The 57,338-nt window shown below is 61.9% G+C and carries 52 protein-coding genes, 1 tRNA gene and 1 riboswitch; of the genes, 35 read left to right on the plus strand and 18 right to left on the minus strand.

Annotated elements, in window-relative coordinates; translation table 11 throughout:
- Positions 1-145 precede the first annotated feature (145 nt).
- On the minus strand, positions 146-1,183 hold the full coding sequence (locus VFG26_RS02835) for a hypothetical protein (protein ID WP_325022016.1): 1,038 nt from the start codon (positions 1,181-1,183) through the stop codon (positions 146-148).
- 297 nt (positions 1,184-1,480) lie between these two features.
- On the opposite strand from VFG26_RS02835, the gene rplU reads away from it, so the two are divergent.
- From rplU to VFG26_RS02890, 11 genes are all read left to right on the plus strand, one after another.
- Positions 1,481-1,795 carry a 50S ribosomal protein L21 gene (gene rplU / locus VFG26_RS02840; protein WP_325022018.1) on the plus strand — a complete coding sequence of 105 codons (315 nt, stop codon included), beginning with the start codon at positions 1,481-1,483 and terminating at the stop codon, positions 1,793-1,795.
- 30 nt (positions 1,796-1,825) lie between these two features.
- Entirely contained in the window at positions 1,826-2,098 is a 273-nt protein-coding gene (gene rpmA, locus VFG26_RS02845) for a 50S ribosomal protein L27 (RefSeq protein ID WP_325022020.1), read from the plus strand.
- 158 nt (positions 2,099-2,256) lie between these two features.
- Entirely contained in the window at positions 2,257-2,778 is a 522-nt protein-coding gene (locus tag VFG26_RS02850) for a GNAT family N-acetyltransferase (protein WP_325022022.1), read from the plus strand.
- Complete coding sequence (gene obgE, locus VFG26_RS02855) at positions 2,775-3,815, plus strand: GTPase ObgE (protein ID WP_325022024.1); 1,041 nt, start codon at positions 2,775-2,777, stop codon at positions 3,813-3,815. The genes VFG26_RS02850 and obgE overlap by 4 nt, the downstream gene beginning before the upstream one ends.
- Positions 3,816-3,923: 108 nt before the next feature.
- Entirely contained in the window at positions 3,924-5,018 is a 1,095-nt protein-coding gene (locus tag VFG26_RS02860; RefSeq protein ID WP_325022026.1) for an ionic transporter y4hA, read from the plus strand.
- Between the two features lie 145 nt (positions 5,019-5,163).
- Positions 5,164-6,324 (plus strand): glutamate 5-kinase, encoded by a 1,161-nt coding sequence (proB, locus tag VFG26_RS02865; RefSeq protein ID WP_325022028.1) that lies wholly within the window; start codon positions 5,164-5,166, stop codon positions 6,322-6,324.
- Positions 6,325-6,328: 4 nt separating this feature from the next.
- Entirely contained in the window at positions 6,329-7,615 is a 1,287-nt protein-coding gene (locus tag VFG26_RS02870; protein ID WP_325022030.1) for a glutamate-5-semialdehyde dehydrogenase, read from the plus strand.
- Positions 7,616-7,640: 25 nt separating this feature from the next.
- Complete coding sequence (locus tag VFG26_RS02875; protein ID WP_325022032.1) at positions 7,641-8,294, plus strand: nicotinate-nucleotide adenylyltransferase; 654 nt, start codon at positions 7,641-7,643, stop codon at positions 8,292-8,294.
- A gap of 111 nt (positions 8,295-8,405) precedes the next feature.
- A complete protein-coding gene (gene rsfS, locus VFG26_RS02880; protein ID WP_325022034.1) occupies positions 8,406-8,867 on the plus strand; it encodes a ribosome silencing factor in 462 nt (153 codons plus the stop codon).
- 70 nt (positions 8,868-8,937) lie between these two features.
- Positions 8,938-9,420, plus strand: coding sequence for a 23S rRNA (pseudouridine(1915)-N(3))-methyltransferase RlmH (gene rlmH, locus VFG26_RS02885; protein WP_325022036.1), 483 nt, complete (start codon positions 8,938-8,940; stop codon positions 9,418-9,420).
- Positions 9,421-9,427: 7 nt separating this feature from the next.
- Positions 9,428-10,012 carry a DNA-deoxyinosine glycosylase gene (locus VFG26_RS02890; protein ID WP_325022038.1) on the plus strand — a complete coding sequence of 195 codons (585 nt, stop codon included), beginning with the start codon at positions 9,428-9,430 and terminating at the stop codon, positions 10,010-10,012.
- On the opposite strand, the gene VFG26_RS02895 is transcribed toward VFG26_RS02890, so the two are convergent.
- The 3 genes from VFG26_RS02895 to VFG26_RS02905 form a co-directional block, all read right to left on the minus strand.
- Positions 9,991-10,815, minus strand: a complete 825-nt coding sequence (locus VFG26_RS02895; protein ID WP_325022040.1) for an SDR family NAD(P)-dependent oxidoreductase — start codon at positions 10,813-10,815, stop codon at positions 9,991-9,993. The two genes, VFG26_RS02890 and VFG26_RS02895, sit on opposite strands and share 22 nt — an antisense overlap.
- 167 nt (positions 10,816-10,982) lie before the next feature.
- Positions 10,983-11,378, minus strand: coding sequence for an META domain-containing protein (locus tag VFG26_RS02900; protein ID WP_325022042.1), 396 nt, complete (start codon positions 11,376-11,378; stop codon positions 10,983-10,985).
- 20 nt (positions 11,379-11,398) lie between these two features.
- On the minus strand, positions 11,399-13,078 hold the full coding sequence (locus VFG26_RS02905; RefSeq protein ID WP_325022043.1) for an acyl-CoA dehydrogenase family protein: 1,680 nt from the start codon (positions 13,076-13,078) through the stop codon (positions 11,399-11,401).
- 340 nt (positions 13,079-13,418) lie between these two features.
- Between VFG26_RS02905 and VFG26_RS02910 the strand changes: the two genes are divergently transcribed.
- Positions 13,419-14,309 carry a YihY/virulence factor BrkB family protein gene (locus VFG26_RS02910; protein ID WP_325022045.1) on the plus strand — a complete coding sequence of 297 codons (891 nt, stop codon included), beginning with the start codon at positions 13,419-13,421 and terminating at the stop codon, positions 14,307-14,309.
- 84 nt (positions 14,310-14,393) lie between these two features.
- Here the strand turns inward: VFG26_RS02910 and ccrA are convergent, their stop codons facing one another.
- Entirely contained in the window at positions 14,394-15,710 is a 1,317-nt protein-coding gene (gene ccrA, locus VFG26_RS02915) for a crotonyl-CoA carboxylase/reductase (protein ID WP_325022047.1), read from the minus strand.
- 227 nt (positions 15,711-15,937) lie between these two features.
- Here ccrA and VFG26_RS02920 point away from each other — a divergent pair, with 227 nt between their 5' ends.
- The 5 genes from VFG26_RS02920 to VFG26_RS02940 all read left to right on the plus strand — a co-directional run bounded on the left by VFG26_RS02920 (position 15,938) and on the right by VFG26_RS02940 (position 19,325).
- On the plus strand, positions 15,938-16,300 hold the full coding sequence (locus tag VFG26_RS02920; RefSeq protein WP_325022049.1) for a hypothetical protein: 363 nt from the start codon (positions 15,938-15,940) through the stop codon (positions 16,298-16,300).
- Between the two features lie 140 nt (positions 16,301-16,440).
- A complete protein-coding gene (locus tag VFG26_RS02925; protein ID WP_325022051.1) occupies positions 16,441-18,453 on the plus strand; it encodes a protein meaA in 2,013 nt (670 codons plus the stop codon).
- 58 nt (positions 18,454-18,511) lie between these two features.
- Entirely contained in the window at positions 18,512-18,814 is a 303-nt protein-coding gene (locus tag VFG26_RS02930; protein ID WP_325022053.1) for a hypothetical protein, read from the plus strand.
- Positions 18,815-18,824: 10 nt separating this feature from the next.
- The gene (locus VFG26_RS02935) at positions 18,825-19,169 is read left to right on the plus strand and encodes a hypothetical protein (RefSeq protein WP_325022055.1); all 345 of its coding nucleotides are present in this window, start codon (positions 18,825-18,827) and stop codon (positions 19,167-19,169) included.
- Positions 19,170-19,240: 71 nt separating this feature from the next.
- A tRNA-Leu gene (locus VFG26_RS02940) sits at positions 19,241-19,325 on the plus strand.
- An 87-nt stretch (positions 19,326-19,412) separates the two neighbouring features.
- Here VFG26_RS02940 and VFG26_RS02945 read toward each other — a convergent pair.
- The 4 genes from VFG26_RS02945 to VFG26_RS02960 form a co-directional block, all read right to left on the minus strand.
- Positions 19,413-20,261 carry a TonB family protein gene (locus tag VFG26_RS02945; protein WP_325022056.1) on the minus strand — a complete coding sequence of 283 codons (849 nt, stop codon included), beginning with the start codon at positions 20,259-20,261 and terminating at the stop codon, positions 19,413-19,415.
- A 120-nt stretch (positions 20,262-20,381) separates the two neighbouring features.
- A complete protein-coding gene (locus VFG26_RS02950) occupies positions 20,382-22,214 on the minus strand; it encodes a TonB-dependent receptor plug domain-containing protein (RefSeq protein WP_325022058.1) in 1,833 nt (610 codons plus the stop codon).
- A gap of 315 nt (positions 22,215-22,529) precedes the next feature.
- A riboswitch (cobalamin riboswitch) is annotated at positions 22,530-22,749 on the minus strand.
- A 218-nt stretch (positions 22,750-22,967) separates the two neighbouring features.
- Positions 22,968-24,797 (minus strand): methanol/ethanol family PQQ-dependent dehydrogenase, encoded by a 1,830-nt coding sequence (locus VFG26_RS02955; protein WP_325022060.1) that lies wholly within the window; start codon positions 24,795-24,797, stop codon positions 22,968-22,970.
- A gap of 834 nt (positions 24,798-25,631) precedes the next feature.
- The gene (locus tag VFG26_RS02960; protein WP_325022233.1) at positions 25,632-27,035 is read right to left on the minus strand and encodes an ammonium transporter; all 1,404 of its coding nucleotides are present in this window, start codon (positions 27,033-27,035) and stop codon (positions 25,632-25,634) included.
- 555 nt (positions 27,036-27,590) lie between these two features.
- Here VFG26_RS02960 and VFG26_RS02965 point away from each other — a divergent pair.
- Together VFG26_RS02965 and VFG26_RS02970 are read left to right on the plus strand one after the other, a co-directional pair.
- Positions 27,591-27,947 (plus strand): hypothetical protein, encoded by a 357-nt coding sequence (locus VFG26_RS02965; RefSeq protein WP_325022062.1) that lies wholly within the window; start codon positions 27,591-27,593, stop codon positions 27,945-27,947.
- 248 nt (positions 27,948-28,195) lie between these two features.
- Positions 28,196-28,807 (plus strand): NYN domain-containing protein, encoded by a 612-nt coding sequence (locus VFG26_RS02970; protein WP_325022064.1) that lies wholly within the window; start codon positions 28,196-28,198, stop codon positions 28,805-28,807.
- 24 nt (positions 28,808-28,831) lie between these two features.
- On the opposite strand, the gene VFG26_RS02975 is transcribed toward VFG26_RS02970, so the two are convergent.
- Both VFG26_RS02975 and VFG26_RS02980 read right to left on the minus strand, forming a co-directional pair.
- Positions 28,832-29,752, minus strand: a complete 921-nt coding sequence (locus VFG26_RS02975; RefSeq protein ID WP_325022066.1) for a SphA family protein — start codon at positions 29,750-29,752, stop codon at positions 28,832-28,834.
- A gap of 25 nt (positions 29,753-29,777) precedes the next feature.
- Positions 29,778-30,551: a helix-turn-helix transcriptional regulator gene (locus VFG26_RS02980; RefSeq protein ID WP_325022069.1), complete on the minus strand. Its 774-nt coding sequence runs from the start codon at positions 30,549-30,551 to the stop codon at positions 29,778-29,780.
- 122 nt (positions 30,552-30,673) lie between these two features.
- Here VFG26_RS02980 and VFG26_RS02985 point away from each other — a divergent pair, with 122 nt between their 5' ends.
- From VFG26_RS02985 to VFG26_RS02995, 3 genes are read left to right on the plus strand one after another with little or no spacing between them, the layout of a single operon-like run.
- Positions 30,674-31,426, plus strand: a complete 753-nt coding sequence (locus VFG26_RS02985) for an acyl-homoserine-lactone synthase (RefSeq protein WP_325022071.1) — start codon at positions 30,674-30,676, stop codon at positions 31,424-31,426.
- Positions 31,377-32,600 carry a cytochrome P450 gene (locus VFG26_RS02990; protein ID WP_325022235.1) on the plus strand — a complete coding sequence of 408 codons (1,224 nt, stop codon included), beginning with the start codon at positions 31,377-31,379 and terminating at the stop codon, positions 32,598-32,600. The genes VFG26_RS02985 and VFG26_RS02990 overlap by 50 nt, the downstream gene beginning before the upstream one ends.
- Positions 32,601-32,617: 17 nt before the next feature.
- Positions 32,618-32,821, plus strand: a complete 204-nt coding sequence (locus VFG26_RS02995; protein ID WP_325022073.1) for a hypothetical protein — start codon at positions 32,618-32,620, stop codon at positions 32,819-32,821.
- Here VFG26_RS02995 and VFG26_RS03000 read toward each other — a convergent pair.
- On the minus strand, positions 32,818-33,063 hold the full coding sequence (locus VFG26_RS03000; protein WP_325022075.1) for a helix-turn-helix transcriptional regulator: 246 nt from the start codon (positions 33,061-33,063) through the stop codon (positions 32,818-32,820). The genes VFG26_RS02995 and VFG26_RS03000 overlap by 4 nt on opposite strands.
- Positions 33,064-33,210: 147 nt before the next feature.
- Positions 33,211-33,441, minus strand: coding sequence for a hypothetical protein (locus VFG26_RS03005; RefSeq protein WP_325022076.1), 231 nt, complete (start codon positions 33,439-33,441; stop codon positions 33,211-33,213).
- A 195-nt stretch (positions 33,442-33,636) separates the two neighbouring features.
- On the opposite strand from VFG26_RS03005, the gene VFG26_RS03010 reads away from it, so the two are divergent.
- The gene (locus tag VFG26_RS03010; protein WP_325022079.1) at positions 33,637-34,473 is read left to right on the plus strand and encodes a lytic murein transglycosylase; all 837 of its coding nucleotides are present in this window, start codon (positions 33,637-33,639) and stop codon (positions 34,471-34,473) included.
- 28 nt (positions 34,474-34,501) lie between these two features.
- Here the strand turns inward: VFG26_RS03010 and fabF are convergent, their stop codons facing one another.
- The gene (gene fabF / locus VFG26_RS03015; RefSeq protein ID WP_325022082.1) at positions 34,502-35,800 is read right to left on the minus strand and encodes a beta-ketoacyl-ACP synthase II; all 1,299 of its coding nucleotides are present in this window, start codon (positions 35,798-35,800) and stop codon (positions 34,502-34,504) included.
- 390 nt (positions 35,801-36,190) lie between these two features.
- Here fabF and VFG26_RS03020 point away from each other — a divergent pair, with 390 nt between their 5' ends.
- From VFG26_RS03020 to VFG26_RS03030, 3 genes are all read left to right on the plus strand, one after another.
- Entirely contained in the window at positions 36,191-37,039 is an 849-nt protein-coding gene (locus VFG26_RS03020; protein WP_325022084.1) for a hypothetical protein, read from the plus strand.
- 219 nt (positions 37,040-37,258) lie between these two features.
- Positions 37,259-37,567 carry a hypothetical protein gene (locus tag VFG26_RS03025; protein WP_325022086.1) on the plus strand — a complete coding sequence of 103 codons (309 nt, stop codon included), beginning with the start codon at positions 37,259-37,261 and terminating at the stop codon, positions 37,565-37,567.
- 81 nt (positions 37,568-37,648) lie between these two features.
- A complete protein-coding gene (locus VFG26_RS03030; protein ID WP_325022088.1) occupies positions 37,649-38,518 on the plus strand; it encodes an aldo/keto reductase in 870 nt (289 codons plus the stop codon).
- Here VFG26_RS03030 and VFG26_RS03035 read toward each other — a convergent pair.
- Complete coding sequence (locus tag VFG26_RS03035; RefSeq protein ID WP_325022090.1) at positions 38,496-40,502, minus strand: MDR family MFS transporter; 2,007 nt, start codon at positions 40,500-40,502, stop codon at positions 38,496-38,498. The genes VFG26_RS03030 and VFG26_RS03035 overlap by 23 nt on opposite strands.
- A gap of 313 nt (positions 40,503-40,815) precedes the next feature.
- Between VFG26_RS03035 and VFG26_RS03040 the strand changes: the two genes are divergently transcribed.
- The gene (locus tag VFG26_RS03040) at positions 40,816-41,898 is read left to right on the plus strand and encodes a D-alanyl-D-alanine carboxypeptidase family protein (protein ID WP_325022092.1); all 1,083 of its coding nucleotides are present in this window, start codon (positions 40,816-40,818) and stop codon (positions 41,896-41,898) included.
- A 19-nt stretch (positions 41,899-41,917) separates the two neighbouring features.
- Here VFG26_RS03040 and VFG26_RS03045 read toward each other — a convergent pair whose 3' ends face one another.
- Positions 41,918-42,103 (minus strand): hypothetical protein, encoded by a 186-nt coding sequence (locus VFG26_RS03045; RefSeq protein ID WP_325022094.1) that lies wholly within the window; start codon positions 42,101-42,103, stop codon positions 41,918-41,920.
- Between the two features lie 306 nt (positions 42,104-42,409).
- Between VFG26_RS03045 and VFG26_RS03050 the strand changes: the two genes are divergently transcribed.
- Both VFG26_RS03050 and VFG26_RS03055 read left to right on the plus strand, forming a co-directional pair.
- Positions 42,410-42,646 carry a hypothetical protein gene (locus VFG26_RS03050; protein WP_325022096.1) on the plus strand — a complete coding sequence of 79 codons (237 nt, stop codon included), beginning with the start codon at positions 42,410-42,412 and terminating at the stop codon, positions 42,644-42,646.
- A 20-nt stretch (positions 42,647-42,666) separates the two neighbouring features.
- On the plus strand, positions 42,667-44,127 hold the full coding sequence (locus tag VFG26_RS03055) for a lipopolysaccharide biosynthesis protein (RefSeq protein WP_325022098.1): 1,461 nt from the start codon (positions 42,667-42,669) through the stop codon (positions 44,125-44,127).
- Between the two features lie 135 nt (positions 44,128-44,262).
- Here the strand turns inward: VFG26_RS03055 and VFG26_RS03060 are convergent, their stop codons facing one another.
- Positions 44,263-44,982: a CAP domain-containing protein gene (locus VFG26_RS03060; protein ID WP_325022100.1), complete on the minus strand. Its 720-nt coding sequence runs from the start codon at positions 44,980-44,982 to the stop codon at positions 44,263-44,265.
- Positions 44,983-45,384: 402 nt separating this feature from the next.
- Here VFG26_RS03060 and VFG26_RS03065 point away from each other — a divergent pair, with 402 nt between their 5' ends.
- Positions 45,385-45,624: a helix-turn-helix transcriptional regulator gene (locus VFG26_RS03065; RefSeq protein WP_325022102.1), complete on the plus strand. Its 240-nt coding sequence runs from the start codon at positions 45,385-45,387 to the stop codon at positions 45,622-45,624.
- A 10-nt stretch (positions 45,625-45,634) separates the two neighbouring features.
- Here the strand turns inward: VFG26_RS03065 and VFG26_RS03070 are convergent, their stop codons facing one another.
- On the minus strand, positions 45,635-45,856 hold the full coding sequence (locus VFG26_RS03070; RefSeq protein ID WP_325022104.1) for a hypothetical protein: 222 nt from the start codon (positions 45,854-45,856) through the stop codon (positions 45,635-45,637).
- A 307-nt stretch (positions 45,857-46,163) separates the two neighbouring features.
- Here VFG26_RS03070 and VFG26_RS03075 point away from each other — a divergent pair, with 307 nt between their 5' ends.
- The 5 genes from VFG26_RS03075 to VFG26_RS03095 all read left to right on the plus strand — a co-directional run bounded on the left by VFG26_RS03075 (position 46,164) and on the right by VFG26_RS03095 (position 57,141).
- Positions 46,164-47,336 carry a hypothetical protein gene (locus VFG26_RS03075; protein ID WP_325022105.1) on the plus strand — a complete coding sequence of 391 codons (1,173 nt, stop codon included), beginning with the start codon at positions 46,164-46,166 and terminating at the stop codon, positions 47,334-47,336.
- A gap of 17 nt (positions 47,337-47,353) precedes the next feature.
- Positions 47,354-50,722, plus strand: coding sequence for a helicase HerA-like domain-containing protein (locus tag VFG26_RS03080; protein WP_325022107.1), 3,369 nt, complete (start codon positions 47,354-47,356; stop codon positions 50,720-50,722).
- Between the two features lie 724 nt (positions 50,723-51,446).
- Positions 51,447-53,909 (plus strand): transglycosylase domain-containing protein, encoded by a 2,463-nt coding sequence (locus VFG26_RS03085; protein ID WP_325022109.1) that lies wholly within the window; start codon positions 51,447-51,449, stop codon positions 53,907-53,909.
- Between the two features lie 122 nt (positions 53,910-54,031).
- Entirely contained in the window at positions 54,032-56,413 is a 2,382-nt protein-coding gene (locus tag VFG26_RS03090) for a hypothetical protein (protein WP_325022111.1), read from the plus strand.
- A gap of 161 nt (positions 56,414-56,574) precedes the next feature.
- Positions 56,575-57,141 carry a hypothetical protein gene (locus VFG26_RS03095; protein ID WP_325022113.1) on the plus strand — a complete coding sequence of 189 codons (567 nt, stop codon included), beginning with the start codon at positions 56,575-56,577 and terminating at the stop codon, positions 57,139-57,141.
- The last annotated feature ends 197 nt before the right edge of the window (positions 57,142-57,338 follow it).

The following is a 57,338-nucleotide window of genomic DNA, read 5'->3' on the forward strand; positions in this document are numbered from 1 at the left end:
GGGAGGGATTCGAACCCCCGGTACCCTTGCGAGTACTCCGCATTTCGAGTGCGGCGCGATCGACCACTCTGCCACCTCTCCGGAAGCCGTGGCGCCAAACGGCGAAGTGGGCTTGTAGCTTCGCTTTTCGCGCCGCGCAAGCACCTCAGCGCCCAACTTCCCAAATCAGTTCGAGCGTCTCGGTCGCAGGGCCCGCGGCTTCGTATCCGCGCGCGATGAAATGGCCAGCCTTGGCATCGGCAACCATCACGAGTCGCGTATTCTCATTAAGCACCGGCGGCGTGAGCCACGGGAACTCGGGATCGAGGTGAGCCTCCGTGTTACGCATGATCTCGGCGCGCTCGAGACTGGCTTCCCCGCGCGATTGGCCGGGCCATCCTCCGCTATGCCAATGATTGGCGGCGACGGCCTGCTCCTCGCGCACGCGCGCCGAGACCTCGGTGCGTTCGATGACCGCCGTCTCGTCCGGTGAGATCCCGGCAAGCGTGAAGATCGCGGGCGTCGAGATGGCCTCATCGCACAGCATCCGCCGCGCCTCGCTGAAGTCGCCTGCTTCCTCCGCGACCCGCCGCAGCAAATGCGCCGGCGTCGGATGCGGCATTTGCCAGACGCGGCGGCGGTTCGCCGCCCAATCGAGATAATAGAAGCCCGTAGGATTGCGCATCGGCGCCTGATTGAGCGAGGCGGAGAAGCGCCCCGGCGCCATGACTTGTAGAACCCCGCTATAGCCGGGCCACGTCATCACCGCGAACGGCCCTGCGGGCGCGCCCTCGACCTTCGCGCACGTGATGTTGCTGCCGAGACCCGGCGTCTTCCAGTCTAGAACCCGGATGAGCCGGGCCGACCCGCCGTCGGGCGAGGCCACCGCCCGGCACGTGCAGCCCCATTCGTAATTGATGGAAAAGAAGTAGGCGCCCGGCCGCCCGAGCGCCTGCGCGATCGCGTCGATCTCACTGAGATGCGCGTTACTCCAGCGCTTCAGCCACGCCCGCGAAACCCCGTCGAGCCCCGCCAGAAGTCGCCTCGGATACCGCCGCGTCGCGATGTCGAGCAGCGCATGAGTCTTCTCAGGCGCGGCGCGAAGGGTCGCCAGCGGGAAATCAGGCCCCGTCTCGATGACGGGGATGAGCGGCAGCGCCCCCCGAGGCGCCGCGTCTCGCAAAGCCGTCGCGGGTGCTTCCATGAGCGCTGCGCCCTCTCTCGAGTTGCCGGAGCATTTATCTTAGGAACCGGGTACGCGACCTGGAAATTGGATGCCGTTTCCGTTACCTAGACATAGGGCCGAAACGCCGCACGGCAATTGACAATGCGCCTCAATTCGACAATAAACCGGCCCAGCCGTGGGCAGGAAAACTGCCCGCGTTGAACGCGCTGCCCGAGGCTCCAGCTAGCACCGCCTAGCATTCCCTTGAAAGTCCACCTGAAATAAGGTGGCGCCACAGGGCGCGGCAACAGGCCTGAAGGCCGAAAGGACGAAGCCATGTACGCTGTCATCAAGACAGGCGGCAAGCAATACCGCGTTTCCAAGGACGACCTTGTCACGATCGAGCGCGTATCGGGCGACGCTGGCGCCACGATCGAATTCGGCGAAGTGTTGATGGTCGGCTCGGGTGCTGACGTGACGATCGGTGCGCCGCTCGTCTCGGGCGCCAAGGTCACCGCCGAGCTGGTCAAGCAGTCGCGCGGTCCCAAGCTGATCGCCTTCAAGAAGCGCCGCCGCAAGAACTCTCGCCGGAAGAAGGGCCACCGTCAGGACCTTTCCGTCGTGCGTATCACCGACATCACAGGCGCGTAACGAGCCGCCGCTCCATTCGAGGACTTTGAAATGGCACAAAAGAAAGCAGGCGGTTCGACACGTAACGGCCGCGACTCAGAAAGCAAACGTCTCGGCATCAAGCGTTACGGCGGCGAATTCGTCATTCCCGGCAACATCCTTTGCCGCCAGCGCGGAACGCAGTGGCATCCGGGCTCCGGCGTCGGCATGGGCACGGACCACACCATCTTCGCCGTCGAAGAAGGCCAGGTCGAGTTCGCCAAGAAGCGGAACGGCCGCATCTATATCTCGGTCAAGCCCGCCAAGCCCATCGCGGCGGAATAACATCGCTCATGCGTTGGCCGCCGGTTTCGCCTCCCGCGGGACCGGCCCAGCGCACAGTGGATGAAGACGAACGATCATGGGGATGGCTCTGCCGTCCCCTTTTGCCTTTTTGAGCGCCCGCTCATATCGTGAACCGAATTGTGCGCTTAACCGAGGCCATGAAAACCGCCCGCCTCACCCTCAGAGCCCTTGTCGATAGCGATGCCGCGCGTATCGCTTTGCTCGCCGGTGACTGGGAGGTCGCGAGCATGACGGGCCGCATTCCCCACCCCTACACGCCCGAAGCGGCACTGGAGTGGGTGAATGGACTGGCCGAGCGCGAGGAAGTCTTCGGCATCGAGCGCAATGGCGAATTGATCGGCATCTGCGGCTTCACAGCCGAACCCAACGGCGACGCGGAGCTTGGCTATTGGCTCGGCAAAGCCTATTGGGGTCAAGGCTACGCAACGGAAGCCGCTCGCGCGGTGATGGCCTATGGTTTCGCTAAGGCAGGCGTACGCCGCTTCGTTTGCAAGCATCTGACCGACAACGGGGCCTCCGCGCGCGTCATTCGCAAGCTGGGCTTCAGACTGTCGGGCGCTGCGACCGGTTGGTGCGAAGCGCGCCAGTGTGAACTACCCGCACTCTCATACGAGCGCCGCCGTCCTTGGACGATGGCCATTAGAGCTTTGGCATCATGAAATTTCTCGATCAGGCAAAAATTTACATTCGCTCCGGCGCCGGCGGCAACGGTTGCATCGCCTTCCGGCGTGAGAAGTTCATCGAGTTCGGCGGTCCCAACGGCGGCGATGGTGGCAGGGGCGGCGACGTCTACGTTGAATGCGTGCAGAACCTGAACACGCTGATCGACTACCGCTACCAGCAGCATTTCTTCGCCGGCAACGGCACGCCCGGCATGGGTCAGAACCGCACCGGACCCGACGGCAAGGATTGCACGATCAAGGTCCCGCCCGGCACGCAAGTCTTCGCCGAGGACGGCGAAACGCTGCTCGCCGACATGACGACGCCCGGCCAGCGGGTGCGCCTCGCCAAGGGCGGCAACGGCGGCTTCGGCAACGCCCACTTCAAGACCGCGACGAACCAGGCGCCGCGCCACGCCAATCCGGGCCAGCCGCCGGAAGAGCTGACGATCTGGCTCAAGCTCAAACTCATCGCCGACGCCGGCCTCGTCGGCCTGCCGAACGCCGGGAAATCGACCTTCCTTGCGGCCGTCTCCGCCGCCAAGCCGAAGATCGCCGACTATCCCTTCACGACGCTGCACCCGAATCTGGGCGTGGTGCGCGCAGGCGACGTTGACTTCGTTCTCGCCGACATTCCAGGTCTGATCGAGGGCGCACATGATGGCGCCGGCCTTGGCGATCGCTTCCTCGGTCACGTCGAACGCTGCCGCGTTCTCCTTCACCTCGTGGACGCGACCTCCGAAGACGTTGCGGCCGACTACAAGACGGTGCGTCGCGAGCTCAAAGCCTACGGCAACGGCATCGAGAAGAAGAAAGAACTCGTCGCGCTGTCGAAATGCGATGCCCTCGATGAGGCGACGCTGCTCGAACGCCGCGATCTCTTGAAAAAGGCGTGCCGCAAGACGCCGCTCATCCTCTCCGCGGTTTCCGGACAGGGCGTCAAGGAAGCGCTGTACGCAATCGCGCGCGAAGTGAACCGCGCAGAAGTCGATGACGAAGAGAGCGATGAAGCAGCATCGCGTCCGTGGCAGCCGTGAAACCCGGGCATTGCCGCATGTAGAGCTTGTCCGGCGATGGACATTACGCGCTTACAATTGATAAGTGACGGTATCCCGCCAACGACAAGATTCTAGGAAAAACAGCGCATGACCCACTCCGGCCGAACTCCCGCTTGGACATGGGCCGTCCCAGTATTCGGGCTTCTGTTTTTCCTTGCGGCCACCGCGACAGGATACGACGACAATTTCGCGGCTCATCCGTTGGGCATTGTGACCACGATCATCCTGGTCCCGCTGCTCATCGGGGTTGTATTTGCCGCCGTCTACCACGCCGAGGACCTCGCACATATCTTGGGCGAACCCTTGGGTACGCTGGTCTTGACGGTCGCCGTCACCGTCATTGAGCTGGCGCTCATCGTTTCCCTGATGCTGACGGGCAAGGCGACACCGACACTGGTGCGCGAAACGGTTTTCGCCGTCATCATGATCGTCACGACGGGTCTCGTCGGGCTCTGCATCGTGGTCGGAGGCATCCGCTATCGCGAGCAGAGGTTCGACGTAACCTCCGTCAAGATCTACGTCGCCGTGTTGATCGTGCTGACCACGATCACGCTCATCCTTCCGAATTATACGACCTCAGCGCCCGGTAGCCTCTATTCCGAGAGCCAGTTGATGTTCGTCAGCATCATGACCATCGCGCTCTATGGAGTCTTTCTCTACACGCAGACGGTCCTGCACCGCGGCTACTTCGTCGGCGAACAAACGGCAAAGGGGGCTACGCCCAGCCAAGCCAAGCTCGCCCTTGCTGCCGTACTCCTTTGTGTTGCATTGGCCGCCGTCGTGCTGCTGGCGAAGCTGGCGGCCGTCGTCATCGATGTCGGGGTATCGCAGTTCGAAGCCCCGGGCAGCATCACGGGCGTGATCATCGCGATTATCGTTCTGATGCCGGAATCGATCGCGGCCGTCCGGGCGGCGCAGAAGGACGACCTTCAGAAGAGCATCAACCTCGCGCTCGGCTCGGGTCTGGCGACCATCGGTTTGACGATCCCGGCGATCGCCGCGGCCAATCTCTTCATCCATAAGCCGTTCATCCTCGGCCTCGAGACGGGCGACATCGTCCTCGTCGTGATGACGTTTGCGACCGCCATCCTGACATTCGCCACCGGGCGCACCAACGTCCTCTTCGGCTTCCTGCATCTGGTGATCTTCGGAACCTTCTTGTTCCTTGCCTTCGTGCCCTGATGCCCCGTTAGCCATTTCGGCAGAGGGGTAGGGCTAAAAAGGGCCTGCGGCATTGCCGATATGCAGCGGGCGCCCCTTGCCGGAATGCCCGCATTTGCAGATAAGCAGGCCGAGAACCGGCTTGCCCGCGCCCTTCGAGATGGAAATGGACCGCCCGTCAGCGACCGACGCCACGACGCTCACCGCGCGCCCCGAATGGGCCGAGGCGCGGCGCATCGTGGTCAAAATCGGCTCTGCCCTGCTGACGGACCGCGCCACGGGCCGGATCAAGTCCGCTTGGCTGAACTCGCTGATGGACGACGTTGCGGAACTTGCTCAGGCGGGCAAGGAAATCGTGCTCGTCTCGTCGGGCTCCATTGCGCTTGGCCGTCATGCGCTCAACCTGCCGAAAGGCCCCTTGGAGCTTGAGCAGAGCCAGGCGGCAGCCGCCGTCGGCCAGATCAGCCTCGCCCACGCCTATCAGGAACTGGCCGCCGCCCGCGGACTGACCGCCGCCCAGATCCTGCTCACGCTTGGCGACACAGAAGAACGCCAGCGCTACCTGAACGCCCGCAACACCATCGAAGTGCTGCTCGCGATGAAGGCCATTCCCGTCGTCAATGAAAACGACACGGTGGCGACGGCCGAAATCCGCTACGGCGATAACGACCGGCTATCTGCGCGCGTCGCCTCGATGGTCTCGGCCGATTGCCTCGTGCTGCTCTCCGACATCGACGGGCTCTATACCGCTCCTCCGAACGACGATCCGGACGCCCGGCACATTCCGCTCGTGTCCGAAATTACGCCCGAGATCGAGGCAATGGCGGGCGACGCCGGAACCGAGCTGTCCAAAGGCGGCATGAAGACCAAGATCACCGCCGGCAAGATTGCGCTCGCCGCCGGCACCGACATGGTCATCACGACGGGCAAGATCTACCACCCGCTGCGCGCCATCTCGGAAGGCGCGCGCGTCACCTGGTTCATCGCCAAGTCGGACCCGGTGACCGCCAAGAAGCGCTGGATTTCCGGCCAGCTCGTCCCGAACGGCCAGATCTTCCTCGACGGCGGCGCCGAGAAGGCGCTCCTCACCGGCAAGAGCCTACTGCCGGCCGGCGTCATCCGCATCGACGGCGCCTTCGGCCGCGGCGATGCTGTGATCATCCGCTCGGCCGACGGACGCGAACTCGGCCGCGGGCTTGTTGCCTATGCGGCGGACGAAGCCCGGCGTATCATGGGAAAACGGTCCGGCGAGATCGCCGCGATCTTGGGCTACGAAGGACGCGACACGCTCATCCACCGCGATGACATGGCGTTGACGAGGACTTGAAGCGATGAACAGACCCGAGCGCATCGAGAACGATACCGCCGCGTTGATGCGCGGCATCGGCGAAGCCGCCAAGGACGCGCGCCGTCAGCTCGCCATCGCCACCCCGGAATCAAAGAACAACGCCCTCAAAGCCGCCGCGGCCGCCCTGCGCAAGGCGACGCCGAAAATCCTCGAAGCCAACGTCAAGGACGTCGAAGCGGCGAAGGCTGCCGGACGCCCGGGCTCGTTCGTCGACAGACTGCTGCTCAACGAGAAGCGTGTCGCCGCCATCGCCCAGGGCCTGGAGGAAATTGCCGAGCTGCCCGATCCCGTCGGCACCGTGCTCGCCGAATGGACACGGCCGAACGGTCTGAAATTCCAGCGCGTGCGCGTGCCCTTAGGCACCATCGGCATAATCTACGAAAGCCGCCCGAACGTGACGGCCGATGCAGGCGCGCTGTCGCTGAAAGCGGGCAACGCATCGATCCTGCGAGGCGGCTCCGAAAGCCACCATTCGAGCGTCGCCATTCACGCCTGCCTCGTCGAAGGCCTGCGCGCGGCAGGGCTGCCCGAAGCCGCCATTCAGCTCGTCCCCACGACGGATCGCGAAGCCGTGGGCGCCATGTTGCGCGGCCTCGACGGCGCTGTCGATGTCATCGTCCCCCGCGGCGGCAAAAGCCTCGTGCAGCGCGTACAGGATGAAGCGCGCGTTCCCGTATTCGCGCATCTCGAAGGCATCTGCCACACCTACGTGGACGAAGCCGCCGATCCCGAAATGGCGCTCTCCGTCGTCGTCAACGCCAAGATGCGGCGCACCGGCGTCTGCGGCGCCACCGAGTGCCTGCTGATCGACAAGAACGCCAAAACCGACTTCGTTACGCCGCTGGTGAAAGCGCTGCTCGACGAAGGCTGCGAAGTCCGCGGCGACGCCAGCGTGCAAAAGGCCGATCCCCGCGTGAAGCCCGCGACGGACGAAGACTTCGGCAAGGAATTTCTCGAGCCGATCATCGCCGTCAAAATGGTCGACGGCGTGGACGGCGCGATTGAGCACATCGCCCGCTACAGCTCGCAGCATACCGATGCGATCATCACCGCCTCGGAAGCCACAGCCGAACGCTTCCTCGATCGTGTGGATAGCGCGATCGTCCTCGTCAACGCCTCGACCCAGTTCGCCGACGGCGGCGAATTCGGCTTCGGCGGCGAGATCGGCATCGCGACCGGCAAGATGCACGCGCGCGGACCTGTCGGCGTCGAGCAGTTGACGAGCTTCAAGTACAAGGTGCGCGGCAACGGCCAGATCAGGCCGAAGTGATGCAGCACGGAGAGGCGCATCTCAGTTGACGCGAAAGATCCCGCAGCAAAGCTTCGGCTCCCTTCGCGTCAAAACCCCGTCGTGTCTTCCGGGGCAGCGCATCGGTGTGATGGGAGGCACGTTCAACCCTCCCCATGAAGGCCACCGCACCGCTGCCGAAGCGGCCATGAAACGGCTGGGTCTCGATCAGCTCTGGTGGCTCGTCACGCCCGGAAATCCGCTCAAATCGAACAACGGTTTGCCCGATCTCCACGGCCGCATGAAGCTCGTCCAGACTTTCGCGCGCGGGCCCAAGATGAAGATCACGGGCTTCGAGCGGGAACTGGGGACGCGATATACCGCGGGGACGCTGGCTTACCTCAAGCGGCGCTATCCGGGCGTTCGCTTCGTCTGGATCATGGGGGCCGACAACCTCGCCTACTTTGACCGCTGGCAGCATTGGAGGCAGATCGCCGAGACCATGCCGATCGCGGTCGTCGACCGCCCCGGCTGGCGCCACCGGGGGCTGTCCTCCCCCGCCGCCCGCGCCCTCCAGCGATACCGGCTGCCTGAGTCCGAAGCCCGCCATCTGGCCGGCCGCGCACCCCCCGCGTGGATGCTCCTGAGCATCAAGCTTTCCGGCCTTTCCTCGACCGCCTTGCGCACGGCCGCAGCTCCCGCGCTGGCCCAGAATAATTAAACATTTGATAAACAAGGACAATCTGCTCAGGCCCGCTCCCGAATTCCATTTGCGGATGGGCCGGAGGATCACTATTATCAGAGGCCTCCGGATATCCCGGAGCCTGAAAGCATGCGGGACCAACCAGCAAAGGACGTTCGCCGCTTGATTCGAACCACAACCGAGGCCGCCCGTAAGGGCTCGTCTCTCGCCACGTCCGCCTCCCCGGAGACGGATTCGGCCGCCCTGCTTGAAGATGTCGTCCGTTGGCTTGACGACGCGAAGGCAGAGGAAATCGTATCCCTTCCCCTCAAAGGCAAATCCGCACTGGGCGACTACATGGTCGTCGCATCCGGCCGTAACGACCGGCATGTCGGCGCCATTGCCGAACAGCTGCGCGAAAAGCTGAAGGCACGCGGTGAATCGCGCGTCAGGGTCGAAGGCTTGGGTGCCTGCGATTGGGTGCTGATCGACACCGGCGACGTGATCGTTCACGTCTTCCGGCCCGAGGTCCGCGAATTCTACAACCTCGAAAAGATGTGGCAGGCGGAGATCCCGCCGGACGCATCGCGCGGCGACTCCTCGCAGCACTGATTGCGGGATTGCGTAGACCACCCGAAAGCGGACGCGGCCGAGAAACTTCGGCCGCGCTAACGGACGATTGATGCGCATCGCCATTTCCGCGGTCGGGAAACTGAAGGATGCCGAGGAACGCGCCATTGTCGAGCGCTACGCCAAACGTTTCGGTGGCGCCGGCAAAGCGCTGAGCCTTGGCCCCCTCGATATCCGGGAATTTCCCGAAAGCCGCGCGGCGGCCGCCGGCGAGCGCAAGCGCGATGAAGCCGCCCGTCTCCTGAAAGACATTGCACCGGGCGACGTCGCCGTCGCGCTCGACCCGCTCGGCCGATCGCTCACCAGCGAAGCCTTCGCCGATTTCCTGCTCAAGATCCGCGACGGCGGCGCGAGAACCTGCCATTTCCTCATCGGCGGCCCGGACGGTCACGGCGATACGGCGCTCGCCGCTGCGGCCATGAAATTATCGCTTGGCGCGCTTACCCTTCCCCACGGCCTTGCACGCGTCGTTCTCGCTGAGCAGCTCTACAGGGCGGCGACCATCCTTTCCGGCCACCCCTACCATCGCGCATGAGAGGCTAATGGCCGCCCGGAACAACAACGTGCTGCTGCCCGCCGAAAGCAGGCCGGTGATCAAATACAGTTTCCCGCCGATTGGACCATCCGGCGCGCATCTGCTCATCCTCGGCACGCTTCCAGGCGAAGAATCACTTCGCCTCAAGCAATACTACGGGCATCCCCGCAACCATTTCTGGCCGATCATGGCCGCGCTCTCCGGCAAGCCGCTTCCTCTCACCTATGAGGAGCGCGTGGCGCTTCTGGAGATCAACCGCTGGGCCGTGTGGGATGTGCTGGAAGGCGCCGAGCGCATCGGCAGCGCGGACGCCGCGATCAGAAATCCAATCGCCAACGCCTTCGGCGCCTACTTCGCGGAAAATCCGGCAATCCGGTCGATTGCCTTCAACGGCCAAAAAGCCCGCGATCTCTTCCGCCGCTTCGTGTTGAAGCCCGGCACCGTCGCAGCGGATGACTTCACGATGATCGAACTGCCATCGTCGAGCCCGCTCTACACCAAGACGCTCGATGAGAAGCTCACCGTTTGGCGCGATAAACTCACGCCCTACACCGAGCCGGCCGGCAAGCGTCAGGAATTGCGCGTAAAATAATCGATGCCGAATTGCGGTAGCACCCGCCGCATGGCGACCGCGAGATAAGTCGGCGTCGTCACGTAGTAATGCCGCCGTGGCCGCGTGCTTTCGACCGCATGGATCAGCCGCTTGCTGACCGCCGCGGGCTCAAGCTTGAACGTCACCTTGCCCCCAGCCTTCATCGCCTCGATGCGCCTCTGATAGACGTCCCGGTGCGGCGAGTTCTCGATATCGATCGTCGCGAGCAGCCGCGCCAATGCGCTCTCCACGAACCGGGAACGGATCGGCCCGGGTTCAATCAGAGAAACCGAGATCCCCGAGCCCTCGAGTTCAAGCCGCAGCGACGCCGATAAAGCCTCGAGCGCGAATTTCGACGCACAATAGGCCCCGCGATAGGGCGCAACCACGAGGCCCAGCACGGACGAGCAATTGACGATGCGTCCCTCGCCGTTCTTGCGCATCGAGGGAATGAGCCGCCGCGTCAGATCGTGCGTGCCGATTACGTTGACTTCGAACTGCTCGCGCAACAGCTTCGGCGACAGGTCCTCGATAGCGCCCGCCTGAGCGAAGGCAGCATTATTGAAGAGCGCGTCGATCTTCCCGCGGGTCATCTCCAGCGCCTGAACGGCGCACGTCGCAATCGACTGCGGATCCGAAAGCTCGAGCGGCAAAGCTTCGACGCCGAGGAAATTCTTGAGCCGCGCCAGATCTTCAGGCTTGCGGGCGGTCGCGATAACGCGCCAGCCGCGCTCGCGCATCGTCCGCGCCGCATCGAGACCGATGCCGGACGAACATCCGGTGATGAGAATAGAGCGGGTCATAGGGTTCCGGCCGTTGGCGCTCGTGCAAACTTAGCACGAGACGCTGTCTACAGCCTTACTGCGATTCCGGAATAGGCAATGCCCGGATTTTCGCCCCGTGGCACGCGTCGGATCGCCGTCAGCGCTGCGGAGCGGGCCGGTGCTGCCATCGCCCCGCTATCGGCGTGCTACCTCTTGAACTTCACAAGCACGCTGCCGTCTTCGCCCTTCAAGGACAGCGTATCGCCTTGCAGCGAAAAGGAGCGCGCGGCCTCGAGCGCTGCAAAATACTCCGTCTCGATTTCGCCTTTGCCGTCGCAGTCCATCTTCGTTGCCGTTAGCGGCCCGATCTTAATGGCATCGTCTTCAGTGGCCATCGGGCCGCTGAAGCTGTTGCAGCCGCCGCTACCGGACACTTCATCCGCCGAGTACGCGAAGGTCAGACCTTGGACGGGGTGGCCGTTGAGCTCAATCGCGATCCAGCTCGCCGCCGGTGGGCCCGCTTCGTCATCTTCGCCCGCAGCGACCGGCGCGGCCATGGCCAAAGCCAGCGCGCCGGTCAGGATCGTTGTCTTGAACCGCATCAGCGTCCCCCGAGGTGACCCTAGTTGGCGCCCTCGAGCAGACGCCGCGCGATCACCTGCGCCTGAATTTCCGCAGCACCCTCGAAGATATTGAGAATGCGCGCATCGCAAAGCACGCGGCTCACCGGATATTCGAGAGCGAACCCGTTGCCACCGTGGATCTGCAAAGCATTGTCGGCATTCGCCCAGGCGACCCGCGCGCCGAGCAGCTTCGCCATGCCGGCTTCAAGATCGCAACGCCGGCCGGCATCCTTCTGGCGCGCCGAGAAATACGTGAGCTGACGCGCAATCATCGTCTCGACCGCCATCATGACGACCTTGTTGCGCACGCGTGGGAACGAATAGATCGGCTTGCCGAACTGCACACGCTCCAGCGCGTACTTGAGGCCGAGATCCATCGCGCACTGCGCGACACCGACCGCACGAGCCGCCGTCTGAATGCGCGCGCCCTCGAACGTGTTCATCAGCTGCTTGAAGCCCTGACCTTCGACGCCGCCAAGCAGGTTCTCCGCCGGCACTTCAAAGTTGTCGAAGGAAATGTCGTATTCCTTCATGCCGCGATAGCCGAGAACCTCGATCTCGCCGCCCGTCATGCCCTGCGCCGGGAACGGCTCCTCGTCCGTGCCGCGGGGCTTCTCGGCGAGGAACATCGACAGGCCTTTGTAGCCGGGCTCATTCGGATTGGTGCGCGTCAGCACCGTCATCACGTCGGCACGGACGGGATGCGTGATCCACGTCTTCTGGCCGGTGATCTTGTAAACGTCGCCTTCCTTCACCGCGCGCGTCTTCAGCGACGCGAGGTCCGAACCCGTGTTGGGCTCGGTGAAAACAGCCGTCGGCAGCATTTCGCCAGAGGCGATCTTGGGAAGATACTTTTCCTTCTGCTCCGGCGTGCCGTTGTGCAGGATCAATTCGCCCGCGATTTCCGCGCGCGTGCCGAGCGAGCCGACGCCGATGTAGCCACGCGACAGCTCTTCAGAAGCAACGCACATCGCTTCCTTGCCGAGAGCCATGCCGCCGAACTCTTCCGGCAGCGCTAGGCCAAAAACGCCAAGCTCAGCGAGCTTCGCGATCACCTCGAGCGGAATGTATTCGTTCTTCAGGTGCCATTCGTGCGCATGCGGATAAACCTCATCGAGGCAGAAGCGGCGCATCAGATCCTGGATCTGCGCGTGCGTCTCATCGAGGCCCGTATCGCCGAAGGTCATGGCTTCGGGCTGCGCGGCGATAAGTTCGCCAAGGCGCGCCTTGACCGTTTCCGATCCGCCTTCGGCGACGAGATCGGCAATCGAATCCTCATAGCGGCGCAGATCGCTCTTCGGCACACCCAGCGCATCCGCTCGCGCGATCTCGAGCTGGCTCATGGGAATGCCGTTCGCGACCTGGGCGGCGTATTCCCCGAACGCGGCGATCAACAGAAGCTGCTCGAACTCGCCGAAACGGCCTTCGCCCTCGAGCCGGGCCGCCCAATCGTGCATCTGTCGCAGGCCTTCAACCGTCGTCGCCAGCCACGCGAGCCCGTGCGCCGCATGCTGCGCCTGATCGATTCCGCCTTCTTCCTGAATCTTGATCCGCACACCGGCCTTCGCGGCCTGAAGGATCTTGTCTGCCCCGGCAACGGCTTCCCCGCAGCGCTCGATGAGCTTGGCGGCTCCCCCTTCAAGGATGCTGGATCCGGCCTTCATCGGCGTCACGGACATGCTTTTCTCCTGAGGAAATGACAAGGGTGTGGACAGTGTCTCTGCCCATTGAACGGAACTGCGCGACCAATTCACTGCTCGGAAGGATTAGTCAACTGTCCGCGAACCGCAATAAACCCTCGCGCGACGTATTCGCGCGAAAGCGGGAACCTCCCGCGCGGCGGGAACGATTGGTAAGGCTAAGAAGTTCCCCGCTGCTGGATCTGTGTTCTCCGTGACTCCAGCCCGCGTCGAAATTGTCGCCCCAGCACTGGACTGCACCTCTGCAGTGGACCCTGCTTTCGCGAACCACTAGGTTCCCGCGACAAAAAACGAAAAGCCTGGGGAGAGGCGTTAACTCATGAAGCGCATGCGAAGATTGTTCGAGGCCCTCTATCGGGTTTACGAGCATTCCGGTTTCGCGATGGCGGGCTCGATCGCGTTTTCTTTCGTCGTATCGATCTTTCCGTTTTGCATCTTTCTCGGTGCCCTCTCTGGTATATTTGGCGGGCGCGAGCTCGCTCAGGACGCCATCAGCCAGCTCTTTGCCATACTGCCGGAGCCGGTAGCCAAAGGCATCGCTCCGCAAATTGAAGCGGTCATGGGCTCGCAGCGCATCGACTTACTGACCGCCTCGGCATTTCTGGCCCTGTTCTTCGCCACGAGCGCCGTGGAAACGCTGCGCGCCGCTCTGAACGGCGCCTACCGGGTGCATGAGAAACGGCCCTATGCGGTATGCCTTCTGATCAGCATGCTCTTCGTCTTCGTGAACGCGATTTCGACGCTGGTCATCACCTGGATCGTGGTCGTCGGCCCGAGCGTCTTAGGGCCCACGATCGTCGCGGAATTCTCACGCGGCTGGCTGCAGACGATTATCGATTCAATCAGCCATGGACCGGGCGTCAGATATCTGGCTGCGGGCACCGTCATGGCCGTACAGCTGCTCGCCGTCCACCTGTGGCTCGTCGCCGGCAAGCGGCGCGTGGCTGATGTCTGGCCGGGAATACTGCTGACGATCCTGCTCTGGCTCGCACTCGCAGGCCTCTGGTCCTACTACATCCAGATCAGCAACTATTCGCTGTTCTACGCCGGCCTCTCGCAGCTGATGATCGCCTTGATCTTCTTCCAGTTCACCGCGATCACGATCCTGCTCGGCGCCGAATTCAATCGCGGCCTCATGGAAATGAAGCGCATGCGGCGCGAGGCAGCAGAACGCGAAGCGCTCCGCTTGAGCACGCTCGGCAGCACTTAGATCCCGTCCGCCGGGATCAGAGACATCTGAAATAAAAAAGCCTTCCTCCGCTATTTGGCGAAGGAAGGCTTTTGATTGAGTTGATTAGGCCGCCGACTTCGGCCCAGCTTCGATGACGTCTTCGAGCGTCCTGAGGCCGGTCGTCGGAGCCGATACCAGCACGGCCATGTTGCCGGGCTTATGCTCGTTCCGGTACATGCGCATGTGCGCCTTGGGGATCTGCTCCCAAGAGAACACCTCCGACATGCAGGGATCGATGCGGCGCTCGATGACGAGCTTGTTCGCCTGGCTCGCCTGCATGAGGTTCGCAAAGTGCGAGCCCTGCACGCGCTTCTGGTGCATCCAGAGATAACGGGCATCCATCGTGAGATTGTAGCCCGTGGTACCGGCGCAAATCACCACCATGCCGCCGCGCTTCACGACCTGCACGGAAACCGGAATGGTCGTCTCGCCCGGATGTTCGAAGACACAGTCGACGTTGACGCCCTTGCCGGTGATCTCCCAGATCGCCTGGCCGAACTTGCGCATCTCCTTCAGCCACTCGTGGTACTCGGGCGAGTTGACCTTCGGCAGCTGACCCCAGCACTTGAAGTTCTTGCGGTTGATCACGCCCTTCGCGCCGAGCTGGCGGACGAAGTCGAACTTGTCGTCCTCGGAAACGACACCGATCGCATTGGCGCCTGAGGTCGCGCAGAGCTGAACGGCAAACGCGCCGAGGCCGCCCGCCGCACCCCACACGAGCACGTTGTGGCCCGGACGCAGCACGTGCGGGCGATGGCCGAAGAGCATGCGGTAGGCTGTTGCGAGCGTCAGCGTATAGCAGGCGCTCTCTTCCCAGGTGAGGTGCTTCGGACGCTCGAGCAGCTGGCGGTCCTGGACGCGGCAGAACTGCGCGAACGAGCCATCCGGCGTCTCGTAGCCCCAGATGCGCTGCGACGTCGAGAACATCGGGTCGCCGCCATTGCACTCTTCGTCGTCGCCGTCGTCCTGGTTGCAGTGGACGACGACTTCATCGCCGACCTTCCAGCGCTTCACCTTCGAGCCGACAGCCCAAACGATGCCCGACGCGTCGGAACCTGCGATGTGATAGGGCTGCTTGTGGACGTTGAACATCGAGATCGGCGTGCCGAGCGACGCCCAGACGCCGTTGTAGTTCACGCCTGCTGCCATAACGAGCACGAGCACGTCGTGGCTATCGAGTTCCCAGGTAGGGACGACCTCAACCTGCATCGCCGTTTCCGGCAGACCCTCGCGCTCCTTGCGAATGGTCCAGGCATACATGTTCTTCGGCACGTGCCCGAGCGGTGGAATTTCGCCGATCTCGTAGAGATCTTTCTTGATGCCCGCCGCCGACTGAGCATCGGCCACGTCGCTTTTTGCTGCCAAGTTCTGGCTCGACATTGGTGTTGCGTCTCCCGACCATTTTCCCCGCGACGAGGGCCGTTATGGCTCATCTTCTTCGCGTTTGTCCCCAAACAACAACTGGGGACCGCAGTATGAAGCACGTTTTTGCGCTGCAATGAAGAGGGTTAGACGGCCGTTAAGGGTCGCTCAATTCCTCTTTAACGCGAGAGGTTTATCGTTCGTGCCTCGTTTACCTACCCATTAGGGCAGTTGGAGTGCGGCACATGCAGGACCTCTTATGGCAGCTCAAGAATACCGACTCCTTCGTCATTTATACGACGCTCGCCTTTGTCGCGGCGGTGGGCTGGTTCCTTCGTGAGATCGCAGGCTCTACGGGGCTCGCCGTTTTCTCGCTCCCTTTGCTGATGATCGGCGGCATTGCAGGACCAGCCTTTCTCACTCAGCAAACGATCGTGCTTTCTTACGACAAGAACGTCAACGTCGCTACTGCGGCGGGATTGGGCGTGCTGATCGCGCTGCTCGTCATCCTACTGAGCAAGTGGCTCTTGACGGTTCTCAACGAGCATCGGGTCAGCCGGGCCAAGATCGTCGCAGTGCCGAGCCGCCCACCCCGTTTGCGCCGCTAGGCCTACCCGCGTCCCTGCCCTTCTTCGTACGATCGAAAAAGGTAAAGCGCGGCGAACTGCCGTTTTTGCCTTTTCATGGGCGTGGGCTACGGTAAATGTTTCGCCACAACAATTTGACGCGAGCCTAGGGGCCCTTTTCGATGTCGGACACCAAGTCGCGAGACAACGCGAAAAACAAAACTTCAAAAGTCCAGCGCGACAAGCCCTGGCTGATCCGCACCTACGCTGGCCATTCGACAGCGGAAAAATCGAACGCGCTCTACAAGAAGAATTTGGCCAAGGGCCAGACCGGCCTCTCCATCGCTTTCGATCTGCCGACGCAGACGGGCTACGATTCCGACCACGAGCTTGCGCGCGGCGAAGTCGGCAAGGTCGGCGTGCCGGTCTCCCACATGGGCGATATGCTCACCCTGCTCGACGGCATCCCGCTCGACCAGATGAATACGTCGATGACGATCAATGCGACGGCCGCCTGGCTGCTCTCGCTCTATATCGCCGTCGCCGACAAGACGGGCGCCCCGCGTGACAAGCTCACCGGCACCATTCAGAACGACATCATTAAGGAATATCTCTCGCGCGGCACGTACGTGTTCCCGCCCGAGCCATCGCTGCGGCTCATCAAGGACACGATCGTCTTCTCGACGCGCAACGTGCCGAAGTGGAACCCAACGAACGTCTGCTCCTACCATCTGCAGGAAGCCGGTGCGACGCCCGTCCAAGAACTGGCATACGCACTCGCGACCTCCATCGCCGTGCTCGACACGGTGAAGGCATCGGGCGAAGTGCCGCCGGAAGAATTCGGCAACGTCGTCGGCCGCATCTCCTTCTTCGTCAACGCCGGCATGCGCTTCGTCACCGAGATGTGCAAGATGCGTGCGTTCAGCGAGCTGTGGGACGAGATCACCCGCGAACGCTACGGCGTGACGGACGCGAAGCACCGCATGTTCCGCTACGGCGTGCAGGTGAACTCGCTTGGCCTCACCGAGCCGCAGGCTGAAAACAACGTCTACCGCATCCTGATCGAAATGCTCGCGGTAACGCTTTCGAAGAATGCGCGCGCTCGCGCCGTGCAGCTGCCCGCCTGGAACGAAGCACTCGGGCTTCCGCGCCCCTGGGACCAGCAGTGGTCGCTCCGCATGCAGCAGATCCTGGCCTTCGAGACGGACCTGCTCGAATACGGCGACATCTTCGATGGCTCCGTCGAAGTCGCAAAGAAGGTTGCCGCACTGAAGGAAGAAGCCAAGGCGGAACTCGCGACCATCGAGAAGATGGGCGGCGCCATCGCCTGCATCGACTACATGAAGCGCCGCCTCGTCGAGAGCAACACGGCGCGCCTTGCCGACATCGAAAGCGGCGAACTCGTCGTCGTCGGCGTCAACAAATTCACCGAGACCGAGCCCTCGCCGCTGTCGGGCGGCGCGGGCGCGATCATGGTTGTTGATCCGGCCGTCGAAGCCGAGCAGATCGGCAAGCTCAAGGCATGGCGCGAGAACCGCGACGCGAAGAAAGCCGCCGCAGCGCTGGCCGAAGTCGAACGCGCCGCCAAGGAAGGCCGCAACATCATGGAGTCTTCGATCGAAGCCGCCAAGGCTGGCGTCACGACCGGCGAATGGGGAAGCGCGCTCCGCCAGATCTTCGGCGAATATCGCGCGCCGACCGGCGTCGCCCAGGCTGCCGTCGCCCGCGAAAGCACAGAGCTCGAAGCAGTCCGCACGAGCGTGGAAGAAGTGTCGAACCGTCTCGGACGGCGCATCAAGTTCCTCGTCGGCAAGCCGGGCCTCGATGGCCATTCCAACGGCGCCGAGCAGATCGCGGTCCGTGCCCGCGACGCCGGCATGGAAGTCGTCTACGAGGGCATCCGCCTGACACCCGGCCAGATCGTTCGCGCCGCGGTCGATGAGGGCGTCCACGTCGTCGGCCTGTCGATCCTGTCGGGCTCGCACGTTCCCCTCGTGAAGGACGTGATGGAACGGATGCACAAGGAAGGTCTGGACGATGTTCCCGTCATCGTCGGCGGCATCATTCCGCCGGAGGATGCCAAGACCTTGAAGGCCTTCGGCGTCGCCGCCGTCTATACGCCTAAGGACTTCCAGCTGAACGACATCATGGCCGATATCGTGAAGCTCGTGGACGGCTACGCCAAGGCCGCCTGACCAGATGTTAGCGAGAGCCCCCCGGGCTCTCGCTCCGCCCGCCCTATGAGACCTGGCCATGAAAACCTGGGTCGTCCTCTTCCTTCTGCTGCTCGCCGCCGGCATTGCCTGGGGCATCGCGCGCGATCTCTTCTCGCGCCCACACGGAACCGTCGTCGGCACCGTCACCGCCCTCGATCACGGCTATTCGCGACCCAAGTGGTATCCGGCGACGCCGCCCCACTACACCGCGCGGCTGCCTGACGGCCGCGTCGTCCAAGTTGCAGCCAAAATTCCACTGAACCTTCCCGTCGGCGCCCCAATAACCGTCACGGAACTGATGACACCCTGGGGCCAGATCTGGTACAGGCAGCGCGACTAGGGAGGGGCGATTGCGGGAAGAAACGCGAAAGCGGCTCGAACGGGCCCTCTGGGTGGACCGGGCCAAGAAGCTCGGCATCGCGCTGGCGATCATCGCGGCGATCGGTGCAGCGTTCGGCTACGAAACGCTCGATATGGCCGTCTCGGACACCAATGTCGAAGGCACGGTGACCGACATCGAGCCCCTGGTGTCCAAGCAGAACTCGGCCGATGGCGAAAATGTTGTGGTCCGGCTCGCCGGCGGGCCGCTGATCAGGGTCCTCGCCTACAAGTCGCGCGGCCTGAAGGTCGGCGACCATATCCAGGTCGTCGAGCACCACCACGCGACCGGCCGAGTGACGCATACGCTGAGATAATATCTTCACGCGTTGACGCGGCGGCCAAGGCCGGTATATGTCGCCGCTTCGCTCGGGATTCCCGAGCCGATGCCTCAGTGGCGGAACGGTAGACGCGGCAGACTCAAAATCTGCTATCCATCGGGTGTGGGGGTTCGAGTCCCTCCTGAGGCACCATTTCATTAGAACAAATGGATTAGGCCCTCTCGGGGAAAGTGTGACTTCGTAGCCGCGCTTCAGCAGCGCGACGGGCGATAGGTTCGCTCACCTAAAATAAAAAGGCATGGCGAAATTCGTATTGGCGCCTCCCGGCGGCGGCGGAAAAGGGCCGGCGCTGCGCACAGCGGCCAGCACCCTGTTATCGAGGCCCGGATTTCCCGAGGAACGCGCGATACGCGCCGAACGCAGCGCTCCCGATCCCGCAACGGAAAACGCAATAACCACAGTGCCACGATCGCCGCCGCCGGACGGCTTGTGGGCTGCGACCTGCGCCCGGACGACGGCCGCGTAGTTGACGGCTGATCCGGAGCTTGCCGAAACGCGGCCTGCACTTTGCTGAGATCCCGTGGCGGCCCTGGCCCTCGCCGCGCCTTTTTGCTTCGCATCGCTCAAAGGGGGCCTCTTGGCGTGCGGCTCTGGTCGATTGAGTGGCTTCTCGAACGCTTTGTCCGCAGGCTGTTGGGCGGTGGTCTTGCGCGCGTTTTCGGCCACCGGGACCTGTTCCGTCACCTCGGTACCAGCACCGGCTTCGCTGTCCAACGCGCCTCGGACAATGTCAATGCCCTCGGGCTCGGAAGCGTTCACTTCGACTTCAGTCACCTGCACTTCGGCATCTTGATGTGGCTTGGCCTCGCGCGCCTCCTTCGCTCTAGATGGTTGAGCAGCCGCGATGCTTTCCGCAGTTTCGCCGCTCGCGGCCTCGACTGCCTGCACTGAAGCGGCCGCGACCAATGGTGATGGCTCGACCGCCTCCAAAACTTCACTTCTGAAGGCTTCAAGGCTGATGGCTTCCGTCGGCGGCTCGATGGCGCCCGGCTTTTTATCTCCCCAATAGATGATGCAAGCCAGCACCGAGCCATGCAGCGAGAGGGAAAATACCGCACCGGCACCCATTGCCGCCGCTCGTGGCAATCGGCCACTTCGGCCTTCCGTCATTCGGTTGCTCTACGCATCATTATGCCAGCTTCAGAATGGAAGGCTCATGCGTGGGACTGTACATGAGCCTTCCGCGCGTCAGTTGCTGGGCAATGCCATTGAGAGGCCGCCATAGACCGACGCGCCTGGTGTGCCGTAGTCCAGCGCTGTCTGATAATCTTCGTTCAGCAGGTTCTCGCCGCGGACATACACCTTCCATCCCGGAGAGAACTCGTAGGACGCCTTCGCATTGACGAGCACATAGTCGTTGAGCGCCACGAGGCCGCGCGCGTCGAATGAATCGTCAATCACGTCGGCCACATATTGGGCGGTCACGTTGAGTGCCACCTTGTCCATCGGTACGATATCGACACCAGCTGCGAACGCGTGGCGCGGAACCCGGAGAAGCCGTGCACCCGTGGCGTCCGTTGCGTCGGTATATGTGTAGCTGGCGTTGATCGTCAGGCCCGGCGAGATGACTGCCGCGCCCGAGATTTCGACACCGTTCCGGTGCGTCACGCCAGGCACGTTATAGTAGCCGCCTGGGCCCCATATGATCAGATTGTCAGTGTCGAGCACGAAGTACGTTGCGCCGAATTTGTAGCGCCCCTGATCAAAGCCTTGCTCGATGCCCGCATCCCAGCTGAAGCTCGTTTCCGGCGTCAGATCGGTACGGCCATAGTAGGGGTCATAAAGCTCATAGAGACTTGGCACGCGGAAACCCGTGCCGGCGCTCGAATGCAACTTGGTTTCGGTGCCGGGCAAGAGATATGCGCCAGTCAGACGGTAGGTATCGAAATCGCCGAACGTGCTGTGATTGTCGATGCGGCCGCCGCCGGTCAACACCAGGCCCTTGACCGGCTCGGCCATCAGCTGCGCGTAGTAGCCGTTGAGGTCTGCGGTCTCGCGATCAGGGTTGCTGTTCGTTGACGCGCCGGTGCGTTCCCAATCCGCGCCGGCAAGCATCGAAAACTTTTCGTTGAACGTCAGAACGCCTTTGTATTCGCCCTTGAGGCGATAGCCGTCGTACCAGCCGTTGCGAGCCCTATCGTTGAACGTCTCGCGGCGAACCTCCATGCCTTGAATGGCCAAGGTGTTCTGGAATGCTCCATTGAACAGGGAGAATTCGGTACCCACGCGGCCCACTTGTTGCGTCGTCGTGCCGTTGTCGAGCGTATCACCGAACGCATAGGTCGGGGGCGCATAGCCGTCGTAGTCATACTTGGCATCGACGGCGCGGGCGGCAAAAAACACCTTCCACGCGGGCGTCAAAAAATATTCTCCTCGTCCGGAGAAGGTCAGGTTGCGAGATCCGTCATCCTCGCGGCCGTAGGCATAGGCCGAAAAGCCGTCAGTGCCCACGCCCTGAATGGAGAGCGCAATGTTGCTGCCGTTGGCAGCGAGATAGCCAGCCGTGTAAGAGCCGTTGACGGTATTGTAGCTACCGCCCTCGATGTTGCCTTGCTGCGAAATTCCCGGGGTTCTTGCGGCTTTCGTTTCGATGCTGATGAGGCCGCCGACGGCGTCGCCGCCGTAAAGCGTGCTTTGCGAACCCTTGACGACTTCGATGCGCGACACGTCACCCACGAGAAGATGCTCGAACGACACTGCCGTCTGCGGCGCCGACGGATCGCTGATGTCCATCCCGTCGACGAGAACCTTGACGTATTTGCTTCCGGCGCCTCGAATGAAGATGCCCGCCGTCGTTCCGGGAGGTCCGCTCTGGTAAAAGCTCACGCCGGGCAGGGTCGCGAGATAATCCTTCACGTAGGTCTGGCCGCGGCTCTCGATCTCCTTCTGGGTGATGACTTGGACGGTGGAGCCGACTTTGGCGGCCTCTGTCGGCGTTTGGTTCGCCGAGTAGATCGTCACCCCCTCGAGATCCGTCACGTCTTGCGCGTGGGCCCGCGTTAGTCCCGCACTGATGCTCAAGACGGCGCTTGCTGAGAGAAGGGTAATTTTTAGTGTTCTACTTACTGCCGTTTCCGGCGTGTTTAATGACATAGGTTCCCCGTCATCGACTTCATGACGGGAGCCTCGGCAGCTATGGCGAAGACAGCACGACGTCCGCACGCGCGGCCCCGCCAGTGGCGAAAGCGCGACTATGCTCGACCCATCAAGGCCTGCTCGAACGTCTATTTGCTATCTAGATTTTCATGTCCCGCGCCAACCCTGACGTTGCTCCCAATCGGTTGCACATCAGTCGCCACTCCGGGATTACCGTTCCTGAGTGCGGCCCGCACCGAGGATGGACGACTTGTGGCGGCAGGTCTCCTGGCTCGCGGCTCGAACGTTCTCTCCTGCCTTCCCAAATTCCCAAAGACGGGAATGTCAGTGGCTTCTCGGAGAGGACTTGCCGCTTACAGTTGCGGGCGCAGCCACGGCATCGATGTTTCCATCTCACCGTGTTCCCTCTTAGCTCACGCTGGCATACGCCAGCGTCAGCACCGTCACGCTTCTAGTCCACATATTGCTCACGCTGCCGTCAAAAGAAATCGTCCCGAAAGTGAGCCGATCGATTTTCATCGAGACGCAACGGCCACACATTGCGTTTGCAAGTTCCCATGAACCGGGAACTTCCGGCAGTGAGCCGTCAATTTTTTTCCGGCAGCACAGAACCGGCGCGGTGAATGCGCGCCGGTCAAGTTACTCGGAAGCGTTTAGCCATCTAACTTGGAGGAAGCGCTACGGCAGCGCGAAGACGGTCAGAGATCCTCCGAGGTTTGTGTACTCGGCAAGACCAGCGTAGCCGCCAACGGCTCCCAGACCATCGGTCGGGTTCGTCAAGCCGGCGGCGAGACCGATACCGGCCCAACCACCAACGCCCGAGTACACTGCAACGTACTGCTTACCGCCGTGGCTGTACGTCATTGCGTTGCCGATGATGCCCGACGGAGTCTTGAACTTGAAGAGCTCCTTGCCGTTCTTCTGGTCGACGGCTTTGAAATAGCCTTCAAGCGTGCCGTAGAATGCAACGCCGCCAGCGGTGGTCAGTGCGCCCGACCAGACCGAGAACTGCTCGGGAACCGACCAGACGATCTTGCCCTTCCCACCATCCCAGGCGATGAAATTACCCATACGCCTCGGTTCATCCGGCCCCGGGAACATGGACAGCGTGGCGCCGACGTAAGGCTGACCAGCTGTGTAGGAAACCTTGAAGGGTTCGTAGTCCATGCACACGTGGTTCGTCGGAACGTAGAACAGGCCAGTCAGCTCCGAATACGAAGCAGGCTGCTGATCCTTGGTGCCGAGAGCCGCAGGGCAGATGCCCTTCGTGTTCACGTCCTGCCCCTTGCCGTCCTTGAACGTCGAGTACTTGGCGACGCGGATCGGACGACCGTAGTTCGGGCTCGATTTATCCATATCGATTCCGGAAGCCCAGTTGACCGCCGGATCAAACTTATCGGCAACGAGAAGCTCGCCCGTTTCTCGGTCCAAGGTGTACGCGAAGCCGTTACGGTTGAACTGCGTCGCCGTCTTGCGCTTCGTACCGCCGACGTCGAAGTCGGCCAGGATCGGCTCGTTGACGCCGTCATAGTCCCACTCGTCGAACGGTGTGAATTGGTAGGCCCACTTGGCAACGCCGTTGTCGACGTCACGAGCAAACATGGTCATCGACCACTTCTGATCGATTGGCTTGCCATCCGGTCCCGCGCGCTGGACGGGGTTCCAGGTCGAAGGGTTGGCGGTGCCGTAGTAGATCAGCTTGAGCTGCGGATCGTAGGCCATGTAACCCCAGACCGAACCGCCGCCGATTTTCCATTGATCGCCGTTCCAGGTTTTGATTGAGGAGTCCTTGCCGACCGGCTTTCCGAGCGACATGGTCTTCTCGGGATCGACCAGCATTTCGGAGTCCGGACCCGTCGAGTAAGCGCGCCAGATCCTCTTGCCGCTGTTGATGTCGTAGGCCGTGAGCGAGCCGCGAACACCAAACTCGGCGCCCGAGATGCCGACGATCACCTTGTCTTTGGTCACGAGCGGAGAGCTTGTGCCCGTCTCGCCATGTTTTGGATCGCCATTGACGGCTTTCCAAAGCTCCTTACCCGATTTCGCGTCCAGAGCGACGAGCGCGGTGTCGGCTTGATACAGGAAAACCTTGCCATCGGCATACTGCACCCCACGATTGACCGTATCACAGCACATCACGGGGATGACGGAGGGATCCTGCTTCGGCGCGTACTTCCAGATGATCTTCTGCTCGTCGGCGAGATTGAGCGCAATGACGTCGTTGGGGAAAGGCGTCGTGAGATACATCGTATCTCCGACCACGAGCGGTCCGCCCTCATGGCCACGCAGGACACCAGTCGAAAACGTCCAGGCGACTTTCAATTGCCCGACATTTTCGGTGTTGATCTGATCGAGCTTCGAGTACCGCTTACCGGCATAGTCGCCGGACTGGATGCACCAATCATCCGGGTTTTCAGAGCACTTGATCACGCTCTCATTCGCCCAAGCTGGTGCGGAGAACGCAACAGCTGAGAGCAAACCACTTGCCAACGCAATTTTCTTTCGCATCTGCTTCCTCCACTGTGTTGATGCCACGTACGCGATGTAGATTTTTGCGCACATCGTGAGGATGGAAGACTTCGAAAGGCGTTGGATTGCGACGTGGAATACACATCGGCTCACTCAACTGACTTTCATCCCGCGAATTCAAAATGATGAAAGTGACATGCGCTAGAGATCGAAGAAATTACGCCCTATCGCGGCGCTCCTAGGAGCATCGCATCGCTTAGGGACTTTCGGCCGATCAGGTCACCGAGATCCTGTCGCCGTTCGCAGAAGTATCCTTGCCTTGGGATCAGTCAAATTACACTTCGCCTCGAATTGATCTAAGACCAATTCAAGTTCTTTCCATTATCGCGCCTATTTCGCACCACTCTGCAGCATCCGCTGAAAAGCGTGAGCGTTTCGAGCGGCAGCGACTGATTGGCTGGTGGGCGCTCACCATCGGCGAACGCAAACGCCGCCATGCCAGCGCCTGCAACGGCGAATATCCCGGCGAACGCGACGAATGTTTCGTCGCTTCACGCAGACACCGCCAACGCGCGTTCGGCCGATCCCGCATCCATAGCGGACTTGCGTCGCAAGTCCGTCCGGTTGCTGAACGGGCGCAAGTGGTATGGCCTGCGCGGCAGTTGCGAAGGCCAGGGTCAATGCGGCAGCGCCGAGCAATTTGATCATGTGTTCCTCCACGTCGTGAATACTGAGGTGACATGCGCCACCTCACCGCCCCGGGAGCAAGCGGAACGCTCCAGTATGATGATTGCAGCGCTTCCAGCAGGGATCATCTTTGAAGCGATTGGTCTGAACTTCGCTTACCTAGGATGAATCCCGCGAGCGTTGAGCCTAGTGAACGACCTCGCCGTGCAGCGTCAAATCGAGACCTTCGCGCTCGACGTCCGGCGCGACGCGCAGGCCAATCGTCCAGTCGATGACCTTGAGAATGATGAAGGTGACGATCACGTCGTAGACGAGCACGACGAGCACACCGCCCACCTGCTCGAGCAGCTGATGCGGATTGCCCTCGATCCATCCTGCCCGTCCGCCGTATTCGCTGACTGCGAAGACGCCGGTCAACAGCGCGCCGACGATGCCGCCGACGCCATGCACGCCGAATGCATCGAGCGCGTCGTCGTAGCCGAACATGTGCTTGAGACCCGTCACGCCCCAATAGCAGAAGATACCGGCCGCGATCCCGATCGCCATCGCACCGGCCGGCCCGACGAAGCCGGAAGCGGGCGTGATCGCGACGAGCCCGCCAACGGCGCCCGAGCAGATGCCAACGACCGTCGGCTTCCGCCGCAGCATCCATTCAATCAGCATCCACGTAAGAGCGGCGATTGCCGTTGCGATCTGCGTCACCAGCATCGCCATTCCGGCCTGGATGTTGGCCGTGACCGCGGAGCCGGCGTTGAAGCCGAACCAGCCGACCCAGAGAAGCGACGCGCCGATGAAGGTGAGAACGATGTTGTGGGCAGGCCCGCTATCTTTGCGCGCTCCGAGCACCAGGCAGGCGATCAACCCAGCCACGCCGGAGTTGATATGAACGACCGTGCCGCCGGCGAAGTCGAGAACGTTGAACCACGCGTGCTCGTTCGATGCATTCAAGATTCCGCCCGGCCCCCAGACCCAATGCGCGATCGGCGCGTAGACGAGAGTAGCCCACAGAGCAATGAACCAAAGCATGGACGAGAACTTCATGCGCTCCGCAAAAGCCCCCGCAATCAGCGCCGGCGTGATGATCGCGAACGTTAGCTGGAAGCAGATATAAACCGTCTCAGGGATCGTGGGTGCAAGCGGGTTGGGATTATTCGCGCCGGTCGAGACATCGCTCAGTATCCCTTGCAGGAACGCGCGATCGAGACCTCCGATAAAGGAATTTCCGGACCTGAACGCCAAACTGTAATTGAAGGCGGCCCACAGAACCGTCACCAGACAGGTGATTGCGAACGACGTCATCACCGTGTCGCCAACATTTTTTCTGCGCACCATCCCGCCGTAGAAGAGACCAAGCCCCGGGATCGTCATCATCAGGACGAGCGCAACAGCAGTCAGCATCCAAGCGGTGTCGCCTGGACTGGCCGTGCACTTTTCGACAACGGTCGCGCTGCAGGCCGGAACGGCTGCCGGAGCGGCAGGCGTATCCTGCGCAACCGCGACTGACGATGCGAGAACACCGGCGACGCTCGCGATCAACACTGCAAGCGCGAAGCTTCTAAGTATCTTTAGGAGTGCTGAAAGCCTGCCCATCGCCAATCCAGCGAGCGAAAAATCGGAGGGGAGCATCGCCTGAAATCTCCTTTGGGAAAATCGATCGGGACAAATGACATGAAAGTATGAGGATGGGGCGCAATCATCCGCCTGCGCTGAATACGCAAAATTATGCTTTGATCTTTGGCGCAACTGGCCACGTCTAAAGAAGCTAAAGTCTGAGTCTTGGATAAAAATGCGTCTTCAAAAAAAGCCTCGCAGCTATGCCCCGGGGGGAAGACGGGCTTTTCGGCTCGCCCTTAAGACGCGACCCAGACGAAATCTATGAGGGCGCTGCCAAATGCGGCTTTCGGCCGTTCAAGCCATAAGGTCAGAGTTTGGAGGGAGGCATGAAAGAGCCCGAACGGGCTATTATTCCGTACGCGGTTTATCTGGAGCAATTCCTCGGCAGAGCCCGCCGGCCTGCTTAGCCGGCCCATGTTGACCCCCGGCCGGGAGGGGGTGGCCCAGAGGACGCAATGCTCGCGGGCACACAAAGGAACCGGATGGGCGTCGGTTTCGTTCCTCCGTTGAAGCAAATTTGGAGGAAATGAGATGACATACGAAGATCCGCGCTCCGGTCGCGAGCGTAACCTCGGCCAGGACGACGTTGGCACCTCGACGGGCTCCTGGATCGCAGGCGCCATTATCGTCGCGGCAGTCGCGTTGGGCGCTTGGTATTACTACGATTCCAACCGGAACGTTGCCGATGTGAACCGCCCCGCGACTACGGCTTCCGATACCGCGCAGCCGGGTACGAGCGGCACGACGACGGGTCCGGCAGCGCCGAGCAGCACGGGCGGTTCGAGCGGCACCGCCGGCAACACCACGACGCCCGCGCAGGATTCGACCGGCGTCCAGGGTACGGAAGGCAACAAGAACAGCCCCGCCCCGGAAGCCCCGAAGCCATAGTGCTTCTACATTGAAAAAAGGGCTCGCAACCGCGGGCCCTTTTTTTGTGCGATGTTCTTAGTACCGGGTCGAGCCCGCACAGCAGCACGCGCGCTCTCATAAAAATCTTTGCGCAATCGCTCTTGTAAGAACGCCGCAATCGCCCCTTAGTGGTGCCCCTGCGGATCGTGCTAGCCGAACCTTGGCACCCGTACGAATTGCGACCTAGAAAATGGGCCACAAATTTTCTCGCGCGACCTGACAAAGAGATGAAGCTTTACCCGGATGAACGAACTCTCCTCCTGATCGATGGAGCGAGTTTTCACGCCAGCGCAAAGTCTTTGGGCTTCGACATCGATTTCCGCAGGCTCCTGAATCTCTTCCGGAACAAGGTCAGGCTTGTGAGAGCGCACTACTACACGGCAATTCCGCAAGACCCGGAATACTTCGCAATACGGCCCCTGCTCGATTGGCTCGATTACAACGGCTACTTCGTCGTGACGAAGCCGATGAAGGAATTGACCGACAAGTCGGGCCGCAAGAAATACAAGGGGAACATGGATATCGAATTGGCCGTCGATGCGATGCGCATGGCCAATCAAGTCGATCACATCATGATTTTCTCGGGCGACGGCGATCTGCGAAACCTCGTGGCCGCTCTTCAGGAACTGGGCAAACGCGTCACGGTCATTTCCACGCTCAAGACAGTGCCGCCGATGGTCTCAGATGAACTCCGGCGGCAAGCCGGCCATTTCATCGACTTAGCGGATTTAGGAGACGAAATCCGTCGGATCTATCCCGAGGTAGCGGCGCAGCGGACCGGAAAAAAGCCGAGCCCCGCGCCAGCGCGCGATCTGGCCCAAATCGAAGACGACAACTAGGCGGGAAGCGCATCGGGCCTTCGGCTAAAACTTCAGCGCTGCGGTCACGCTCAAAATATCGCCCTGGAAGCGGTTTGTAGCATCAACCTCGTGCAGCCACTTGCCGACGATCTTGCCGGGAATGCCGGCGGCGGTGGTGTTCCACATGACCGCCGGACCGATCGCTGCCGACGAGCTGCGGATGCTCGGCGCTCCCGCGCCGCTGTCGTTCGTGAACTGCGAATAGTAGTACCCGTGCAGCCCCACAGCAAAACTCTGCGAGAAGTACTTGTTGAGCATTCCGTCCAAATGGAACTCGTCGCCCGTTCGATAATGGGTGGCGAGGTTCTCAGTATTGAACATGACGCCCGGCACCAGCGAAATCTCATAACCCTGCTTCTGATCGAGCCAAGTCAGCGCAACGACGGTATCGAACGTGTAGTAGTTCCGGCTCGAATTGAGCGCGGCGCCATCATGGTAGGCGCCAGTCGGAATGATGACCGACTGGTAAGCACTCACGTAGAGATCTCCGAACGCCCAATAGAGGACGAGCGGCGAGATGCTTGTGTCGCCGCGATCGGCAACGCTCGCGTCGAGACTGAACGGCGGGGGCTTGGCCTCGATGCTGGCGTCGAGGAAAGTCGTGTACGAGCCGAAAGCGTACTTGGCGCCAAGGAACGTATGCTCTGTGACGTACTGAAACCCGCTGAGATAGAGCATGGCGCTAGCGGACACGGTATCCGGCACAGCCGGCCCTTTGAGCTTCGCTTGGTAGCTGTAGGCGGTGCCATAGACGTAGAGCCCCGCAGCCGGCGCGACCGCCACGGCGAAGTCTCCGTAATAGCCCGGAACATAATTGGTGAGCCCGCCCTCGGCAGCCTGCGTTTCCCAGGCAGACAGCGAAAGAACCGCGGCAAAGGCGAAGCTACCCCCTAAACCGTAGCGCCGTCCCACGCTCCCCAACATTGCCGCCCCCGTTTGCAATAGAAGTTCAGTAATCGATCAGCCCGAGATAGAGAGCGCGAACCGCAGCATGCGTTTTGTTAGCAGCGCCAAGCTTGCGCATCGAATTCCGCAGATGGCTTTTGATCGTCTCTTCGCTGAGGCCCAGAATTTCGGCCGTCTCAGGCACGGTCTTGCCGCGGCCCGCCCACGCCAGCACGTCGCGCTCGCGGTCGCTCAGCGGCACGCTCGACAACGACTCAGGCGCGACCAGCCGGTTGGGATCGTCCCGGTGCTTTTCCGCGATGAGATCGACCGCGCGCTGAACCCAGTAGACCAGCACCACATGCAGGTCGATCTTCTTGCGCATGATCATGAAGCGGAAGCGGCTGATGGTATCCTTCCAGTAGAAGGAGCACAGGCTCGAGTTCATACGGCCGAGACGATCCCGGTAATGGAATGGCACAACGACGCCGTTCTTGAAGCCATGGTCCTGAGCGGCTTCCATGATTTTGTAGGCCCCGGGCTTCGGCCCGCTCGGCACGCTGGGCAGCGGAACTTCGTCCCATACAAACGGCGTGTTGGTCCGCCGCGCGTACTTCACGCAATGATCGACATGGACGAACTTGTTCGACTTGTAGTCGCTCTCCCACGCGTCCCCCGTCGTGCCCATGTAAAACGGCACGTCCTGATGCGGATTTCCGACATCAAGGAAATTGAACGAGGCAAATCCATAGTCCTCCGCAATCCGCTGCAAAGTATTCTTCAATTCATCGAGGTCGTTTGACGCTTCGACTGCAGTGATCGCTTCTTCAACGTTCATTTCACAGACTCTCCCCCATTCAGGGGATTTCCCAAACCCCGCCATCTCGCGAAAAACTTCGGCATCGAATTAGCCACGCACCTGGTGCCGATGAGGTCGAAGTTTTGCGCACGGAAGTTGCCATGAGTTCACAAAGACCGAGACTGGTTGCGAAACTTTGCAATGTCCAGAGCAATCCCGCGCTTGTGAGAGAATTTCAAGAATTCCGGAAGCGGTTGTTCGTCGACACATTGCAGTGGGACTTAGCCGTATTCGGAAATCTTGAGATCGATCAATTTGATGGAGCAACCGCGACGTATTGCGCCATCTATGCTGACGACAAACTGATCAGCGGATTCCGGGCGATACGTTGCGACCACGAATACTTGGCCCTTTCCGTATTTCCCCAACTTGCGACCGAGCGGCCATACCCCAGAGCGCCGGACATGTGGGAAATCAGCCGCCTGGGCGTCCAGCCTCCCGACCTAAATGTTGCAGGCGTCACCTATGCTGTGATGCTGCACTTGGCGCAGCAGCGCGGAGCCAAGGCGCTGGTGGCACTGGTCGATCTTTGTCACGAGCGTCTGCTCCGGCAGATCGGCATCAAAACGCGCCGCTACGGATCTCCCCAATACATCGGGGACGATCGTAGGGGCCGCCGACTCACCGCGGTTGCAGGTGAAATTCCAATCCTAGAGCAAGGCGGCGAAGCCTACGAAGCTCTCATGGATCTCCTCCAAACAATCGAGATCATCGATGAAACACTGGTTTTCAGACGTGAGGCCGTTCAATCGGGACCCGCTACAGTTCTTCCTGACGCAGGCAGAGTCGGCGATCGATCCGCTGGTGAGGCTGCATCTTGGGCCAAAGCCGGTCTGGTTAGTAACCGATCCTGATCTCGTCCGGCATCTCTTGAAGGCCGACGAGTTGCTCGTCGACAAGGGACGCTTCGTGAGCAAGCTCCGTCCCGTCGTCGGCCAGAGCACGCTCACCTTGAACGGCGAGGAAAATCGCAAACGCCGGGCAGTGCTGCATTCGGTATTCGCCAAGGGCGTCGCCCAGCGCTTTGTTCCGGAAATGTCAGCCGCCATACGTGAAGCTGCAATGGTGGCCTCCCGGCAATCGGAAGTTTCTGCGCACGATCTGACCGCGCCGCTGGCCCTGCGCATGATCTGCATCGCCATGTTTGGCAAGGACGTGCTTTCGCGCGGGGACGAGCGGGCGATCGTAGAAGCCGTCCGGCTGGTCGAATCCGATCTGGCCGACGATTTGTTCCGCGTTCTGCCGCTGCCGCCCTGGAAAGCCCGGGCTCGCGCGCGCAAGCGCGAACTGGCACGCCGCATGATCGATGCCGTCGTCACCCGCGTTCGCGCCCGTGCAGCGTCTTCGACCGCGGTCGGCGCCCTAATCAATCTTGGCTTGAGCGATGTCGAGATCCGCGACGAAATCGTGACCATGTTGCTCGCCGGCCATCACACGACCGGCTCGGCCGCGGCCTGGATCCTTTATTACCTCGGCACCATCCCGGGTCTGGCTGACGAACTCGCCGAGGAAGCGGAAGCCTCCTCCGATGAGGCAGGCGAGTTGCGGCCGGAAATTCTGCCGCGCGCCTCAAAGAGCCTGGCCTTCGTCCGCGAAGTCCTAAGGCTTTACCCTTCGGCTCATTGGTTCTCGCGTGATGTCAGGACCGACATCACCATCCGCAACGTACCTCTCAAAGCCGGCGACGCGCTCATCTTCTGCCCCTGGCAGCTGCATCGCGACGTGAATTACTGGAGCAATCCCGGCGAGTTCGACATGACCCGCAACTTCACGGGCAAGGCCTACCTGCCGTTTGGCGCGGGCCCACGCGTCTGCATAGGGATGGGCTTGGCCAATCTTGAGTTGCAGCTCCTTGCTCTCGAGATGGCGGCGGCATTTTCCATCAGCATCAAAAGCAGTGTCCCCGCTCCGATGCCGACCCCGTCCGTCACGCTTGTACCGCCCGATATCCGCTTGTCACTCCGCGTCCGTGAGCCCTGGCAGAAGGTCATTTCGCTTTCGCATTCGCCAATGGCCGCCGCTTCCTGAAATACGAAAAACAGTCCATGGACCGACCGCTATTCATTCAACAGAATCAGCCTGACGAGCTGGTTGTACATCTATGCCGCGTTCTCGATGCAATTCGGGACGCCATGGATACCTCGCAGCGCCGCGGTCAGACCAACATCACCGTAGAACTCGGCACGCGGCTCCGGCAGATCGCCGAACTGGTCGACCGCCTGCCGGTGGACAATGAAGAGGACTACTAGACGGGCTCTGCGATGGCCGCAAAAATGTCCGTCAATCGGACCTTGAGAACGCGCGCGATCTCGTAAAGCTCACCCGCTTTGAAGCGCGCCTCTCCCAATTCTCGGCTCGCGTACTCGCCGACATCCAATCCGGCGACGCGGGCCATGGCTTCAGCTGAAATGCCGGACGCGTGGCGAAAAAGACGTACACGCTGGCCGATGAGGATATCGACTCTCCGATATCCCCCTAACAAACGAGGCATTGGCGGTTCGACCCCAGTTCTTGGACTGCTTCCCCCAGCCGGACGTTAGCCCGACACGAAAAATCCTGGCCACCGATAATAGCCCTAATGCCCTAAGCTGCAAGAGAAGCCGGTTCACTTGCCTTAACGCGTTGGCGCGCGTGGTGTTCACTCGGATAGGCCCGCCCCATCTCCTTTGACATGCGGCGGCGGACCGGCAGCCTTGGCGCGCGCCGCCTCGCCATCGGCGTCCATCTGACGGAGAAAATCCGAAATCGGCGGCTCTTCAGCGCAAAGGGCGATGCAGACGACCAGGACGCCGAGCACAACGCCCCCGGCGAGTAGTCCCGCGGCGTCACTCAACGAGAATGGATCTGTCGTCAGGGCGCCGATCAGCATGGTCTGTCCTCAAGACGCCGGAGATTAGCCCGCGGGACGTTCGCAAAGCTGTTCCCGGCGGAACAGCTGCCTCATAACCGCCCTCCGACGCGATCACATGCGTATTTGGCGGCGCTGGTAAGTTGTGCCAGTAAGAATGCTCTTCCCGTCTGCCCCCCCTTGCGAAGCAATTTCCCTGCGAGCGAAAGAAGAACAATGCCGCCGAAGACTGATGCGCCCACCAGGGTCAGGCTGAATGCGATTTGTCTGATCGTTCTTTTGCTCGCCGGCTCAGCCGGCGAAGCGGCCGCGCAATGCGGTAACGGACCGGGCGGCTTCCAGCCCTGGCTTCAGCGGTTCAGGCTTACAGCTGCAGCCCAGGGCATCGGCTCGGGAACCGTTCTATCCGCCCTATCGGACGTCACCTACGATCCCGCCGTCATCCGCCTCGATCGCTCGCAACGCTCATTCAAGCTCAGCTTCCAGCAGTTCTACGCACGCCGCGTCAACAAGGCCATGATCAACAAGGGCCGCGCACTGATGCAGCGCCATCGCGCGCTGCTCGATCGCATCGAAAAACGCTTCGGCGTTCCGGCCGAGGTGATCATCGCGATCTGGGGCCTGGAAACGCACTACGGCGCCGATGCCACCGCCCGCTACTCGGTCATCCGTTCGCTCGCGACATTGGCCTACGATTGCCGCCGCAGCGAATTCTTTACCGGGCAATTGCTGGATGCTCTGCGCATCGTCGATGAGGGCGATTTCAGGCCCGCCGAGCTGCGCGGCGGCTGGGCCGGCGAAATCGGCCAGACACAGTTCCTACCCACGCCCTACATCCGTTATGCGGTCGATTTCGATGGTGACGGCCGCAAGGACCTGATCCACAGCGTGCCTGACATTCTGGCTTCAACAGCAAATTTCCTTGCGGGCCACGGCTGGCAGAGGGGCCAACCTTACGGGCCCGGAACGCACAACTACGGCGTCATCACGCAATGGAACAAGGCGAGCGTCTACGTCCAGACCATCGCCACGATGGCCGATCAAATGCGGTGACGCTACGGCGCAGCGCGGACGAACGGGCTCAGAACCAGCGCCGGAAAATCACTGACGCGTTGACGCCGCCAAAGCCGAACCCGTTCGCCAGAACGTAGTCGACTTCGCTCTTGCGCGCCGCGGGACCGATGAGGTCGAGCCCACTCGCTTCCGGATCTGGATGGGTGAGGTTGAGCGTTGGCGGCAGCACACTGTCACGCAAGGCGAGAACGGAAAAGATCGCAGCAATACCCCCGGCGGCGCCAAGCAGATGTCCCGTCGCCGACTTCGTCGATGAGATCGCCGGCCCCTTGCTGCCTTCCAGATCCGAGCCTTCTCCGAAGACCGTGCGCATCGCCGCAAGCTCACCGCCGTCCCCCACCGGCGTCGAGGTCGCGTGCGCATTGAGATAGCCGATGGCGCCAGGCGAAACGCCGGCCATCGCGAGCGCTGAGCGCATGGCTCTGACTGCCCCGCTTCCATCGGGCGGGCCCGAGGTGAGATGAAAGGCATCCGCGCTCGTGCCGTACCCAGCGACTTCTGCGAGCGGCACGGCTCCGCGCGCCAATGCATGCTCTTCGCTTTCGATCACGAGCATGCCGGCGCCCTCCCCCATCACGAAACCGTCGCGCGCCTGATCAAACGGCCGCGATGCTTTCTCCGGCGCATCGTTGAACCCCGTCGATAGCGCACGCGCTGCTGCAAACGCGCCGAGCGCAACGCGGTTGATGCACGCCTCGGCGCCACCGCAAAGGGCGACATCGGCTTCTCCGCTGCGGATCAACCGCACGGCATCACCAATGGCCTGCAGGCTCGCCGCACACGCCGTTACCGGCGCGCCAATCGGCCCCTTGAGGCCGAACGCGATGGAGACGTTTCCAGCGGCAAGGTTGACGAGAAAGGACGGCACCGTAAACGGTGAAAGCTTCTTCGCGCCGCGATTGTCGACCGTCCGCACGGCTTCGGTGATCGTGAGAAATCCTCCGATGCCCGACGCGATGACAGTCGCCGTTCGCTCACGCGACCGCTCGTCCTGCGGAGCCCAACCGGCCTGCGCCAGCGCTTGCCGCGATGCCTCGATCGCGAAATGGATGAAGCGATCCATCTTCTTGCGGTCCTTGGCCGGCACCGCAGCTGCAAGATCAAAGCCTTGCGCGTCCTCTGCTATATCGGGAACGACGCCGCCGACTTTGCAATCGACATCGGGCACGATCGCATCGTCGAGGCGCCGGATTCCAGATTGACCGCCGATGAGACGTTTCCATGCCGCCTCCACATTGGCGCCAAGCGGCGAGACGAGCCCCATGCCAGTCACCACGATGCGTGATCCTGTCTTCCGATCTGCCACAGCAGCTCCCTTTCAGATGTTGATCGCAATCGCCCGGCACGCCGGTCATGACGGCGGCCACGGAATCGAGCGCGATACATTATATCTGTAATTTAAAACTACAACTTGGCACGGCAAGCGGCACAGCCAACGCCAAATGTCACAGAAATTGGGTGCGGCAGAGGCGCATCGCGGATTTCTTCCCTCTGGCATTCGGCGTGCGCAATGCCGAACAACTCTGCTCCACCGGCCGATTTTCCGTTGAGACTGGCGCGGGCGCACTAGGCGGGCAGCTTACCTGATCCTAAGAAAGCCTCACCAAAGGTCCGTTGCGGTTCTGCTCAATCGCAGAGCCAGGGTCCGACCAAATGTGGCGTCGCGTTTCGCGTTTGTTATCAAGAGCGTCTTCCGGTGAGTATCGTTCGAAAAATCGCAGCGGGTTCTACAAGCTCGGCTGCCAGTTTCTTCCTCGGATCGCTGACCTTGGGACTGGCGCTCGCTCTCTACGCCGCAACGATGTCCGACAGCACCACGGCGCCGGCACAGGCTGACGCGATCGCAATGCCGCCGATTGTGCGAGCAGAGCCTGCGATATCGCTGTCGCCATCGTACGCACCGGCTGTCGTCCATGTTGCACCGGCCGTGTTGACGAAACCAGTCGCGGCGCCCGCCCCGGCATCCGGCCACCACGCGCGTGTGAGCCAGCTGCAGAAAGCGCTGACTCGCGCAGGCTGCTACCACGGCCCGATCAGCGGCATCTGGAATGACGCCTCGAAGGATGCGATGCGCGGCTTCGCAATGGCGGCTAACGCACAGCTCCCCGTTGATACTCCCGACGACGCGCTCGTGGCCCTCGTTGAATCCAACGAGACCACCGCCTGCGGCCCGGCCCGCGCCATCGCGACGGGAACCTTGGCAACCAACACTCCGCCCGCTGCGGAAGACCGGAACATGCTCGATCAACCCTGGGCGCGTGCCGGCATGCTGACAACGGCGAGAGAAGACGCGGCGCCCCCAACGCAGCCGTCGCTCGCCAGAAACGCAGTCCAGTCTGAAGACGATAAAATTCTTAACCTCGGCTCCCCGATTGGAGCGGCGTTGGCCGCATCGCCGGCCGATCCCGCCGAACCTGCGCTTGCGCCGCAGAAGCCGAAAAAAGCCAAAACCGCCAAGCGCAATACGAGCGCCTATGATGACGTCGAAACGTCCATCAGCAAGGGCCTCAATAGCCTGCAGCGCTCGCTTTCCTCAATGTTTTGAACCGCTAGCGGCGATCCACTGATCGGCCATATGGCCTATCAAAGTGATCAGGATCATACCTAGATTTGTTCCGATCATCGCGAAGCTCGGGTGGTGGCGCCAGCTACCATCTCGGGCGCGAAACACCCCCCGTGGAACGCGCCCCACCCTCTCGCGTTGACCGATCAACCCAATCTTTGCAGGCCTGAGATGCCCCTGCCCCTCGCCGGGAGACTTTGCATGCCAAAATTCCACATCGCAAAAACGTGTTTTCTGACTGTCGCCGCCCTCACCGCTGCCGCCGGATCCGCAAGCGCCATCCAGTGCGACGAGGATTATCAGATCGTTGAAGGCCAGCCGGTTTCGACACCCTATTGCCGCGATAACAATCTCGCCGCCGTAGCGCGCTCGTACGGCTATAAGGTTTCCGACGCTGCGGTCCGCAACAACCCCGAGCGCAAGGAAGAAGTCTGCAGGTTTATCGGCGGCGATATTCGCGTCCAACAGGCATGCGCGGAAGTTCTGCCGGGCGCCCGCGATAACCGTTAGTTCATTGATAACGGGCGCCGCGCGCGCCGCGGCGCTCCGCATGCTATCAAGTCCACAACCCCACCAGAAAGGTAGTGAGCCATGTCCACAACCACAGCCACAAAGAATAACTCTGGCGTCTTCTCGATCGGCGGAGATATTCAGGTCAATCGCCTCGGCTTCGGTGCCATGCGCATCACTGGCAAAGGCATTTGGGGCGAACCGGAGGACAAACAGGAATCGCTCCGCACGCTGCGCAGACTTCCCGAACTCGACGTCAACTTCATCGACACTGCCGATAGCTACGGACCGGAAGTCAGCGAGCGTCTGATCCGCGAAGCCCTCCATCCCTATCGCGGCCTCACCATCGCGACGAAGGGCGGCCTCGTGCGCACCGGACCCGATCAATGGCATCCTGTCGGCAGGCCCGAATATCTCCGGCAAGAAGTGCTGATGAGCATCCGCCGCCTTGGCGTGGAGCGGATCGATCTTTGGCAGTTGCACCGCATCGACAGCAAGGTGCCGCAGAACGAGCAGTTCGAGGTCATCCAGGCGATGCAGAAGGAAGGCCTGATTCGCCATGTCGGATTGAGCGAGGTCAATGTCGAACAAATCGAAGCGGCACGGAAGTTCTTCACAGTCGCGACCGTGCAGAACCTTTATAACCTCGGCAACCGCAGCAGCGAGGGCGTTTTGGATTACTGCGAGAAGCACAATATTGGCTTCATCCCGTGGTATCCGCTGGCAGCCGGTGATCTTGCGAAGCCCGGCTCTCGCCTGGAGGCGATTGCCAAGAAGTACAATGCTGTACCGAGCCAGATCGCGCTCGCGTGGCTCTTGCAGCGCAGCCCAGTGATGCTGCCGATCCCCGGAACCTCGAAGGTCAAGCACCTCGAAGAGAACGTCGCCGGCGCGAACATTAAGCTCAGCGAGGAGGAATTCTCCGAGCTTAGCGCGTTGTCGAAGAAGTAGTATCAGCTGCAGGCGGAACCGGTGGCGAACTCGCAAACGAGTTCGCCATCTTTTTCAGCATCGCGCGCACTTCCGGATGCTCGTTGCGGTTCCAGTCGTGCAGCATATGGCGAAGATCGTCTTCGCGCAGATGGACAAGCCGCTCGTAAACCGCCCGCCCCGGGCCAGTGAGGGCGATGCTTTCGCCCGCATCGCGCGCCATTCCGGCCGCCTCCAAGCGGCCAAAAAGATGCGGCGGCCGCAATTCCTTTGGACCGAGCTTCTGGCGAATGTCCTCTTTCTGCGCTTCGCCGCCGCGCTCGCCGAGCCGCGAGAGCAACCACAGTTCATCCGGCTGTAAATCGGCGCCGAGCCGCGAAGCCGCGCTCTGATAGACGCGCCAGCGGTTCTCGCGCGCGGTGATGCGCTCGACGATCCGCTCCAATTCATCAAGCGAGGTTGCATCGCGTGGCATGACGAGAGCATCACTGGACGGCTCAGAAGCAATGCTGGTGCGCAGCGGCACTTCTTCAATCGCGAAGGAGAGCACGAATGCCAGCAGCGCCAGCAGAGATGCCGTTTGGAACACGGGATGCAGCGCGGCAATGAACAGCCGGTCGTAGGTCGCCTTGAGATCACCCGACAGCGCCAGGACGGCATCGGTATTGGTCAACGTTGTGGCGAGTTCCGGCGCATCCGCCATCACCAACCGCTGCAGCGTGGCGGCAAAAATCGCCCCGAACATCGCAGCACCCACGACGCCGCCGATCGACCTGAACAATGTCGTGCCCGACGTCGCGACGCCCAGCTGCTCGAAGGCAACCGCGTTCTGCACCGCCATGATCAGGATCTGCATCACCATGCCGAGGCCAAGACCGAGAATGAGCATGTAGATGGACGCGGTGAACGGCGTCGTCTCGATCGAAATGCGAGACAGCAGGAACAGCGCCACCGTCATGATGCCCGTCCCCACGATCGGAAAAATCTTGTACCGCCCAATGCGCGCAATGATCTGGCCGCTCACGTTCGAAGTCACGAACACGCCCACCATCATGGGTGTGAGATGCCACCCGGCATTCGTCGGATCGAGACCTTTCACGATCTGGAAATAGAGCGGCAGCAGCGTGATCGATCCGAAAAGCGCAAGACCGACGATGAAGCCGATGGACGCTGCAATGACGAACGCGCGGTTTTTAAACAGCGACAGCGGCATCAAAGGATCGGGCACCCGCCTCTCCACATAGATGAACGAGGCAAGCGACACGATGCCGAGCAATGAAATCGCAAATAGGCTGACGGGCGCTTCTTTGATCAGCGTCTCCCCGAGGCTGGTCACGATGACGAGCGCGGTGAGCGCCATGCCGAGCAGCACCGCGCCGGCATAATCGATGGAGATATCCGACTTTTTGAGCTGCGGGCGGAACGTCCGGTTGATGACGAGCAGCGCGAGGATGCCAAAGGGCAGATTGATGAGGAATATCCAGCGCCACGAAAATTGATCGACGATGAAACCGCCGATCAGAGGTCCGAGCACGGTCGAGAGTCCGAATATGCCGCCGAAAAATCCTTGATATTTCCCGCGCTCGCGCGGTGGCACCACGTCGCCGACCACCGCCACCGATGTCACGATCAGGCCGCCGCCGCCCAGCCCCTGCAGAAACCGGAACGCGATCATCTCCGGCAGATTTTGCGCAATGCCGCAGAGTGCCGAGCCCACCAGAAAAATGATCACGGCGCCTTGCAGTACGATCCGCCGGCCAAAAAGATCGCCGAGCTTGCCATAGACCGGCACAACGACAGTCGTCGCCAGCAGATAGGCTGTGACGATCCAGGTGAGATGCGTGAGCCCCCCAATGTCGCGCACGATTGTCGGCAGCGCGGTGGCAACGATCGTTTGGTCGAGCGAGGCGAGAAGCAGCACCAGCGACAGCGCAAAGAAAATTGCAAAGCGCTCGCGCGAGCTGGTCTCCGGATGCGCGTGATGTTCGGATAGGGTGCGGTGCATGATGCCCAAACGCCGAAGGCCGCGATTATGTGGCGAAGTTTTTGGGAAGAGGGTACGATTTGAACGCGGCGCGTCAACCGCGCGGATGCTCTTGCGCCGGGCATGTGGAACCGGCCAATAACGCTCCGCGTATAGCTCCGGGCCTCGCGCGCCTCCGGGCATTGGCTCGGCGCCAAATCCCGCATAGCTGCATTACCCGCAGGTAGCGCCACACGAGCAACACAACTCATCATAAGGTGGCCGCGAAATCGGGTCCGGTTGGCCCATTGCCACGAATATGCTAGCCGAACTCTGGCGATTACTGAGGACATTCATGCGGTCACGGGCAACCTGCATTGTTGGAGCAGTTTCTATTTGGCTGACGGCCGTTTTGCCGGCCTCGGCAAGTCCGACGCTGCTGTTCGAGCCCTCGACCGGCAAAGTCCTCTATTCGGAGGACGCCGACGACATCTGGCATCCCGCGTCGCTGACGAAGCTGATGACGGCCTACGTCGCCTTCGAAGCCATCAAAGAAGGCAAGATCCGTCTCGAAGACAAGATTCCCTGCTCGCTGGTCGCGACGCTGCAGCCGCCGAGCAAAGTCGGCCTGAATGTCGGCGCCACGCTTTCGGTCGAGCAAGCTCTGAAGGCTGTGATCATCAAATCGGCCAACGACGTGACCGTCATGCTCGCCGAAGCCATTTCCGGCAGCGAATCCGCTTTCATCGACAAAATGAACGCCACGGCGCGACGGCTCGGCATGACGCACACGAATTTCGTCAACACCAACGGCCTGCCTGATCCCGGTCAGCTGACAAGCGCCCGCGACATCGCCAAGATCTCCCGCGCCGTTGTCAGCGAATACCCGCAATACGCGAGCTACTGGGCGATGCCGGACATGCGGATCGGCAAGAAGCGGCTCGGCAGTCATAACGCATTGCTGAGAACATTCCCGGGCGCCGACGGCTTGAAGACCGGCTTCACCTGCGACTCCGGATATAACGTCGTCGCCAGCGCCACGCGCGACGGACGGCAACTGATGGCGGTGGTGCTCGGCGAGTCGTCGGGTAACGAACGCGCGATCCGTGCCGCGAGCCTGCTGGAATATGGCTTCCAGACCTACGACTGGAAGCAAGTCTTCAATACGACGACGATCGACAACATGCCGATGGACCCCAACCCCAAAGGCGTCATGTCGGTGCGCCACACCGTGGCAGCCTGGGGTTGCAATCCCCAGAAGCGCCAGGCCGTCGCCGGCAAGAGCAAAACGAAGCACAAGGTCGCTGCCTCCAAGAAGAACAGCGAAAGTGCAGATGATGCCCGCTCGGCCCTGAAGGGGCCGGACAGCGAGGGCCTGTCCGCAACCTCGTCGGCAAGCACGGCGCACCCCGAAGCCGCCCAATCGACTTCCGAATAAGAACGCGAGCCGAGGGCCGCTATACGATCAGCTCCAGCGGCGTATCCCGGAAGATGCAGCCGGGCGGCTGAACGAAGTCGGGCGGCGCTTGTCGGTTCGAGCCGTTCCCAGTCCCGTCCTTATCGCCATCGCGGCGCGCCCCGGGCTCATGCTCGCGTTGATCGCCGCCGGCCGGTGTCTCGGATTTGCGGTCCCGACTGTCCACTTTCGGTGAGGTGCCCCCGGCGAGTTCCATTCCGGCACAGGCCACATCACATGCATCAGCTTGCGCGGCGGTTGTAGCGAGCACGCACACGGCAAAAAATAGTCCTTGAAGCCCCGCTGCCCGCGAAATCCAAGTCATGGCGATTTCGTCCTAGCTTATTCTGCTGCGAAACGCGGTGCCCGCTAACCGCTGGCTTCGATTAACCAACCTCCAGAACATCCTGGAGAGGGAGCATACGAATATGGCGTCAAACTTGCTTTTCGCAAATCCATCAACCTGGATTTAAGCCTTGAGTAGGACCTTACGATGCCCGTGCCGCTGCGTGCGAGAGAGAACGCCGACTTTGATTTCACGCCGCCGCCGCAGGATCTGGGGGCAATGGCCGAAGTCCTGGAAGGCAAACACGGATCGCTTGCAGCGGGCATTGCCGACTTCTTCGCCCTCTATCACGGACAACGCGGAGACGCCGGACGGGCATGGGCATGGACAGGGGTCGCTGAGCTCGTACGAACGCGCGAACGCGAACGCCTTGAGGACGTTTGAAAGACGGGAATTCTCACAACGTGAAGAGCGCGACAGCGGAGAAGCTTTGCCCGGCCCAAGCTGGCGCGCGCAACGGGGAAGGTGCGGCCGCAATGGGCCCACCCGCTTCCCGCACGCCTCTCGCAATCACGCGAACAGCGGCCCTGGAAATCTACCGGCAGGCAGGAGAGCTTCTCGCCTCTGACGGCGAGCGCGAGCGCACCCAGCGCGACGCGATCCTGGCCTTCGCCGTTCGCGTCTTGAGCGCCGGCCTTCTCTATCTGACCCAGGTCGTGCTCGCCCGCTGGATGGGCGGATCGCAGTACGGCATCTACGTGGCGGTCTGGACCTGGGTCCTGATCCTCGGCGCGATGTCTCACCTGGGGCTCAACTTGGCCTCCATCCGCTTGGCCCCGTCATACCGGGAGACGAAGGACTTCGGCCATCTCCGCGGGCTGATCCGAGGCGTGAGGCTGTTGGCGCTCGGAAGCGGCACCGCGGTCATGCTGGTAGGCTTGGCGGGCATCTGGCTCCTGAGCGATCGCATCGAGCAGAACTTTGTCCTGCCCCTTTACCTGGCGCTCATCTGCATCCCGCTCTACGCGCTGACAGACGTCCAGGACGGCATCGGCCGCGGCAACGGCTGGATGAGCGTCGCGCTCGTGCCGCCCTATATCGTTCGCCCGCTCCTGCTGCTCGCCAGCATGTTTGCAGCCCACGCAGCCGGGCTGCCAATGAATGCCGCGACGGCTGCAGGCGGCGCGATCGTGGCGACGTGGCTAGCTGGACTGCTGCAGGCGCTCGCCATCAACCGGCGTGTCCGGGAGACCATCCCGCCAGCCAGACCCGAGACCGGCTTCCGCGCCTGGCTCACGATCTCCGCTCCCCTGCTCGTCATTCTGACCGCCGAGCTGCTGCTTCAGAATACCGACATCCTCGTCGTGTCGCGCTTCATGGCGCCCGCCGACGTCGGCATCTATTTCGCGGCCGGCAAGACGATGGCGCTGATCATGTTCGTGCACTACGCGGTGGGCAGCGCCGTCGCCCACAAGTTCGCGGCCTGCCATGCCCGCGGCGATCACGAGGGTCTGCGCACATTCGCGCGCGATAGCGTCAACTGGACCTTCTGGCCTTCGCTGGCCGGAGCGATCGCCATTCTCGCACTCGGAATGCCGCTGCTATCGCTCTTTGGCCCGGGCTTCAGCGCCGGCTATCCGGTGATGTTCATTCTCGTCGTCGGCTTCCTCTTCCGCTCGGCCGTTGGACCCGCGGAGTTCCTGCTGAACATGCTCGGGGAACAGCGCCTCTGCGCCGCCGTGCTCTTCTCCGCAGCGATGCTCAACATCGGCCTCAACGTTGCGTTGGTACCGAACTTCGGAATGATCGGCGCGGCAGTCGCAACCGCGCTCTCGCTGATGACGGCCGCATCGCTGAACGCCATCGTCGTATGGCGCCGCCTCGGCATCAAAATGCCGGTCTGGAACAACTGGCCGAAACTCTAAGTACCGGCGCTTGCGGCCGGCTCCGCGCAGCGGAGTCGCAAGCGCCAATCAAAAACAGTCGCCAACGTCAATCAAAAATGGCCCCGTTTGAGCGGAGCCATTTGCACTTTTCGAATTTCGCGATTGGGGCAATTTCTACATCGGCGCGCCGACGACGAGTGTCCAGAACGACTTGAATTCCGTCTTGGGATCCTGGACCAGCGCGATGCCCATGTGCTGAGCGTCAGGCGCCAGAAGATTCTTGTTATGCCCCGGGCTCTCTTCCCAGCCCTTCAGCACTTCCTTGAAGCTGACCTGCCCCGTGCCGACGTTCTCGGCCGTGAGGCGGGCACGATAGCCAGCGCGCTTCACGCGATCCCACGGGTTCGAGCCATCCGAGCCGTAGTGAGAAATGCGATCCCACTTGGCGAGGTCGCGCGAATGGGATTTCGCGGCTTCCGTCAGCTCGGGGTTGAGCTTCAGAGGCTTCAGACCATGTTTCTTGCGGTAGTCGTTGATGAGATCGCGCGCCATCTCCGCATTGAGAGCTGTTTTGGAATAGTCGCGATCGGAAAGAACGCCAGGCGGCGCTCTCTCGAACGTACCCGACGGAGCCTTGTCGAGCGCGGCGACTTTCACTTCGCGCGGCGCTGAAGGCTCGCCACCAAGACCCACGCTTTTGATGGGTGAGGAGAACGCCGGAGACGGCGAAGGCGACGAGGCAAGCGATGCCGTCGTGTCCGTATCCGTAAATCCGGACGAAAGAGATGATGATCCCAGACTGCAACCAGCTAACGCGGTCGCCAGTCCGGCAGTAAGCGCTACGCGATACATTTTGGCTACTCCCGGCACGAGACGTGCGGCTGTCTTCAGCATTGCCGGAAATCCGTTAACTGGTCGTTAACGTAAATAGTCAGCACGCTCGCGCGCTCACGCATATGCGCTCTATCAGAGCCACTCATAACCCTGGACCCCTCGCGAACTCGCAACCCTGCCCCAAGGCTTGATAATCGCCTCAATAAGGTGTCGCGATTTTGACGAAGGCGCGGCGAAAGGCTGACGCACCCGTTGAGTTTCAATGTATCGCCGAACTTAGGACATGGACGCACACGGAATATCGGCTATAGAGCATCCGCTTCAGACACTGTCCTCGTGCTCAGCCTCGAAAGCCGCTTCCCTCCCATAAGGTCGCGTCGCGCCATCTTATTTTCGGCCACAAAATCTCATCTTGAGGGCGGGGGACAACAGATCGACCTGGATTTCGGCGGAGAACCTCCAATGGGCGTACTTGGGCCGCAAAAGAGCATCGACGAGATCCTCGGCGGCCGCATCCGGCAGCTCAGGGAGACCTCAGGTCTGTCGTTGGATGTGCTGGCTCAAGCCGCAAAGATTCCGGTTTCGGACTATGCGATGGGAGAACAGGGCCTGCGCCGGTTCAGTGCGGCTGAGACATTGGCAATTGCTCGGCGTCTCGGCGTCGAACTGGCCGAACTTCTGTCCGTGCTGAAGAGTGAATAGACTGCCGAAGTCATCGCCCGTTTTTGTCGATCAGCACCGCCAATCGGCGCACGAGTTGGTAGACCTCGTCATAAAGCTGAGGGTCCTCCATCGCCCAAGCAGCATCCAAAGCCTTCATCAGCGCGTCGTGGGCCTCAAACAAATTGCCGCTGAGATCGTCGGGCCGCTGGAGCAAAATGGGCTCCGACTTGTCGCTCGCCCGCAGCACATGGCGAAGAAATCGATTCCACATGTAACGCCTTCATTTGCCGGTGGACGGGCCTTTACTCGTGCCCCCTTAAAATCAGAATGAGCACCCATGTAAGCTCGAAAGCATCGCGTGACCATTTCTGGACAAAAAAAATCATAAACTGCCCGGGGTGAGAAGCACCTTTACTATCCGATTAAGTGCTTCTCAGGACATCCACGGGCCGACTGCCGGAGATCCCGCAGCTCCTTATCCCCTGTGGGTGTCAAACGAACTTTTCTTGGAAGAGTTCGCACAATCATCGAAGTTGTCGAGACCGCGCATATGATTCGCGCCAGGAGAGACTCCTTCGATGACTGCAGCCATCGAACAATCAGCCATTGAAAGACGGGAGCGCACAGCCGCAGCCGGCTTGGCCAATAATCTCGGTGTCAGCGATCTCTTGCTTTTGCGGATCGCAATCGGCGGGGCGACGCGCGCCGATCTTCAACGCGACGTCGCGCCTCTCTTGGCGCCCCGGGTCTCCGGCACCGAATTCCGCCGCGCCGCCGAATTCGGCCTGAGCACGCTGAGCACGTCTCAGCTCATCACCGAGGCCAAGGGCCGGCTGAGCGCAACCGCGAAGGGCCTCAATGCCGCCGAAGCCCTGCTGGCCCCGGCCCGCGTTTTTCCGGAAACTTGGGCCGAGGTGAAAACCGCTCTCGTCCTCGCCTCCCTTGGCGCCAGTGACACGCCCGGCACCCGCAAAGCGATACAGCGCGCCGAGGGCCTCGCAGCTCTCGTGTTGCAGCATCATTTCGGCAAGCCGACCTCGCGCGTCCTCTCGCCTGCGGATCTGAGAGCTCAGCTCGCCATCATCGCTCTGGAACGGGCCTTCGGAAACAAGATCAAGACGGGCCTCGGCAAAGGTTCGGGTCTCCCCGCCAAAGCGGGACGGCTGCTTGCCGGTCAGCTCTTCAAGCAGCCGCGCGAAATCGCGAGCGACGGCAAACTCGTCATCGGGCTCGCCTGCGAAATCACAGGTTGCCGCGAAGCCTCTCTTCCCGCACTCGAACTCGCACTGCTGCGCGCGCTCATGCTACCTAGAGATGAGAGCGCTCCCCAGCCCACCTCACCCGCGCGCGCCGAAGTGCAGCGGCGGCCCGTGCGCACGTCCACACCGAAACCCGCGAACGATCGCACGCCGCTTTCGGAGAAACAGCCGTCCCTCTTCGATGTTGTGTCCCCTCCGGACATGCCCGAATTCTGTCAGGCTGTTGTGGATGCGGCACGGCCCGTCGCGGAGGGCTGGCCAGGCAACCGGAAGGCGTTTATCTCTCTGGTATGGAAGGCGATTCGCAACGCGCGTCCCGACTGGGGTCTATCCGAGATTGCGTTCAAGGGAATGCTCGCGGAAGCCCACCGTTCAGGTCAGCTCGAACTCGCGACCGCTGATCTCAAAGACGGTCGCGACCTCAGATCGCTCGAGGACTCCAAGATCCTCTATAAAAATACCGTCTGGCACTTTGTGCGCGTTCAAGATTGAAGGCATTCCGGTACGCAATGGGTGTTGAAGGCGCTTCCCTAAAGCCGACGTTTGCTCCCTCGCTCGCTACAGACAAGCTGAGCGAAGCGTTCGAGCATTCGATTACCTGGGAAGACGATCTCTGGCGCGCCGACCCCGTCGACGTGCCCGAGATCCACGCGAAAGCGCGCCGGAAATTCAACGACCTTCTGACGAACGTTACGTCCGGCCGTGGCTACCACATGCCCGACCGCATCCTGCTGTTCCACGGCCAGTCGGGCGCGGGAAAAACCCATCTTCTGCGGGCTTTGCGCACCGAATCCCATCGCAGCGGCCAGAGCTATTTCGGCTACGCGCAGATGACGCCGGACGTGCAGAACTACGCCGAGTTCTATCTCCGCCGTCTCGTCCACTCGCTCGAGAAACCCTACGATCCCGATCGCTTCGGCGAGTCCGCGCTGTCGCGCCTGACGAACCGCATGGTACTGGACTCCGAGGTCATCTCGGAAGCGGATCTCGAAAAGCTTCGCGATGCAACGCTCGACGACAGACAGCTCGCCGAATTCATTCTTCGCCTGGCCGACCAAATCGTCGCCTGCGACAAGTTTCAGACGCGCGAACTCGACATCAACATCGTGCGCGCGCTCCTTTATCTGCAGCGCCACGATCCGCGCATCGACCAGCGCGTGCGCCAATATCTGAATGGCCGTCAGCTGACGCCGATCGCGCATGAAGCCGTCAGCGCGCTCGATCCCAACGACGGCGAAGACCGGGCCTTCGAAATCATCGCCGCGCTCGGTGCGCTCATCTGGACGGTCGATCGCGCCGCCCTCGTCTTCTGCATCGACCAGGTCGAAGACCTTCGCTTCTTCGACAACGCCGAAGATCGCTTCCAGCGGGCCGTGCGCGATCTCATCCAGATCGCCAACCGCCTGACGAATGCCATCGTCATCATCTCGTGCCTCGAAGACTTCTATAGTCAGGTGCGCGGCCTCGTCGCGCAGTCCTACATCGATCGCATCGAAAAATCCGGCCCCGTGCTTTTGCGCGAGAGCCGCACGCCCGAAGAAGCGCGCCTCATCATTTCGAAGCGCATCGCGCACCAGTCCGAGATCAACGGCGGCGGCTTGAGCTTCCCGGACGCCTCGGCATTTTTCGGGCCGCAGTTCTTCGAGGAATTCGGTGGGCTCTCGACGCGCCGCCTCCTGGAGCACGCGCAATCGCGGCTGCGCGAAGCAACCTCGATGGACGGCGACGAGCACGAGCCGGAGCCCGAACCAGAACGGCCCTCGTTCATTTCGACGCTGGCCCAGGCGCTCGGCCAGGTCGTGGGCTTCAGCACACCCGAAGACGACAGTCCCTCGACCCTGTCGGCCGTGCAGTTCCGCGAGATGTGGGAGCGCTTCGCCAACGCCAGCGAAGCCGAGATGCCCGCCGACGATCAAGAACTGGTCGACGTGCTCTCAGCCGCGCTTCTGCTCGCCCGCGACGAGTGGGCCCGCGCCATCGACGTGACCGTGAAGCGTCTCGAGCTCGGCGACGACCTGCCGGCGTTCGACCTGACCGTGCGCCACCGCACCGGCTTTGCGAGCGACGTGCGCGTCTTCCTCTGCAATCGCCCGACCCAGGGTGGCGGCCTGAAGCGGCAGCTCGATAAAGTTCTGACGGCAATGCAGGGCAAGCCCTGCTTCATGCTGCGCGCGAGCGACTTCCCGCCGAACAAGAAGAACCAGACCGCACAAGCCTTCCGCAAATTCCGCGACGGCGGTGGCCGCCAGCTGCTCGTGCCGATCCCCGAGTGGGAACGCATGATGACTGTGCGCGAGTTCACCGCGCATAACCGCGGCAATGCGGGCATGGCGCAATGGCTCGAAGGCACCAAGCCGCTGTCGAGCCTCATCTCGATCATTCACCTGTTGCGCCTCGACCTCCTCGGCCGTCCCGTGCCGCGCCTCGTCTCGAAGAATATGGACGTTCCGCAGCCGACGCTCGATGGCTTCGATGCGATCTCGCCCGATCAAGCGCACGGTGGACCGGACGACGGCGAGAACGGTCTGCCCGCGAACGACGACGACCTGCCGATGTCCGTCATCCTCGACGAAGACGGCAGCTACGGCGCCAGCATTTTGGCCGGCGGCGAAAAGGGCAATCGCGGCCGTCCCGTGACGCTGAACAAGAGCGTACTGAAGAGACACGCGGCGTTCCTCGGTGGTTCGGGCTCTGGTAAGACGACGCTGGCGCTATCGCTCATCGAGCAGCTGCTGCTGCGCGGCGTCCCGGCCGTGCTCATCGACCGTAAGGGCGACCTTGCAAGCTACGCCAATCCGGATGTCTGGCGTTCGGACGAGAACGAGTCGGCAGAGCGCCGCGCCGAACGCGAAAAGCTCGCCGACGCCATCGACGTCGCCGTCTATACGCCGGGCCGCGCCTCGGGCCGCCCGATCTCGATCACGCTGCTGCCCAACGGCATCAACGAACTGCCCGATCACGAGCAGCAGCTGCTCGCGAACCTGTCGGCCGCCGCGCTCGGCGAAATGCTTCACCTGAAGAACTCCGCGACGCACCAGAAGCAGTCGGGCGTCCTAGCGGTCGCGCTGCGCATCTTAGGATCGCTCTCGACGAACGAGGTGACGCTCGCCGATCTCATCCATCTTCTGGAAGACGAGCATCCGGAACTCACCGACCAGACGCAGCGCATGGACCCCTCGGGCAAGCTGCGCCGCGATCTCGTGGCCCAGCTCGACTCGCTCCGCCTGCGCAACGCCGCTCTCTTCGAAGGCGGCGGCGAGAGCCTGCACATGGACAGCCTGCTCGGCCTCGGCAAGTACCAGCGCCCGAACCGCACGCGCCTGTCCGTCATCTACACGGGCTTCCTCGGCGACAACGAGAACATCCTCTTCTGGGTCTCGCAGTTCCTCTCGGAAGCGCTGCGCTTCTGCCAGCGCAACCCGAACGACGAACTCCAGGCCGTCGTCATGTTCGACGAAGCCGACCTCTATATTCCGGCCAACGCCAAGCCCGCGACCGCCGAGCCGCTGCAGAGCCTTCTGAAGCGCGCCCGCTCTGCCGGCCTCGGCATGATGCTGGCCACCCAGTCGCCGGGCGACCTCGACTATAAGAGCCGCGATCAGATCACGAGCTGGTTCATCGGCCGCGTCCGCGAAGACACGGCCCTCAGAAAGCTGAAGGCGGCCTTCCAGTCGGAGTCGGGCCTCGACCCGGCGTCCGCCCTGCCCGGCCAGACCGTGGGCGAATTCCATCTGGTTCAGGAAGGGCTAGTCCGGCCGATGAAGGCGCAGCGTTCTCTCATCGCCGCCGAGCAGGTCCCCTTCGACCGCATCGAGCAGCTGGCTGCTGAAACCAGAGGCACGGACGAGCGCCAGCTTCGCCTTTTCGATACCCGCTGAACTTCAAATCTGATTTCAAATCACGACATATTTCGTGATGGTGCGGCGCCGCCAGTTGCAACGACGCGCGCAATACGGAAATTATTCTGAACGCATAAGCATCGGAAAAACTGATGATTTTTCCGTTTTTCCATTTTCGTGAAAAGGTCATATTTATTAGGGTTGCAAAAGCAATTTGCGTGTGATCCGGTTTCTACGCCTTAACGCGCAAACGTCTTGCAACCTCTGTCAACTTTTACAGCAAGGATATATTCTGCGTGCAGCTGGTGAGGGGTTTCATAAAACCGGCGGCGCTGATTGGGGGCGGCTCCATTTAGCGGAATAGGGCGTGACACCGAGAGGGCAAAGTTCGGTCGTAACGTCGTCTAAGGGCCGCGCGTAAATCGTGGAGTGAACGCCAGAGTTCAGTGCGGGGTAAGTGTTATGATGGCGAAACCGTTCGTCATGATGGTCGTTGCAACGCTCATGGGGCCTGCAATCGGCATCGGACTTTTCATCCTAGTGAACAATTTCTGAGTATTCAGAACTCTCCTGCTTTTCGCTGAGAGTCTGAGGCTGCATTAGCGCGGGCGGCAACGATAGGCTGCGCGCGCCGCATATTTGCCATATCTCGGAAATGAAGCTGCCCAGCCTTCGCTGGGTTGGTGCCGCAAAGCCCAATTAAAGCCAAGTGCTCTGCCGCCGCCCATCCCGGCGACGGCAATAGCGCGGCTTTGCGACAGCGATGTTACGTCTCCTGCGGCATCTGACGGCTCTCGCGGAATTTATTCTCTGGCTGCCGCGCACAGTGCTGCGCTGGCTGATGATGAGCGTGGCTTTCAATCCGAAGCTCGGGCCATTGCGCCACGTCTTCACCGCCGCCTTTCTCTATGTCCTCTTCGCTCTCCTCTTGGTCTACGTCGCAGCGCCCATCCGCGGCTATCTGGGCGACCTCGCGATGCACGAGAAGCTCGGCTACGACGCCGAGCGCTGGCTCGCGACCGCCATCTACGATCCCAAAGGCAACTTCGTCGGCACCTTCGATCCGCGCCTCGATAGCCTGCGCGACGTGAACTACACGAACACGGCGATCGCGCATGGCGGCTACGTAGCGAACCCCGACCACAAATCCATTCCCGTCCGCGAAGTGCCGGAACAGTATTGGCGCTGCCTCTCCTTCCATGAGGATCGCTACCTCGGCGGCCCGCTCAATCCGTTCGGCATCGATCTCGCGGGCGTCATGAAAATCCCGCTGACGACGGTGACGCGCTCGATAGCGGCGCGCCGGCCTGTCCTCGGCGTCGGCGGCTCGACACTGCCGATGCAGTTCGCGCGCGTGATTTACAAGACGCCGCCGAGCCTCGGCGAAAGCGGGCTTGAAAAACTCCAGCGCAAGCTCGGCGAATGGTGGCTCGCCCCCGTCATCTATCGCGAGCTGACGCGCGGCGGCGACGATACGCTTCTGAAGCAATGGGCGGCCAACCACATCTGGCTCGCGCAGCGCACCGGTGGCCAGCCGCTGCACGGCGTCGAGGTGACGAGCCAGGTCGTCTTCGGCAAGGAAGCCAAGGACCTCTCGACCGCCGAGCAATTCGTCCTCGCCTCCGCCGTCAACAAGCCGATCATCTTGCTCGAAGGCAACGACCGGCTAAACGCCGTGCGCCTCGACCGCTGGCGCTACATCACCGAAGTGCGCGCGCGCACCTGCGCCGAGAAACTGCTCACGGATGAAGCCGAGCAGAAGCAGGTCGTGTTCGAGCTGATGGCGCTCGCCGGTGGCCCGCCCGATCCCAAGGTGAAGCCGCGGCTCGAAGCAGCCCTCGAACGCTTCGCGCCGGGCGACGTGAAACGCGCCGAGGCCAACCCCACGATCCGCGCCAACCTGCTCCTCCCCGCCGCCCGCTTTGGCATCCGTGAGGAAATGAAACAGAGCTACGGCTTCAGCTGGCGCGACTACGTGCGCGGCGTCACGACGACATTCGACATCGGCGAGAACCTGAGCTTCCGCGAAAAGATCGATGCGGAACTCACGGCTCTCGATACGAAATGGGCTCCGCGCCTCGACACGGCCTTCACGCTCGATCCGAAAAAAGCGACGTCCGAGAAGACGCTGCCCAACGTCATCGTCGTGGCAGCTGACGCCGGCGGCAATATCGTGCGCTACTACGAGGCCGGCGAAACCGCGGCCTACTTCGGCTCGCTCCCCGCGCGCCGCTCTGAGGATGGCCGCTACGATCCCGCGCTCGAAAGCCGGCAGGTCGCATCAACCGGCAAAATGATCCTGGCCGTCGCGCTCGCCAATCAGGGACGCGACACGGCCGATACGCTCTATGCCGATCCGCAAGCACCCGCACAGGGCCTCGACACCTGCGCCAGGGGAGCAAGCCCCGGACATCGCAGGGCCGTCGTCGCCTTCGCCTGCTCGCTCAACACCCCGCTCATCAATCGCGGCGCGCAGCTGGGACAGGCGCCGGTCAAGCGGCTGATCGACGGCTTCGGCTTCACGATGCCGCCCGCCGCCGCAGCAACCGGCGGAACGCCGCCCTCGACCGCCGTCGTGCTCGGACAGATCGCAGGCGCGCCGCAGCGCGTGCACTTCATGTCGAGCGTCATCCTCGCCTCGCTGATCGGACGCGGCACCAAGCCCGTCAAACCGCCGACGCTGATCAGAGCCTACGACTACACGCAGAGGGGCGAACACGGCGCCGGGATCATGGCCGAGGCACGCCCGGCCGTTATTCCGAAGTCGCTCATCCGGCCGAACTCCGTCTGGCTCATCCGTTCGCTGCTCGAATCCCCACTTTGCTATCAGGCGGGCGGCCAATCCTACGGCACGCTGAAAACTCTCAGCCACTGGTGCGCCCGCCGCCGCGGCGACCTGCGGCTCCATTTCGCCAAGACCGGAACCTCCGTCGCGCTCGACCCGAATGCCACCGTTGATGCCTGGGCATCCGGTGGGCTGCAATTCGCAAACGGCGCGGCCTATTCCTACGTCGTGCTCGTCGGCACCGGCACGGCATCGAAGCCATGGGCGCGCGATCTCCACGCCGCGCAAATCGCAGCGCCCCTCCTCGAAGTGCTCCTGCGCGATCTCGCCGGCCACGCGAAATCGAACCCGCGCCGCGATCTGCTGCCCGCCCCGCGCAAGACCGCTCCGGTCGCCGGCCTTCGCAAATCTCCGCAACTGGCGGCGAGCAATTCTGAATGACGCGTTCATCGGCGCGCTGAAAATCCGCCAGCAGTCGAACATCGGCGAGCCGCAGTTGCGACATCAAAAACGCCGACTGCGCGCACAGTCTCCTGCCTCTCACATGGGATGGGTTGGCGGCAATGAACTTGGAAGGTCCTGAGTTCGGGCGCGGGACGGGATCGATGCGCCTTTACGCCGATGCGCGCACCGAGGATGCGTCGCATAAGACCCCTCGCGACTGGAAGCGCCTCATCCTCGTCATCGGCCTCGGTATCCTTTCGTGGGTCGCGACCTACGTCGGCATGCTCGAGCTGATCGAAGCCAACATGGGCGACCTGCCGCTCGTCCATCGCATCATCGTCGGCTTCTCGGTCGCGATGCTGATGACGATGATCGTCTGGCTGCTTGACCAGCTCTTCCGCCCGCAACCCTTCACGACAAAACTCTTCTACGCGGCGGGCTACGTGTTCCTGTCGCTGATCTCGATCGGCTTCGGCTTTGGCTTTTACTGGAAGGTTCTCGAAAGCCGCGGCGAAGCCTCTCGCTCGGCCGAGAGTGCCGTCTCTCAGGTGCAGAACTCCCTGCACGGCGCCGAAACGCGCCTGGAGCAATTGCAGGCAACGCTGATGCAGTTGACGCAAGTCTCGAACGACAAGGCCGAACTCGAACGCGCGAAGGGAACGTCCTGCCCGAATTCGAAACCGGGCGACGGTCCGCGCCGCAAGATGCGCGAGGACGATGCGCAGCGCTTCGCCTTCGCCTCCGAATTCGTCAAAGGCCGCATCGGCGCCGTCAAAGGCGACATGCAGGCGCTGAACGGCGACCTACAAAAAATCGTCTCCGCCGACGCCTCGACCTTCGATCCCAAGACCGGCACGCGCAATGAGTTCATGCGCGCGCTCGGCCGCAAGCTCGATTTGACCGTCACCGGCTTCAACGCCTTCCGCACCGACCCGCAGCTTCGCCAGATCCGCACCGACCTCGCCGACCGCGCCGAGCGGACCACATTCGGCGAAGGCCGCAACGGCGGCGCAATCTCCTGCCCCGATCCTCAGTTGCAGATGGCGCTGCGCGGCGTCGCCAAAGCGATCGATCAGCTGCCCGAGTTGCAGAAACCCGAGATCGCCGCCGTCGAAGGCTCGGAAGCAACCATTGAAGCCTTCCGCCGCCTGACCACGACATTCTACGGATTGCTGGCGTTCAAGATGCCGCCATCGGCGGACGAGCTGCGCGAGTTGCAGAAGAAGGCCGTCCAGTCGATTGAAAATCCGGACGCCGGCACGCGCGCAGCGGCGGATCAAACGGCCGGCCTTTCAAAGCGCGACTATGTTCCCCTCGCCGTCGCGCTCTTCGTCGATATCTGCCTCTTTCTCGTCTCGATGGGTCAACGCTCCGGCAGCCGGCTCGACGGCCTTGTGCCAAAAATGCAGGCCGCCGAGCGCGGCCCGGTGATCGAGATCCTGTCACGCTTCAACGACATCCATCGCGACAAGCAGATCCGCGAAAACTTCGAGCTGTTCCGGCACGTCGTGTTCGACATGAACGGCGACTACTACGTCGCCGTGCCGCTCGACGCGCCGCCGCGCATGAACCCGGCCGAACGCGAGAGCTTGCGCGTAGAGGCCCAGCTTCTCGCCAATCTCTTCGCGAGCTTCGAGAAAGAGAAAATATTCAAGCGCACGATGCTGCCCATTACGAGCAGCATCCAGAAGCGCCTGAAACGCCAGGGCTCGAAGTTCGCAAATTCGGAATCCTTCCGCGTCTACAAGTTTGCGAACGGCGCCTGGTCCGACATCATCCTCGGCGCCGTGATGGGCGCCGCACGCCGCGCGGAAAGAAGCGAGACGCCGGGCAGAGCCGCGATTGCACGCGAAGCAGCGCCAGTCATGCAAAACGCCGAAACAGTCGCGCGCGAACCGGCGCCGCCCTCACCGGCCGATGACCGCGATGAGCCGCCACCCGCCCCGGCATTAGACCAGCCGCTCCGAACGCCGTCCCCGATCCTCGCGATCGATCCCGACCCCGAGCACTCAGCCCGCTTCGGCCCCTATGCGAAAGTCTATCGGCCCGGCACGAACGCGCCGCCGCAGGCCCCGCGCGTGCGCCGGGCGCCGCCGAAGCCCGATCCGGAAGCGGACGTGACAGTGAAAGCAGCGAACAGCAACACCCTGGATCCCGCGAAGATCGTGCCGCCGCCACTTCCCGATTTCCGCTCGGGCGAAGTCGTTGCGATGCCGCGCCATCAGCCATCGCGCAGCGATGCCCCATCAACCGAACAGCGCGCCAGCGTGACCCTGCAACGGGAAACCGCGACGTTTTCGGTGCCCGTGAGCGAAGCCGTCATGCCGCCCTCGCTGGAGGCCGCGATGCACCGCTTTGACGGGCGCTGGCAAACGCTCGAAACCGACCGCGACGGCATCATCGAGGTGGGTGAACAGGTCGCAGGCGCGGGCCCAGAAATGCAGCTTTCTGAAGACGATAGGGCACTTATCCGGCGCATAGCGCCACCGGCGGCCGAATGAAAAACAGTTGGACAGAAAAACGGATAACGCCGTTCGCCTTAAATCGAACCGACGAGCAACGCTTGTTTAACGTTCTTCTTGGCTAAATGGGGTCGCCGGATGCCCAGCGGGGGGCAATTCGAAAGTTCCGAATTTGTCGGCTCAAGATAGGAAATTTTTACATGCGCATCGCTTCGCCTTCGCGTCTCATGATGGTGGCTCGAACGGACAAGGAAGCACGCCTCAGAGACTTCATCGCCGAGGGCCTTGCCCCGCGCGCCGAAGGCCGTGCTGATCCCAAGTGCTTGACCGTTTTCGTTCGCAATCCTGACAGCCCTGTCGCGCGTGCGCTCTGCGCCGCCTGGTCGGACGGGCGTCTGGACGACACGCGCATTCGCGTTCTGATCTGCGATACGAACTCCGACGAGCCGGCAGCTGCCGCGTTGTTCGACATTCCCCACGCCGAGTTCAGCGTTCTCGCCGACCCGGGCTTCGGCTCCGCGCACGAGCAGCTCGTCGCCGGCGGCACGTTCGTGTGGATCGGCGATTGCCTTCGCCGCGATCCGACGAAGCGCGATGCCTTCGAACTCTACCACGCAAACGACGCCGGAGCCGCGCTCTTCGCGGCAGCGTCATTCGAAAAGCTTTGGGTGCGCGGCCGCCCGTTGAAACCCATGAACGTGGCGCCGGAAATCATCGCGGCCCAGTCGGCCGAGCAGGACGCCCTGCCGGTGAACCCGCGCCATTAAGGCCGGTATCTTCAAGACATCTGACATTTTGTCATCCTCGGCGGCTCGCTGAGGATGACACTGCTGCATCCGTTGCCATGCTTCCGGTAGTGAACGGCCGCTACCGCCGCGGGATAATGTTCACTGCGAACCTATCCGCTTGTCCACATGTTCGAGAAAACACCCGCTGGCGAATGCGAGAATTTCCGGTCTAGCGT

Origin of the sequence: Hyphomicrobium sp. (genome assembly GCF_035687085.1) — a bacterium.
Taxonomy (GTDB): domain Bacteria; phylum Pseudomonadota; class Alphaproteobacteria; order Rhizobiales; family Hyphomicrobiaceae; genus Hyphomicrobium_B.

Coding starts and splice junctions, on each gene's coding strand:
- VFG26_RS02835 (WP_325022016.1), bottom strand. CDS start 1,183: ATGGAAGCACCCGCGACGGCTTTGCGAGACGCGGCGCCTCGGGGGGCG.
- rplU (WP_325022018.1), top strand. CDS start 1,481: ATGTACGCTGTCATCAAGACAGGCGGCAAGCAATACCGCGTTTCCAAG.
- rpmA (WP_325022020.1), top strand. CDS start 1,826: ATGGCACAAAAGAAAGCAGGCGGTTCGACACGTAACGGCCGCGACTCA.
- VFG26_RS02850 (WP_325022022.1), top strand. CDS start 2,257: ATGAAAACCGCCCGCCTCACCCTCAGAGCCCTTGTCGATAGCGATGCC.
- obgE (WP_325022024.1), top strand. CDS start 2,775: ATGAAATTTCTCGATCAGGCAAAAATTTACATTCGCTCCGGCGCCGGC.
- VFG26_RS02860 (WP_325022026.1), top strand. CDS start 3,924: ATGACCCACTCCGGCCGAACTCCCGCTTGGACATGGGCCGTCCCAGTA.
- proB (WP_325022028.1), top strand. CDS start 5,164: ATGGACCGCCCGTCAGCGACCGACGCCACGACGCTCACCGCGCGCCCC.
- VFG26_RS02870 (WP_325022030.1), top strand. CDS start 6,329: ATGAACAGACCCGAGCGCATCGAGAACGATACCGCCGCGTTGATGCGC.
- rsfS (WP_325022034.1), top strand. CDS start 8,406: ATGCGGGACCAACCAGCAAAGGACGTTCGCCGCTTGATTCGAACCACA.
- rlmH (WP_325022036.1), top strand. CDS start 8,938: ATGCGCATCGCCATTTCCGCGGTCGGGAAACTGAAGGATGCCGAGGAA.
- VFG26_RS02890 (WP_325022038.1), top strand. CDS start 9,428: ATGGCCGCCCGGAACAACAACGTGCTGCTGCCCGCCGAAAGCAGGCCG.
- VFG26_RS02895 (WP_325022040.1), bottom strand. CDS start 10,815: ATGACCCGCTCTATTCTCATCACCGGATGTTCGTCCGGCATCGGTCTC.
- VFG26_RS02900 (WP_325022042.1), bottom strand. CDS start 11,378: ATGCGGTTCAAGACAACGATCCTGACCGGCGCGCTGGCTTTGGCCATG.
- VFG26_RS02905 (WP_325022043.1), bottom strand. CDS start 13,078: ATGTCCGTGACGCCGATGAAGGCCGGATCCAGCATCCTTGAAGGGGGA.
- VFG26_RS02910 (WP_325022045.1), top strand. CDS start 13,419: ATGAAGCGCATGCGAAGATTGTTCGAGGCCCTCTATCGGGTTTACGAG.
- ccrA (WP_325022047.1), bottom strand. CDS start 15,710: ATGTCGAGCCAGAACTTGGCAGCAAAAAGCGACGTGGCCGATGCTCAG.
- VFG26_RS02920 (WP_325022049.1), top strand. CDS start 15,938: ATGCAGGACCTCTTATGGCAGCTCAAGAATACCGACTCCTTCGTCATT.
- VFG26_RS02925 (WP_325022051.1), top strand. CDS start 16,441: ATGTCGGACACCAAGTCGCGAGACAACGCGAAAAACAAAACTTCAAAA.
- VFG26_RS02930 (WP_325022053.1), top strand. CDS start 18,512: ATGAAAACCTGGGTCGTCCTCTTCCTTCTGCTGCTCGCCGCCGGCATT.
- VFG26_RS02945 (WP_325022056.1), bottom strand. CDS start 20,261: ATGGGTGCCGGTGCGGTATTTTCCCTCTCGCTGCATGGCTCGGTGCTG.
- VFG26_RS02955 (WP_325022060.1), bottom strand. CDS start 24,797: ATGCGAAAGAAAATTGCGTTGGCAAGTGGTTTGCTCTCAGCTGTTGCG.
- VFG26_RS02960 (WP_325022233.1), bottom strand. CDS start 27,035: ATGGGCAGGCTTTCAGCACTCCTAAAGATACTTAGAAGCTTCGCGCTT.
- VFG26_RS02965 (WP_325022062.1), top strand. CDS start 27,591: ATGACATACGAAGATCCGCGCTCCGGTCGCGAGCGTAACCTCGGCCAG.
- VFG26_RS02970 (WP_325022064.1), top strand. CDS start 28,196: ATGAAGCTTTACCCGGATGAACGAACTCTCCTCCTGATCGATGGAGCG.
- VFG26_RS02975 (WP_325022066.1), bottom strand. CDS start 29,752: ATGTTGGGGAGCGTGGGACGGCGCTACGGTTTAGGGGGTAGCTTCGCC.
- VFG26_RS02980 (WP_325022069.1), bottom strand. CDS start 30,551: ATGAACGTTGAAGAAGCGATCACTGCAGTCGAAGCGTCAAACGACCTC.
- VFG26_RS02985 (WP_325022071.1), top strand. CDS start 30,674: ATGAGTTCACAAAGACCGAGACTGGTTGCGAAACTTTGCAATGTCCAG.
- VFG26_RS02995 (WP_325022073.1), top strand. CDS start 32,618: ATGGACCGACCGCTATTCATTCAACAGAATCAGCCTGACGAGCTGGTT.
- VFG26_RS03000 (WP_325022075.1), bottom strand. CDS start 33,063: ATGCCTCGTTTGTTAGGGGGATATCGGAGAGTCGATATCCTCATCGGC.
- VFG26_RS03005 (WP_325022076.1), bottom strand. CDS start 33,441: ATGCTGATCGGCGCCCTGACGACAGATCCATTCTCGTTGAGTGACGCC.
- VFG26_RS03010 (WP_325022079.1), top strand. CDS start 33,637: ATGCCGCCGAAGACTGATGCGCCCACCAGGGTCAGGCTGAATGCGATT.
- VFG26_RS03025 (WP_325022086.1), top strand. CDS start 37,259: ATGCCAAAATTCCACATCGCAAAAACGTGTTTTCTGACTGTCGCCGCC.
- VFG26_RS03030 (WP_325022088.1), top strand. CDS start 37,649: ATGTCCACAACCACAGCCACAAAGAATAACTCTGGCGTCTTCTCGATC.
- VFG26_RS03035 (WP_325022090.1), bottom strand. CDS start 40,502: ATGCACCGCACCCTATCCGAACATCACGCGCATCCGGAGACCAGCTCG.
- VFG26_RS03040 (WP_325022092.1), top strand. CDS start 40,816: ATGCGGTCACGGGCAACCTGCATTGTTGGAGCAGTTTCTATTTGGCTG.
- VFG26_RS03050 (WP_325022096.1), top strand. CDS start 42,410: ATGCCCGTGCCGCTGCGTGCGAGAGAGAACGCCGACTTTGATTTCACG.
- VFG26_RS03060 (WP_325022100.1), bottom strand. CDS start 44,982: ATGCTGAAGACAGCCGCACGTCTCGTGCCGGGAGTAGCCAAAATGTAT.
- VFG26_RS03065 (WP_325022102.1), top strand. CDS start 45,385: ATGGGCGTACTTGGGCCGCAAAAGAGCATCGACGAGATCCTCGGCGGC.
- VFG26_RS03070 (WP_325022104.1), bottom strand. CDS start 45,856: ATGTGGAATCGATTTCTTCGCCATGTGCTGCGGGCGAGCGACAAGTCG.
- VFG26_RS03075 (WP_325022105.1), top strand. CDS start 46,164: ATGACTGCAGCCATCGAACAATCAGCCATTGAAAGACGGGAGCGCACA.
- VFG26_RS03080 (WP_325022107.1), top strand. CDS start 47,354: ATGGGTGTTGAAGGCGCTTCCCTAAAGCCGACGTTTGCTCCCTCGCTC.
- VFG26_RS03085 (WP_325022109.1), top strand. CDS start 51,447: ATGTTACGTCTCCTGCGGCATCTGACGGCTCTCGCGGAATTTATTCTC.
- VFG26_RS03090 (WP_325022111.1), top strand. CDS start 54,032: ATGAACTTGGAAGGTCCTGAGTTCGGGCGCGGGACGGGATCGATGCGC.
- VFG26_RS03095 (WP_325022113.1), top strand. CDS start 56,575: ATGCGCATCGCTTCGCCTTCGCGTCTCATGATGGTGGCTCGAACGGAC.